Consider the following 40,515-nt stretch of genomic DNA (forward strand, 5'->3'; position numbering starts at 1 on the left):
GCGTGACGGAGTAGGTCATTGGCCTGGATGCGCTGGTTAGACATTTGTTTTTTCTGTTTTTAAAGTTGGGCGAAGCCAAAGCCACCAAATAAAGGATGCTGGCCAGCCCGCAAGCAGGATAAAAAGCAGGGTGACAAATATGCTCTTATTCCGTTTTTTTGCATCCCTGCACACCCAAACAAAAGAAAAGATAATGCCACCTATGAAGGCAATAAAGGCAGGCACAACCAAAATAGCAGGACCTTCCACCCTAAAACCGTTGGGCTGCCCGGATCCAAAATGGGCGGGGCTGAACAATAATTTAAATATTTCCTCGATCATATTTATCTATGTCTAACGTTAGTGATGACCGGCTGCCCCTTGCTTCTGGCGGGCGACGTGCCCCGCACGGCGCATGACAGAAGTAATCGCGCAGCGATTAGGGCAGTTACGGTCCATCACCTGGTTCGACATTTCTATTTTTTCTCGATAAAGCTCGCAGGCAGGATTAGGTTTGCTTTGGTGTTGCAGTCAAAAGATGGGATTATGTCCTTGCCTTCGCGTGAATAAATCTCAAACCAAGTGTAAAGTGGCCCTTTCTCGTAAAGAAAAACTAAATAGTACCGCTTAACAGATGGAGTAAATGGGGCCGTTCCCAAATACTCATAACCCAGAAATTTCCCCAATCCTGCCTCAATTTGCGCAATTCCTCCAGTGATATTTACTTTGGTTGTCGTGTCTTTCTCAAGGGGAGAACCAGTAAGCCAAACATCAAAGGCTTTGCTGTAGCCATCTTTCTTATACGTCTCAATACCATCTGTGAGTATTTTCGGTAAAGATGATGTCTGCGCGTAAGCAGAGGAAACAAATGTCAGCACCGTAATGAGAATTATTATTTGTTTTTTCATAGATTAGTCGAACGTCACCGGTCAGCCGACGAGCGAAGCGAGGTTGGCTGGACCGGCTGGTTCGATTTGTTGTTTTTATCCTCTAGCTTAAAATTGCGGAGTGCTAACTGCATGATCGGATGAGGCCAAGACTCATAACTAGATAGACCTGCCTCGATAGGCACTACGGAAGTCTTTTTGACGCCTTGAACCTCTGGAATAACCATGAGGGCTTCGTATGACAAGGTTTGAGGAAGACGGCTGGTATGTGGCACTAAACTTGTGATCCTGGTGTGTTGTGCTCATTCTTTTTGCTAACGTTAGCCGTCACCTACCCGGAACACCTGGCACCCGAACCTGCTCCGCAGGTGAAGTGCCAGCGTGTGAAGGGTTAAGGTGGACGGCCTGGTTAGGTGCTTCCTTTCATAATAAATCCGATGATAACCATGATAACAGGTAAAAATAGAACGACCAAGCCTCCGATAAGGACAAGCAAACCGGGCGTCGGACAAGTAATGGAAACACTCTGGGATGAACCAGTAAAATTCCCCATTTCTTCACTGAACCAGATACAGGCAAGAGGAAAAATAAGGCCAATACCAGCTTTCCATGTCGTCTCAGGCCCGAGATATAAATATGCTCCAACCATATAGCCAGCAGCGATAAGTCCTGAAATCGCCCTATTGAGATCGATATTCATTTCTCGTGCACCTAACGCTCTGCATCAGACACCGGCGGAGTGGATGGGACAAGCAAAATCAAGGGTTATCGCCGGTTGTCTGCATGCGTTTGTTCTGCTTCTTCTTTCATCGTATCAGATCTGGATCTTTCTCGTGTGGAATCGGTTTGGGGTGAGCCATGCACCAATCAACGACCTTCTCACTGACAAAATAGTAAGGGCTGCTGTCTCCACTCAAATTCGGACAAGCTTCATCTCTGATAATTTCTTCGATCTTTTCTCTGATGAGCGACTGATCGGCTTTACTAAATGCCGGATCATCCGCAATCGTGTCGCCGATAAAGCGCCACATGCGTTCATGCTCCTCATCCCAATTCATATTTCCATTCCGGTAAGCCTGGTCTGTCAGTTTACCGGCAATGCGAATCAACTCCCCTTGAAGTGTTTCCGCTTGTCCACTGGCTGGCACAAGCTCTGACCAAAGGCGCGTATGCTCCTTCTTCCACTCATACCGCTTGGTTTTGTTGAAGGGCCACATTCTAGTATGCAGAACGTCACCGGTCAGCCGACGAGCGAAGCGAGGTTGGCTGGACCGGCTGGTTCGATTTTTTGTTTTTATCCTCTAGCTTAAAATTGCGGAGTGCTAACTGCATGATCGGATGAGGCCAAGACTCATAACTAGATAGACCTGCCTCGATAGGCACTACGGAAGTCTTTTTGACGCCTTGAACCTCTGGAATAACCATGAGGGCTTCGTATGACAAGGTTTGAGGAAGACGGCTGACCACCGTCAACATCATCATTCTTTTCCCGTCGTCCAACTTTTCCTGTTTGAAATTAAAATCTAAACCAATTTTTGAACTCTTTCCCTTATCGTAGTAAATTTCCTTAATTCCCTTTTCGCCTATTTCGATACCAACTGAGAAGGATTCACCTGGAAAAATATAAATAACACCATCCGCTACGTAGGGAACCTTTTTGATTTCCTTCTGAAATTTGCTTCCGTCATTAAGGGTCAAATCCACTGCGTAGCTATCACGAAATACTGGTTCAGCGTAAACATGCGAATATGTAAAAGCCAAAATGCCAAATAAAATGTATTTCATATTTTTAAATCGAACAGTATATTAGATTGAATTCAATCTATCTAGATAGGTGGAATTCAACCTATTTCGGAAATTGAAGCCGGTTTGTTCCAAAAGCGCCATTCGCATGCCACAAGCATGCATGAATTTACCCTATGCACAAGTCACGTTTTGGTGACAGCCAACCCCCAATTGGGGCATTTTGGCTCAAATTGGGTCAAACCTTGGAACCCCATTTCAAGGATGCTGAGGAATTAAAATGGGCCGAGGTTTGGATTTCAAAGTATGGGCATTTTCTGCATCCTAAACCCTTTGTTGAAGCCGGGACTGAGGATGTGCAGCGCTTTTTAGCCGTATTATCCGGGCAAGGCACTGAAAGCTGGAAAATTCAGCAGGCGGATTTAGCTCTCAAGCATTTATATCAGGATTATTACCAGGCGGATTGGGCCAGGCTGTGGGACCACCCACTCCCCGAGCCGGACGCTGCAGTTTCCCGCACTCGCAAGCCTCTCGATGCCTCCGCTGTAAAACAACGCTTTTCCGAGCGTACGGATGAGGGAGAACTTTCATCCCGCCTGAAACCTTTTCTTGATGAAGTTCGCATTGCAGTGCGACGGCTCCATTACTCCTACCGAACCGAGCAAACCTATGTGGATTGGATACGCCGTTTTCTGATCTTCGCACAGCCTCGAACCCGAGGACAGGTCGAAGCGGCCCAAGTGGCCTCGTATCTGGAGTATTTGGCGGTGGTCCGGAATGTTTCCGCCAACACCCAGAACCAATCGCTCAATGCCTTGGTTTTTCTTTTCCGGGAAGTATTACGCCGCGAGATGGGAGATTTGGGAGAGGTTCCCAGGGCTGCCGCACGGAGGCGCTTGCCGGTTGTATTGTCCCGGAATGATGTGCGCAAATTGCTGGCTCTGATGGAAGACCCCTGGAAATTGATGGCGGAACTGTTGTATGGATCAGGCCTGAGGCTGATGGAATGTGTTCGACTTCGGGTGCAGGATCTGGATTTTGAAAAATTGATTGTGACGGTGCGAGGAGGCAAAGGTGACAAGGACCGTGTAACGCCGTTGCCCGCATTGCTCGCACCCCGCTTGCGGGAACACCTGGGAAAAGTCAGGGAGCTTTATCAGGAAAGCGCGGCCTTGGGCCATGAAGATGTTTACCTGCCGGAAGCATTGGCCCACAAGTGGCCGAATGCGGGCAAGGAATGGATCTGGCAATATGTGTTTCCAGCCGCAAAACCATCGCTGGATCCGCGCAGTGGAAAGATACGGCGGCATCATGTTCTGGAAAATACCCTCCAAGCCTCCGTAAAGCAGGCAGCGGCAAAGGCAGGACTGGAAAAAAGGGTCAGCCCGCACACGCTGCGGCACAGCTTTGCCACGCATTTACTGGAGTCGGGAGCCGACATCCGGACGGTGCAGGAGTTGCTCGGCCATGCCGATGTTTCCACCACAATGATCTACACCCACGTCCTCAACCGACCGGGCATCGCCGTGGTGTCGCCGCTGGATGCGTGAGGAAATGAAGAATGCAGAATGATGAATTCAGAATAACTGAAACTCAGATGCCTTCTCTCGCGGAGACGCGGAGGATGGAACGGTTTTTACCAGGAAGCGATATGGAGTGCGGCGGCACGACGCCGCTTTTCGACAGGAGACATGTAGTTGATGCAAAGCGCCCGCCGCGGCGGACGCACTCCAAAACTGCGCCTTCGCGTCTTTGCGTGAGACATTGTATTAGAGTCCAATGACTTGATATAGAGTAAGATTAGGATTAAGAGCAAGATTTTTATCCGCGTTTATCCGTGTGCATCCGTGGTTCTCTAACTTCTGCATTCATCATTTTCTCACCTCCACTGATGCTTCGGATAGCGCCGCTGCAGCTCCGGCCTGATCTTCGGATACACTTCCCTCCAAAACCCAGAAAGATCCTGCGTCACCTGCACCGGACGCCGGTTCGGCGCCAGAATCTTGACCAGCAACGGGAACTTCCCGCCCAGGATCTGCGGCGTTTGCTTCAAATCGTACAGTTCCTGGATCGTCGCCGAAAGGCTGGGCGGTTCATTGGCCGCATAGCTCACTTTCAATTTTTTTGAGCCGACTTCAATCCGTTCCGGCGCCAGCCGCTCCAACGCCGCAGCCATCGGAGGCGAAAGCCAGTCCTTCAAATACGGCAGAACCGCCTTTTCCTTGATGTCTTTATAACAAAATGCACCCAAACAAAATTGCTCCAGCACGGAACGCCTGTCCTCTTCCGTGAACGGGGCGAATCCAAGATCCTTCGCGTGCCCGGCCAAAAAACGAACCCGCAACAGCCATTTTTCCACCTCGTCATCCCAGCCCTTGAGCACGCAGCCTCCATTCAAAACCTGCTCCACCAGCAAGGCTGCCGCAGCCCCCTCCTCCGCATCCTGCACAACCTGCCGGCGCAACACCAGATCGTGATAACAAACCGTCTTTTCCGTAACCACCCGGCGCAAAGTGCTATCATACAAAGCCCTGGACCCAACCTTCAACCCGTGCTCGGCCATTTCATCCAGCCAGGCTTCCTCCACTTCCGTGGCCAAACTCAACAGCGTCACCACTTCGCCCGTTCCCTTCTGGATTTCGCTGATCTCCGAAACCACGATCAGCGGCGCTTTGCGCACGACGCTCTGCCGCGCCAATTCGCCTTTGCGGCCATGCACCAGCTCGCAGCGCAGCGAACCCTGGTCGATCCGCCGCGCCACCTGATCCGCAAACCCGGCCAAAATGCAACGCCGGATGGCCTGGTTGTCGGGCTTGGAGTCTTCCGCCGCCTTCTTCCCGGACATCGACGCAAACATGCGGGACAATTGCGAAACCTGGCGCGCGGAGGAGACATCGATCCCCAATTTGTCGCAGGTCTTGAAATCGAAATTTTTGTTCTCGGCAAACTTCCAGGCCCGCATGTGCATGAAAAAATCACTGCTCTCCTCTCCACCCAATATATCTTCGCGTAATTCCTCCACCTGCCGCGGCACATTTCGTTTCAGGACACTCTTCCCCTGGGCCAGTGCGGCGAGACTGCACACAGCCGCAACACAATTGCGTTGTTCCGCCTCCAATAACATGCGGCCATAGCGCGGATGTACCGGAAATCGCAGCAGGCTCTTTCCAACCTCGGTCAGCGAGCCCTCATCCTCGTGCAGCGCCCCCAAATCGGCCAGCAAGATTAGCGCCCGCTGGAGCGACTGCGGATCGGGCTTTTCAAACCATCGAAATGATTCCAAGTCTTCAATCCCGCTGCCTTTCAGCAAGAGGACCGACTCCGACAAATCGACCCGCCAGACTTCCGGCAGATCGGCAGCCGCCCGCTGGCTGTGTTCGTCCCGAGTCCACAGTCGCACGCAATGGCCCGCCGCCACGCGTCCCGCGCGGCCCTTGCGCTGGTCGGCGGATGCGCGGCTGATTTTTTCAATCATCAATGTGTTAATGCCGCGGCGCGGATCGAAGCGATTGATGCGGGCCAGACCGCCGTCGATGACCAGCCGCACCGTCGGAATCGTAATGGAAGTCTCAGCCACGTTGGTGGCCACGATGATCTTGCGCTTTTCCGTGGCGCGCAAGGCTTCGTCCTGTCGTTCCGGCGGGAGTTCACCGTGCAACGCCACGACTTCGCAGTCGCGGGACGCCTGCATCCCGCGCAACGCATCCATCGTGCGTTGAATCTCATAGGCGCCCGGCATGAAGATCAAAACATCGCCGTCATGACCCTGCGAAGACGCATCGGCAAAGGCTTCGGCGGCCACATCCCAGATCCGTGTCCGTTCCGGTGAAAAGGGTTTTTCAAGATATTCCTCGCTGACGTCGAATTGCCGGCCTTCCGACTCCACAACCGCGCAGGGATCCAGATATTTCGCAAGCGCATCTTTTTCGAGTGTGGCCGACATGACCACCAGGTTCAGCCCCGGCCGTTTTTCGTGCTGAAGACTCCAACACCTCGCAAGAGACAGGTCCCCATACAAATGTCGTTCGTGAAATTCGTCGAAGATGAGGGTTGAAATGCGGGAGAGCTGCGGGTCGGAAATCAATTTGCGCATCAGGACGCCTTCGGTGACAAAGTTGATGCGGGTTTCGCGGGACGTCATGTCCTCGAAGCGGATCTGGTAGCCGACTTCGCGCCCGAGCGTGACGCCCATTTCCTCCGCCACCCTGCGGGCCAGGAGTCGCGCAGCCAGGCGGCGGGGTTGCAGGATGAGGATCTGGCCTTCGGCGGAAACACCGGCCCGGTCCAGGATTTGCGGGATCTGGGTTGATTTGCCGGAGCCGGTGGGGGCCTTCACCACCAGGCGATGGTGTTGTTTCAGGCCCGCGACCACGGCGTCGGCCACCTCATGGATCGGCAGATCGGCTGGATTCAATTTTATCATGATTGTGAAGGGAACATCTTAACGCAAAGTCGCAAAGAATAGCACAATCCTTTTTTACAGGAAGGGCGCGAAGGATCGCAAAACGAAGTTTAAAACTGGAATTGGTTTTGGATTTTTTCTGGATTCTGAATTCTGACCTCTGGATTCTCCCGGCTTTTCCTCTGCGTTCTCTGCGACTTGCGGTGAACCTTTTGCTTTGCGCCTTGGACGGTTTGCGTTAGACAGTTCAGCATGGAACCGGTCGAAGACGAAGGCATCATCATCCGCCGCTCGCTCTACTCCGAAACCAGCCATATCCTCACCTGGCTCACCGCCCGGCACGGATTGCTCCGTACGCTCGCCCGCGGCGCGGCACGGCCCAAACAGGGGTTTTTCGGAAAGACCGATATTTTTCACCAATGCCATCTGAGCTGGGTCCCGTCCCGAAAATCCAGCCTGCACACGCTCCGGGAGCTTTCGGTCATTGAGGCGCATCGCGGCCTGACGCGCGCCTATCTCAATCTCCTGGCTGCGTCGTATTTTTTTGAGGTCATCGAACTCACCGTGGAAGGGCAAACGCCGGTACCAGAAATTTATACGCTGGCGGCCAAAGCATTGGATTACCTCGGGAAAAAGGACGCCTCCCCGGCGCTGCTGGAACGTTTCGAACGGCGCCTGATGGAAATCCAGGGGTTGAACCATCCCGATTGGAAGATCGAACAGTTGCGGCGGCACGCGTATCCCAGGCAGCCCAGGACTTTTTCAAAACTGCAAGCCGAGTTGATGAAAGCGGAGGATGGGCAAAACAAAGTTTAACGCAAAGAAAAACATTTTGAATTAGCACAAGCTGTATCTATCCCCCTGACAAGGGGGAAGCGAAGGGGGTTTTGTTGTTGAATAAACAAAACATTTTTACAGGGAGATCGCGGAGGAACGCGAAGCTTTAAAGCTTGATTTGAAGCACGAACAAATGTTTGGCCGCCAAAAGGCACAAAATACGCAAAAATGGAACAGTAAGTTTTGATTCTAAAAATCAGTGTGAATCTGCGTCCATCTGCGGATAAAAATGATTTCCTTTGCGCCTTGGCGGCTTTGCGCGAGGATATGTGCTACGCCGCCACCGCGGGCGCATCGACCCATTTGCCATGTTCGCGGATGAGGTCCACCAACCGGTCCACCGCTTCCGTTTCCGGGATGTTAAACTTCACCGGATTCTTGCCGACGTACAGGTTGATCTTTCCGGGAGCGCCGCCGACATAACCGAAGTCCGCATCGGCCATTTCGCCCGGCCCGTTCACAATGCAGCCCATGACGGCGATTTTGACGCCTTTGAGATGCTCGGTCGATGCCTTGATGCGGGCCGTGGTGGTTTGCAGGTCGAACAGCGTGCGGCCGCAGGAAGGGCAGGCCACGTAGTCTGTCTTGAAAATACGATTGCCCGCCGCCTGCAGGATATTAAAGCCGAGGCGGATGCTCGCGCCGGGTGATTTTTCCTGCCGGATCAAAATCGCGTCGCCGATGCCGTCGCAGAGCAGCGCTCCGATATGGATGGCGGACGAAAGCAGCCCCTGCATGAGCTCCGGAGTTTCGTTAGGATTAAACGTATCTTTCAGCAGGATCGGATGGTGCGGATGTATCTTGGCCGAAAGAATCCGGTACGCGGTGACCGGGTTCAACTGGGTACCGTCCTTGACGGTCACCAGGACGGGCTCATCCTGGTCGTTGATCTTGCGAATCTGCTGTTCGTCAGCCAAATCCACTTCCACCACGCCCGATCCTTCATAAACCAGCTCCGGGGCGGTGTCGCCCATCGCGGCCATGCGGGGTTTCAATGCGTCGTAAACCTCACGCGTGGAAAAAACACGGGCGGGATTGCTCTCGCCGATCTCGATGCCTGAAAGCGTCAGCGGGAAGCTGTTTCGCTTGGCATAGACATAGGGATCAAAGCTAAGTGCCAATCCCTGTCCCGCCGATACCTCATGGCGCAGGTTTTCCGAGTAGGCCACAAGAGCCCGGGCAACCGGTATTTCGTGGATACTGTCCTCGGTCAGGGAAACGCGGATGGTGTCCCCCAGCCCGTCCTTTAACAACGAGCCAATGCCGATGGCGCTCTTGATGCGCCCATCCTCGCCCTCGCCGGCCTCGGTCACGCCGAGATGCAGCGGGTAATTCCAGTCGGTGCCTTCCTCATTCAAGCGCGAAACCAGAAGGCGATAGGCATTGATCATGACCTTCGGATTGGAAGCCTTCATTGAAAATACAAAGTTGTGGAAATTGTACTTTCGGGCGATCCGGGCAAATTCCAGCGCGCTTTCCACCATCCCGTTCGGCGTGTCGCCGTAGCGGTTCATGATGCGGTCGGACAAAGAACCGTGATTGGTCCCGATGCGCATGGCGACGTTCCGCTCCAGGCACAGCTTGATCAGCGGGACAAAAGTTTCCTCGATACGATCCAGTTCTTCGAGATATTGCTCGTCGTTGTATTCCCGGATCTGGAATTTCTTTTTATCTGCAAAATTGCCGGGATTGATGCGCACTTTTTCGACCCACTGCGCAGCCTCAAGGGCGGCATCGGGCTTGAAATGGATGTCCGCCACGATCGGGACCGCGCAGCCGGCGGCCTGGAGTTCGGCCTTGATATTTTTCAGGTTGGCGGCGTCCTTGACGGTCGGCGCGGTGATGCGGACGATCTCACAACCCACTTTCACCAAATCCAGCGTCTGTTGAACGCAGGCCCGCGTGTCCATGGTATCGCAGGTCAGCATGGACTGCACTCGGATCGGATTGGCCCCGCCGATGCCCACTTTCCCGACAAACACTTCGCGGGTGGGACGGCGTTGGTGCAAGAAGGGGTTCGCACAATAGGGCTTCATAATTTTTATGGGGTCGGAGGGTTGTGGGGTTCGAAACGCAATGTTTTGCTCATTTGTTCGGAATCGGCGGCCTTGCGTTCATTCTGCAAATCCCGGCCCCAACGCAACGCGTCACGGTAGGTGACAAACAGGGCAAACCCCACCAGAACAAACAGAAATGCGGACTGGACGCTGTAAATCAGCTTCGCGTGGACAGGACCCCGCTTCAACAACTCGATGATCGACAATAAAATATGGCCGCCATCCAGGATCGGCAGGGGGAACAAGTTCAACAGGGCCAGGTTCACATTCAGGACCACGCCAAAATAAAGGACCTTGCGCCAGTCATCCAGCAGCAGCGTCTGGATGGCGCGAAAAATGCCCAGCGGGCCTGACATTTGTTTGATGCCAATATCGGATTTTGGATTTGGAATCGCATGCAGTGTGCGAAAAACCATCAATGCGCTGTTGGAAATCAACTCAAAGGGTTTTGGATGTGTAATGCGCTTTTCCGTCTTGGGATCGGCCATCCATATAATCCCAATCATCGGGTTTTCCGTCAGGCTGGTTTTGCCGTCGGCTTTGGTGTAGGTTCCGCGCCGGGGAACCACATCGACCGCGATCTGCGCGCCGGCCCGCTGAACCTCCAGATGCACCAGCTTCCCCTCGCCGGCCTCGATCACATCCATGATATGAAGATAGTTGTAAACCTTTTCACCGTTGATCCGCAGAATGCGGTCTTCTGTTTTGAGTCCTGCCTGTTCCGCGGGTGAACCCGGAAGGATTTTACCCACCAGGACGGAGTCATCCGCCGGACCTATTCCAAGGGCGCGAAGATTTTCAAGTTCGGGGTCTTTCTTCGGACGCGGATAAAACACCAAGTGCCGCCCGTTGCGTTCGACGTCCACCCGGATCGTTTCGCCTTCACTGAAAATAATCGATTCCTTAATCGCATCTGCATTGCCGGCCCATCCTTTGACTTCCCTGCCGTTGATCCGGGTGATCACGTCACCCAACTGAATCCCGACCTCACGGGCAGCGCTTTCTTTTGTCATGTAGCCGACTACTGTGTTTTGCAGATTGATTCGTTCGGGAAATCCAACGAAATAAACGATGATCGCCAAAGCCAGGGCGAGCAAAAAGCTGAACAAAGGCCCCCAGAATGCCGTTATGATCTTGGCCCAGGGTGTAACGGGCGGCAGATTTTTGGGAAGTTCTTCAGCCTCCTTGCCCTCCAGCATTTCAACCGGCACCATTTGCGGCAACTGGACAAAGCCGCCCAGCGGAATCCAGTTGATGCAATATTCAACCCCGTTCCGTTTGAAGGAAAAAACCTTCGGACCAAATCCAATCGCAAAACGTTGGATATACAAGCCCGTCATCCGAGCCGCAAGGAAATGGCCCCATTCGTGGGCGGCAACCGTGACGCTAAAGACCACGAAGGCCCCGATAACCGAACCTATAATTCCTAAAATTTCCAAAGTATTCATTATAATCAGTTCAAAATATGCCCCGCCGTCTGGCGAGCCCAAGTGTCAGCCTGCAGTATAGCATCCAGGTCAGGCGAGGCAATGCTCCTATGTTGATCCATTACCTTTTCTACTGATTCCCAAATTTGTGGGAATGAGGCCTTTCTGCTCAAAAAACGCTCCACAGCGACTTCATTTGCTGCGTTAAATACCGCAGGCAGGGTTCCGCCGATGCTACCCGCCTGGCGGGCCAGCCTCAAGGCCGGGAAACGCCCGGGATCCGGAGCTTCAAAAATAAGCTGCCCTAATTTTGAGAAATCCAGGGACGGCAACTGATTCGGCAGCCGTTCCGGATAGGTGATGGCGTATTGGATCGGGAAACACATGTCGGAGTGGCTGAGCTGGGCCAGCACCGAGTGGTCCACAAATTCCACCATGGAATGCACCAGGCTCTGGGGATGCACGATCACATCAATCTTTTCCATGCCGACGCCGAACAGCCATCTGGCCTCGATCATCTCCAGCCCTTTGTTAAACAAGGTCGCCGAGTCGATTGTAATTTTTTTGCCCATATCCCAGGTGGGATGCTTCAAGGCCTGCTCGACTGTCACATGGGCCAGTTCAGGCTTTGGCGTTGTGCGAAACGGCCCGCCGGAAGCGGTCAGGATCAGGCGTTTGACCTGTTCGACCGGTGTGTTCAAAAGGCACTGAAAAATGGCGTTATGCTCGGAATCGACGGGCAAAATGGCATGTCCATAACGCTTCGCTGCCGCTGTTACCGCTTCGCCGGCCATGACCAGGATTTCCTTGCTCGCAACCGCGAGCTCTTTTCCGGTTTCAAGCGCGGCCAGCGCCGGAGCCAGGCCCGCGGTGCCGACAATCGCAACCAGGACCATGTCCGCATCGGTTTCCCGGACCAGATCCACCAATCCCTGCGGCCCCTGAAACAAGCGGCAGTTGGAAGGCAGGGCCGCTTTGGCTTCCTGCGCGGCAGCGGGGTCGTAAACGGCGACGGCGCGCGGGCCGAACTCCCGGACCTGTTCCAACAGGGCGGGCACGCTGCGCTGCACGGCCAGGCCGACAATCTTCATCCGGTCCGGAAACTGGCGGGCAACCTTGCAGGTGCTCAGGCCGATGGAACCGCTGGCTCCCAAAATAATGACGCGTTTCATGAAAATATGATAAAGGTAAGATAGGAATAAAACAACGGGCCGGTAAACAACAGGCTGTCGATCAAATCCAGGGAGCCGCCGATGCCGGGAATGAGAACCCCGGAGTTTTTCGACTGGGCATCGCGCTTGATGACGGACTCCGCCAGGTCCCCGACCACGCTGGTCACCGGAAGCAGGAGACCCAGCACCACGGCATGCCAGCCGGAGATGATGGCGAGTTTTTCCGGAAAACAGCGGACGAGCATCAGGCTGGTCAGGAGCGCGACGAGCAGGCCGCCGAAAAATCCCTCCCAGGTTTTTTTCGGGCTGATGTGCGGGCTCATTTTATGGCGTCCGAACATGCTGCCCGTCACATAGGCCCCGATATCCGTGAATTTGGTCACGGCAACAAGATAGAGGCCCAGCATAATCCCGTCCTGGTGCATCCGCTCCATTCCAAAAAGAATTTTCAAAAGGAACTGAAAAAGAAACGGCACATAAAAAAAGCCGAAAAGTGTCAACGCGACCGTTCCCACGGGAGTCGCCCGCGGATGCTCAAAAACGGTCCGCGTCAGGATGCCGATGACGGCCCCCAGAATGGCCAGGGTTTCGAGGGCGTCGGAATACCGCGAATCCGCATTCACGCCCAACAAATCAATATAGGCAACACAAAGAAAGACCAGGCCGCAGAAGGCGCCGGCCTTTTTGAAAACTTTCAGCCCCTTGTTTTCCTGCATCTGGTAATATTCCCACTGCCCGACCAGGCAAAGCAGGGAGGAAAGCACAAACAGGCCGGAGGAATAACGCATCCAGGCCAGCCAGACCACCAGGCTGATAAGAATGACCGTGGAAACCAGGCGCCATCCGAACATGGAATTCAAACGCCTCCAAACCGCCGCTGCCGGCTGTTATACTCGCGGATGGCATCCAAAAATTCATTTTTCCCGAAATCAGGCCAGAGAACCGGCGTGATATACAGTTCCGTGTAGGACAACTGCCAAAGCAGGAAATTGCTGATCCTCATCTCCCCGCTGGTGCGGATGAGCAGGTCGGGATCGGGAACTCCGGCGGCGTAAAGATGGCTTGAGACAAGATTTTCGTCCACCTGTTCGGGCGTGATCTTTCCTGCCAGGATCTCGCGCCCGATGTTCTGCACGGCCTCGGTCAGTTCAACCCTCCCGCTGTAGCTTAGGGCGAGGAACAAGGTCATTTTTTTGTTGCCGGCCGTGGTTTTCTCCGTCTGCGCGATCTGTTTCCGGACGTTGTCCGGCAGGTCGTTCAGTCGCCCGATTGCCTTGAGCCTGACGCCGTTTTCCATCAGGCTTTTTTCGTAGCGCTTGAGGGCGTCCACCAGCATGGCCATCAGGCCTTTGACCTCGGACTTCGGGCGCGACCAGTTTTCGACGGAAAAAGCGTAGAGTGTCAAATATCTAACACCAACTTCGGACGCTGCCTTGATGGTGTTCTCCACCGCCTTCGCTCCACGGCGATGCCCCTCGATGCGGGGAAGATGGCGGCGGCCCGCCCAGCGCCCATTGCCATCCATGATGATGGCGACATGCTCCGGCACGCTTTCAAATGCCGGAATCGAGCGCTTGGCTCCGGAAGTCGGCTTCATAGGAAGAAGGTCTGGTCTCGCCGGGGCCCAACGGAAACAATACGAAGCCTGGCTCCGGTCAATGCCGCTATGGCCTTGAGATAGCTCCGGGCGGGCGGCGGAAGTTTTCCAAATGAACGGCAGTTGGAGGTATCTTGTTGCCAGCCTTTGAAGGTTTTGAAAACCGGCTTGCAGCGTGAAAACTCATCGATCGACGCGGGCGGGGAATGCAGCGTCCGTGAACCCGCCTTGTAGGAAACACACACCTTGATTTCCGGCAGTTGATCCAGGCCGTCCAGATTGGTCACAGCCAGTTCGTCAATCCCGTTGATCATGGCGGCATACCGGGTCAGCACCGTATCCAGCCAGCCGCAACGGCGAGCCCGCCCGGTGGTGGCGCCAAATTCGCGGCCCCAGGCATGGAGCATGTCGGAGATCGCCTGCGATTCGGCCGGGAACGGCCCTTCCCCGACCCGTGTGGTATAAGCCTTCATGACGCCCACAACCCGGTCCACATGATTGGGCGGCAGGCCCGACCCCGTGCAAAGGCCCGAGGACGTGGTGTTGGAAGATGTCACATACGGATAGGTCCCGCAATCGATGTCGAGAAACGTGCCCTGGGCGCCCTCAAAAAGAATGTTTTTCTTTTTCCGCTGCAAATCATGCAGCATCGCAACCGTATCAGTGACATAAGGCGCCAGGAACCGGGCCGCCGGAAGATAGTCCTTGAAGATTGACGCCGGGGTGACTGTTTTCCAGCCTTTAAGCCGGCACAGCTCGTTGGTTTCCTTGACCCGCTCGCCCGTCTTTTCCCGGAAAACGGTTTCGTTGATAAAATCATGCATCCGGAGGCCGACACGCGAGGCCTTGTCGTTATAGGCGGGGCCGATGCCTCGTTTGGTGGTTCCGATCTTTCCCCTGGCCGCCGATTCCCGGCCGGCATCCAGGGAGCGGTGATACGGCATGACCACATGCGCACGATCGCTGACAAACAGGCGTCCGCGCGTCTTGATGCCCTTTTCCTCGAGGCCGCGTATTTCCTGCGCCAGGGAAACGGGATCAATCACGGTTCCATGACCGATCACACAAATACAGGCGGGCCGGAGTATGCCCGACGGCACGAGGTGGAGGACATATTTTTTTGAACCAAACTCGACCGTGTGGCCGGCGTTGTTCCCGCCCTGGGCGCGGCAGACCACATGGTTCGTTTCGGTCAAAACGTCAATGATCTTGCCCTTGCCTTCATCACCCCACTGGGCGCCGACGAGAAATGTGTTCATGGCTCAGCCGGATTAGCGCCCAATGCTGTGATATTCAAAGCCCAGTGATTTCATTTCATCCGGGTTCAAAAGGTTGCGTCCGTCAAAAATCAGCGGCGTGCGCATCACGGAACGGATCTTGAGCCAGTCCAAAGCCTTGAATTCCTTCCATTCCGTGGCGATGACAAGGGCTTCCGCGTCCTTGGCGGCATCATACGCGTCGCTGGCCATGTGAATTTGCGGGTGCGAGGCCTTGGCCTTTTCCATTCCCTTCGGGTCAAAAGCCCTGACCACGGCGCCTTCCTTGACCATCTGCTCGGCCAGATTGATGGCGACGCTCATGCGGGTGTCATCGGTATCGCCTTTGAAAGCAAGCCCGAGTTGCCCGATTTTTTTGTCCTTCAACACCCAGAGCACCTTGCGCATTTTGCGCAGGAAGCGCTCCTTCTGCGACTGGTTGATGACTTCAACCTCCTTCAACAAGGCAAAATCATAACCGAGTTCCTCGGCGATCTTGATAAACGCCGAAAGGTCCTTGGGGAAGCAGGAGCCGCCATAGCCCAGGCCGGCATTCAGGAACTGCCGCCCGATCCGGCGGTCCGCGCCCATCCCTTCCGCCACCATCATCACATCGGCCCCGGAGGCTTCGCACACGGCCGCCACGGCATTGATATAACTAATCTTTAGCGCCAAAAAGCTGTTGCTCGCGTGCTTGATGAGCTCCGCGCTGTTGAGATCCGTCACCATGATGGGTGCCTTGAAGGGGGTGTAAATCGCCTCCATCAAGGGGAGCGCGCGTTTGTTGTTCACTCCGATGACAATGCGGTCGGGATTCATCAGATCGCTGACGGCGCTGCCTTCCCTCAAAAACTCGGGATTGCTGACCACGTCAAACTCCACACCCGCCCTGGCATAGCGCCGGATCGTTTCGGCCACTTTTTCCCCGGTTTTGACAGGCACCGTGCTCTTGTCCACCACGATCCGGTATTCGGTCAGATGCTCGGCAATGCTGCGCGCCACTTTTTCGACATAGCTCAAATCGACGCTGCCATCCGGCTGGGGCGGAGTGGGCACCGCAATAAAAATCACCTGGGAATCGCGGACTCCATCGGAGATTGAAGTGGTGAACTGCAGGCGGTTGAGCTGCACATTTTTGCGGATCAAATCTTCCAGGTCCGGCTCGTAGATGGGAATCTGGCCCTTCTTGAGCTGCGCCACCTTGGCTTCGTCATTGTCCACACATATGACCTGATGGCCGACTTCGGCAAAACAAGTCCCCGTTACGAGTCCGACATAGCCGGATCCTACAATCGCGATATTCATGAAAACGTATCGATGCTAGTAATTAGCCTTGAGACTCGCTTCGGGAAAAGCCTTCAGGGTCAGGCTCATGTAAACGAGAAATTCGTTGCCCAATTGTTGATCATTACTCCGCATGGTTGTGGTCAGCGCCATGCTCCATGCGCTCAAGTCGCGGTAAATCGTATAACTTTGATCCTGGAACTTGCCGGTCGTACCCTCAAAGCCGAATGTTTGCGAAACACGCCAGTTTTCATTCAAACGCCAGAAGGTGCTGAAGGTCACATAATCGGCGTTGTCGATTTGCAGGGTGGGGAAATTGACGTGGTTCAGATGGTTGTATCCAACCGTAAGATCAATTGCGGGATGCACCTGCCACGTCAGGTTGGTCGTCATTTCATCAAAGCCGTTCGATTCGACGGCTGTGGCGGAATAAAAATCCAAAGTCAGCCAGGGAACGGGATAAAGGTTCACATCATTGTAAATCTCGGAATAGGTGCTGTCGTTCAGGATGCCTTCATTCACACTGTGGCTGAAATTTGCCTGCGTGTAGAGGTTCCAATCCACCAAATCGTAATTTTTCCCGTCCCGCCTCGTCTGCAATTTGTTCCGGACCCCCTGCTTGATGGACTCCTGCCTGTCAATCGAATCGATCGAGTTGAAAAATGAATAATCCAGCGGCGCCAGCCGCGTGGAGGGAATACGGCTGTCAAACCCCATGATATCATTCGGGCTCGATCCTTGATAATCGGTAAAGGCCGCCTCGGCGTAGGGCTCCATCACATGCCGCAATCCATCAATGCCCAAACCGGGATTCTGAAGATCCGACCAGGTTTTGGAAACCTTGAAGGATGCATCCAACCCCGCATTATACACAAACCTCCCCGCGCTATTCATGGGATCCTGGTTTAGCGGATCATTATTGTGGGTGTATTCCGTCGCGCGGACACCCGCCTTGGGCGTCAACGAAAGCCAGTCGAAATACTGACGCGGATAACTCAATTCGTGAAACGTGTCGTAGCGCACCGCATCATAACCAACCGCAGCAGGCCCCAAATCCCGGTCAAATCTGCGCGCAAAATTGACAACTGACGATTCGCCCTCGTAGCTGAACGGCGTATTGGCAAGCTGCTGCCGCTTGAAATCGAAGGATAATTCCGGTTTCCGCTCCGTTACATTGAAAAGATTGCTGAACTGCGCGCGGCCCAGCAGGGTGCCTGTGAAATTCGGGTCGTAATAGACCAGGTCCGCAACGTTGTCCGGCTGGACCCGCTTTTGGTATTCGCTCGGGAAAAAGTCCTCGGTCACCGTTTTATCGCTCCAAAGATTCAAATCGGCCATGGTCGAAATCTCAGGCGAAAGCTGGTATTTGGCCAGGTACGAATAGCGGTAACGCTTGTTGGGAGGAATGGTAAGGCGGTCCGGGGGGCCTGAGCCAATGCCGGGATTTTGATCATCAATGTAAAAGGATTTGAATTCCCCATGGTCTCCCGGCCGCGGATCATAGGAAAAATCCACTCCCCCGCCCTGCCCGCGCCGGGTGTATTCACCCGCATGCAGCGTTGTCTTCCAATTCGCATTCAACGCCGTGCTGTACGAGCCGATGGCATAAACGCCCAACCTCGAACTGGAGCCGACGGTGAAATCAAAAAAATTGTCCCACTTGAGCGGCACGGCCGCATAGGGCAGCCACATCACCGGTACGTCTCCGACGTAAATACCCACATTCTTGAAAATGATCCGGTCGTCGGGATAATATTCCACCGTCTGCGCTTTTACTTTGTAACCCGGGTTTTCCCGGTTCTCGGTCGTGATGCCGCCGTTCTTGATGATATAGACATTCGGCGTCGGGGATTCGATCTGTTTGCCAAACGCATAAATCCGATCCATCGAATTGCGGAATTCCTGCGACTGGATCTGCTTGGTGTCGATGTTGTACGTGAAAAATTCGCCGCGATAAATTTTATTGTTGGAAAAAATGCGGACATTGCCCTTGGCCGTCAGTTCCCGCCTGTCCCTGTCAAAACTCACTTGATCGGCATAAATCGTGTCTTCCCCGTGGCGGACCACCACATTGCCTTCCGCATAGGCAATGCCACCCTGGTAACGATTCTCACCATCGGCAGAAATTTCTATGGGAGCGGCATCCTTGGCGGTATCTTTGCTCACAGGAGCAGGCCCGGCTTGCAGGGGTAATACCCCCGCGGCCGCCATAAGGACCATGGTGAAGCTGTAGCCTAGACTTTTCAAGGAATCGATTTATTAGCACCCGTACGCACCCGCTGCCAACTAGAAAAGCAGCTTAAAATCCTGCCAGACTGCATTTTCCTTTTGCGGAGCGTAAAAAAACCCGCAACTCCCGGCAAAGGAAATGATTGCAAAACATGACTTTCCCGTCAATCCACGCCCTATTAACCCGACCTAGCGGCGCTCAAATATAAGTTTTGCTGCTTGATGTAGGCGGCCACCCCAAGCCCAACCAACCCCTCCAAAGCCAGCCCCTGCCGAACCCTAAGCCGGATTTCCGTGCCTGAAACTTCCGGAATTTCAACCTCCGGCCACTGGCATTGTAAGTCCGAATAAATCCCGTCCTTCTCCGGAAGCGCTACCCCTTTCCTCTTGAAAACCAAAAAATCCACCCGTTTCGACCACTCGCCAAACCTGTGCCAGTGCGGCAAGGCACTGTATTGATCCAGTCCGATAATGAGAAACCAGCGCGATTCAGGCCTGCTGTTTTGCAAATAATCCAGAGTTTGCCAAGTGTAGGACGGCCCTTCCCTATCGATTTCATAGCGCGAAATTTCCACCCGCTCCATCCCTTGGAAGGCCTTCTGCAGCATACGGTAACGATGTTCCGAACTCGTCGGCGCCTCGTGGTCTGGGCTCGGAAGTTTATGGGGAGAGAGGTAACAGGGCATCACCACCACACGATCCAGGCCCCAAGCCAATGCTTCGCGCACCATGGCCTCGTGCCCCAGATGCACCGGGTCAAATGTCCCGCCAAATAAACCGATTTTTTTCATCTTTTATAAGATTTTTGTTTTCACGCCCTTTATAATCACTATTATTTTTTCTTACGTATGCAGGTCTTTGTTCCTAAGGAAACTGATTCAAAAGAACGACGTATCCCGGTAGTCCCGGCCACCGTCTCCAAGCTGACTGCACTGGGGGCTCAGGTTCAAGTCGAAAAAGACTTGGGCCAAGCCATCCACTTTACCGATGCCGATTACCAGGCAGCCGGGGCGGCCATTATTACCAACCGCCAGGAGGGGCTGGGTACCGCCGACATGATCCTGAGGCTTAACAAGCCGCCCGAACAGGAGATTCCTTTCATCAAAAAGGGCTGCATCCATGTCAGTTACCTCGACCCGTTCAATCATCCCCTGCTCACGCAAAAGCTCGCGGACGCGGGCGCAAGCGCCATTTGCGTGGAATTCATCCCCCGCACGACGCGAGCCCAGACAATGGACGTGCTCTCCTCCCAAGCCAACCTAGGCGGTTACGAGGCGGTCATCCTGGCCGCGCGTTATTCCAACAAGATTTTCCCAATGATGACCACGGCGGCGGGCACGATTCTGCCGTCCAAGGTGTTCATCGTCGGCGTCGGCGTCGCCGGTTTGCAGGCGATTGCCACGGCGAAACGCCTCGGCGCGAAAGTCACCGCTTATGACAGCCGGCCCGTGGTTGAGGAGCAGGTGAGGTCGCTCGGCGGACAGTTTTTGAAGATTGACCTGGGCGAAACCGGCCAGACCAGGGACGGCTACGCCAAGGCGCTGACCGAGGAGCAAATTCAGAAGCAGCGCGACGCAATGAAGAAGACTTGCGGCGATTCCGATGTGGTCATCACCACCGCCCAGGTGTTTGGGCGCAAAGCGCCGGTGCTCGTCACCGCTGAAATGCTCAACGCCATGAAACCCGGCAGCGTCGTGATTGACATGGCGGTCGAGACCGGCGGCAATGTCGAGGGCGTAAAATACGGTGAAGTGATTGACCGCAACGGCGTGAAAATCGTCGGCATCGCAAACCTGCCCGGCCGCGCGCCTCTCCATGCCAGCCAGGTTTATTCCGCCAACCTCCTGGCGCTCATCAGCGAATTCTGGGACAAGGAGAAAAAGTCCTTCGTGCTGAACCTGGATGACGAAATCATCAAGGGCTGCCTCGTCACGCACGGCGGCAGGATTGTGAACGAAAAACTCAGCCCCCAAACCAACTGATTATTTTATGAGCGAACAAATCCTGATCCTGTTCATCTTCGTGCTCGCGGCTTTCGTGGGCTTTGAAGTCATTTCCAAGGTGCCGTCGCTGCTGCACACGCCGCTGATGTCCGGCACCAACGCCATTCACGGCATCATCCTGCTCGGCGGCATGCTGGTGCTCGCCGCCGCAGACAGCGTACTGGTGCAGGCGTTCGGCTTCATCGCGGTGATTTTCGGCTCGGCCAACGTCTTCGGCGGGTTCATGGTCACGGACCGCATGCTGCAAATGTTCAAGAAAAAGAAATAACATGACATCCACGCTTGCCCTCATTTTCATTGGTGTCGCGGTCCTGTTCATCCTCGGGATGAAATTTTTGAGTTCGCCGAAAACGGCGCGCTCCGGAAACCTCATCGCCGCCGCCGCCATGTTGGTCGCCCTGCTCGCGACGATACCGCTGATGCGTTTTGCGGAAGGACATGAACAACTCAACATTCTTCTCATGATCGCCGGCATTTTGATCGGCCTCGGGCTCGGCGCCTTCGGGGCCTATTCGGTCAAAATGACCTCGATGCCACAGATGGTCGCGGCGTTCAATGGTCTCGGCGGCGGAGCGGCGGCGCTGGTCGCGGGCCTGGAATTTCTGCGGTGCTCGCACAGTCCGGAAGGCCTCACGGCATCCACGGCGGTTCCGATGTTGTTTGCCACGCTCATTGGTTCGCTGTCATTTTCCGGCAGCATCATCGCCTATTTGAAATTGGAGGGAAAATTTGAAAAGCCGTACACATTCCCCGGCCAGAATTTTTTCAACGGCCTAATCCTGCTCGTCATGCTCGGCCTGGCCGCTTACTTGATGGCCAACCATCAGGTCGGCCCGGCGGCGTTCATCATCATGTCTGCGCTGGCGCTGTTCTTCGGCATCGCGATGGTCATGCCTATTGGCGGGGCGGACATGCCGGTCGTCATCTCGCTCCTCAACTCCTTCACCGGACTGGCCGTGGCCGGGGACGGTTTTGTCATCCATAATCTTTCGATGATCGTCGCCGGCACGCTCGTCGGGTCTTCCGGCACGCTGCTCACCCTGCTCATGTGCAAGGCGATGAACCGGCCCGTCACCAACGTCTTATTCGGCGCCTTTGGCTCCAGCGGAGGAAGTGTGGGCGCCGCGGAAGGGATAGCCGGCACAGTCAAACCGATTCAGGCCGACGAAGCCGCGTTGCTGCTGGCCTATGCGCAACGGGTCGTGGTCGTGCCCGGCTACGGCATGGCCGTGGCGCAGGCGCAGCACCAGGTGCGCGAGCTTTCCGACGAACTCGGCAAACACGGCGTGGAAGTCCAGTTCGCCATTCATCCGGTTGCGGGCCGCATGCCCGGCCACATGAACGTCCTGCTCGCCGAGGCGGATGTGCCTTACGACCAACTCCAGGAAATGGAAACCATCAACCCTTCGATGGACCGCGTGGACGTTTGCCTCGTCATCGGCGCCAACGACGTGGTAAATCCCGCCGCGCACGAGGATAAGACCAGCCCGATTTACGGCATGCCCATCATTAAAGCCGAGCACGCCAAGACCGTCATCGTCATGAAACGCTCGATGGCCAAGGGCTTCGCAGGCATCGAAAACCATCTGTTCTACAAGGACAACACCCGGATGCTCTTCGGCGACGCCAAGGAATCCCTGACCAAACTCGTCCAGGCCGTCCAGCAAACCTGAGCGCATTTTTAACGCAACTCGCGATATATATCGCGAGCGGGAGGGCGTAAGGCGCAAAGACGCCAGAAATATTGTCTCTACAGGAGCGCGGGCGTCCCGCCCGCTTCTTCCGGCATCCTGCCGGAAGGTTTCTTTTGCTGCCCTCTGTTTTATGCGTCCGCATGAAAAGACGAGCGCCGCTGTCGCCCCATTTAATTTAAAAAATCTCGTCTATTTGGATCGGCATGAATAGCCTGTGCCAACGATAATTATATTCGTGCTTTTGTCCCAAGGAAACTACGAGACCACAGAAAAAGCCGTCCGAGCGATTCGGCTGTATTTAGCATAATCCGCTGATATCCTCATTTGTCATGTTTATCGACCGCTGCAGAATTTGGGCCAAGGGGGGAAAAGGAGGCGACGGCTGCTCCAGTTTTCGCAGGGAGAAATACGTCCCCAAGGGCGGACCGGACGGCGGCGACGGCGGCCGTGGCGGCAGCGTGATCCTGGAAGTCGATCCCCAGTTGAACAATCTGGTTCATCTCAAATTCCAACCCCACCAATTTGCCGCAAGCGGCAGGAACGGCATGGGCGCCCTCAAAACCGGGAAGAGCGGTTCCGACCTCGTCATCAAAGTCCCGCCCGGCACCATGGTCTATTATCTCCCGACTGCGGAAGGCAATTTTGAACGAGCTGTCGATCTGGCCTGCGGTGAACCGGCGGCGGATATGCTCAAACCGGGCCAGACCTTCGTGCTGGCAGCCGGCGGGCGCGGTGGCCGTGGCAACACCCACTTCAAAAGTTCCGTCAACAAAGCCCCTCGCAGGAAAGACGACGGCGAACCCGGCGAGGAAAAACAATATTTCCTGGAATTGAAATCAATTGCCGATGTCGGTCTGGTCGGCTTCCCCAATGCCGGGAAATCGAGCCTGCTGGCCGCTGTTTCCGCAGCCAAACCCAAGGTCGCCCCCTATCCTTTCACCACGCTGGTTCCCATGATCGGCATCGTGGAAATGGACAATTACACCCGTTTCACCGTTGCCGATATTCCCGGGCTGATCGAAGGCGCAAACGAGGGCGTCGGTCTGGGCCACGATTTTTTGCGGCACATCGAGCGCTGCCGTCTGTTGGTCTTTGTACTCGACATGGCGGGTTCCGAGAACCGCGACCCGGTGGAGGATTACCGCAAGCTGCGGACCGAATTAAAATTGCACAACCCCCTGTTGGCGGAGCGTCCGTTTATCATTGCGGCGAATAAAATGGACCTGCCCGAAGCGTCCGCGCACTTGAAAAATTTTAAAAAGAAATTCCGCCAAAAGATCATCCCGATCTCCACATCGGAACGCGAAGGCATCGATGTACTGGTGAAAGAACTCAGCCAGCGCCTTCCGGAACGCTAAAAATAGCAGCGCGTCTCCGAAATACCCAACACCTGTTCTCTCACGAAGACACGAAGATCACGGAGAAATCGGGACATGAGAATGTCCCGGGATTTTATGCGTACAGCACGAACTCTAACTCACCTGACAATCAGGATGCCGGCGATTGTTTCTGCAAAGAGCTTATGCCCTGCCGGGGAGAGATGAAGACCGTCCAACGTCGCACCCTCAGTGCCTAGAATCTTCGTGAAGTACCGCTTTGGAATCAAAGTTACACCATACTTCCTTGCCAGGTCCCGTTGCGCCTCACCAAATGCATTCTTGAATGGATAGAGTGGAAGTTCAACCATCAAAATGTGATGCCTGCCTTGATGAAGTCGATCGAGGATACTCTCCAGTCCCTTTCGGAACTGTTCGGATGAAGAAGGACCCAGGAGGTCGTTCCCTCCGATTTCCAAAATTACAACGGATGGAATGTTGGGGATTTTTGCAATTTGCTCCTGTGCGCTTTGTACATTGGCACCCGGTAGAGCCAGATTGCTCACACTAAGACCGGTCATATCAGATAGCAAAGGCGGCCACAACACTGTGTCTCGCCCCATCCCGGCGCTGATAGAGTCCCCAACAACATAAATCCGAGTGTGGGCCGACATCGTAAAAACAGGACTCAACTGGTTCAAAGATTCCTGGACCGCCACTGCGATTGAAACCACAACGACTCCCGCAGCAAATATGGCACGCAATCGTCGTGAATGTTTCCGATTACGAAACTGATTGATATATAAAAGAAATCCTGCTGTAAAAACGCACAATAAGACATATTCCCATGCTGGCAGAGGTGTGGCTGAAAGCAGCACCACAACCAAAGAGACAAGGCAGCCGATATTCGCCGATGATTGTGCAAGGCGGCTTTTCGAGAAAATAGTGGTTGTGACTGATGCCAGAAGCAATCCGATCCCAATGAAAAAGGCGGTTCCATCCGCAAGACCAAGTGCAATCTGATTCATTTTAAGTACTGTTCGGGCTGCAACAGATAAAATCAAGGGCAAACAACTCGGAATCGGCACTTACAAAGTAATCTTTGCGCTCAGAGTTCATCGTTTATCTCTTCTGAATAAACTTCCAAAGCGGTGTCGCATTCGACGGCTGCCGAACTTGCCACCGCACTCCATATCGCTTTCGACCAGAATCTTGGAGTACGCCGACAGAGCGTCAACGGTAAATTCCGCCTATTCCCACTCGATGGTCGCCGGCGGCTTGGAGCTGATGTCCAGCACCACCCGGTTCACGCCCTTGACTTCATTAATGATCCGGGTCGAAAGCTTGCCCAACAGATCATAGGGCAATTTCGCCCAGTCGGCTGTCATGGCATCCTGGCTTTCCACCGCGCGCACCGCGATGGTGAAATCGTAGGTCCGCTCGTCTCCCATCACCCCGACGCTTCGCACCGGAAGCAAAACGGCAAACGACTGCCAGATTTTGTAATACCAGCCGCTTAGCTTCATTTCCTCGACAACGACGGCATCCGCCTCGCGCAGAATTTGCAATTTGGCGCGGTCCACCGGTCCCAGGCAACGCACAGCCAGGCCGGGGCCCGGGAACGGCTGGCGCCAGACCATTTCCTTCGGCAAACCAAGCGCTTCGCCCACCGCGCGCACCTCGTCCTTGAAAAGCTGGCTCAAGGGCTCAATCAGCTTGAATTTCATCCGTTTCGGCAGGCCGCCGACATTGTGGTGCGACTTGATCAGCGCGGCCGGGTTGCCGTCGATCGAAACGCTTTCGATGATGTCGGGATACAGCGTGCCTTGCGCGAGAAACTTCGCCTTCCCAACCGAGCGGGTGGCGGCTTCAAACACACGGATGAATTCAGTGCCGATGATCTTGCGCTTCCGCTCGGGATCGCTCACACCCCTGAGCCTGGACAGGAAGCGGTCCGAGGCATCGACGACCTTGAGCTTCAAGCCCAGGCCCTTGCCGAAAATCCGTTTCACGCTTTCCACTTCATTGGCTCTTAACAATCCATTATCAACCAAAATACAGACCAACTGGCCGCCAATGGCCCGGTGCAGCAGGGCGGCAGCCACGCTGGAATCCACCCCGCCGCTCAAACCAAGGATCACCCGGTCCTTCCCGACCTTGTCCCTGATTTCCTCCACTGTTTTGTCAATAAACGAGGACATCGTCCAGGTTCCCTTGCAACCGCAGACGCCCTTGACAAAGTTATGGATAATCTCCCTGCCGCGCGGCGTGTGCGCCACCTCGGGATGGAATTGCAGGCCGAAGATGTTTCCCTTTTGCACCACGGCATAGGCGGAGTTTTCCGTTTTGCCCGCCGCTTTAAAGCCCCTGGGCAGGCGCGTGACTTTGTCGCCATGACTGTTCCAGATTTCAATGGAACCGGACAATCCCCGGAATAATCCGCATTTCCGGTCCACCTGTAACAGGCCCCGGCCATATTCGCGCCTCTGGCTTTTGGCCACTTCACCGCCCAGGAAATGGGCGAGCAATTGCATGCCATAACAAATCCCAAGGATGGGAATGCCCAGGTTGAAAATTTCCGGGTCGGGCTTGGGCGCGTCTTTTGCATAAACGCTGGCCGGACCGCCGGAAAGAATGATGCCCCGGGGCCGCAGGCTGGCGATTTTGCGGGCGCCGGTGGAATAGGGCACAATTTCGGAATAGACATTGGCCTCGCGGATGCGGCGGGCGATGACTTGGGTGTACTGGGAGCCAAAATCCAGAATAAGTATGCGTTCGGGTGTTTCCATGAAAGGTCTCAATAAGGGCCAAAGAGTCAAATACTGTCAGAGGGTTCGGACAGTTTGTCCAGCCTGATTCGCGCTCCACAGGACGGGCAACGGACCGAAACAATGGCCTGGCCGGCTTGAATTTTGTGCGAGCAGATCGTGCAACGATAGCTTCTGCGCGCGCTGCGTGAAAACCGGTATTGCCTCCATGCGGAAATTAACCATGCGGCAAAAATCACCGCAAGAAAAACAAACAGGTACCCCAGAAAGAGCGAGAGAAAATCGATTTTCATGGCGCGGGCGGGGCCGCCGGGGCCGGCTTTTCCTTGAAATGCCAGTAGATCAACGCCTTCCCCCACTGCGTCGGGGTGTCTGCAGCGGGCGCGAATTTCCAGTTCCTCAACTCGCGCACCGCAAGCTGGTCCACGCTTGAATCTTCGCAGGAACTGTCCACCAGTATATTTTCAATCATCCCCTCTTCATTGACCGAGAAGGAAAGTACGGTGGTCTTTAAATCCCGATCCACCGCGGGCTGGGGCAATTCCGTCCTTTTTTGGATGGCGCGTTCCGCCAGGCCTCCCGTGATCTGCACAACAGTCCCGCTAAGCTGAGGCGGTATTTCAATCTGCAGTCCCTTGGGATCAGGCTTCGATTCCTTCAAACTATCCGACACCTGTTGCGACAGCGATGCGATGTCGTCTTTCAGGACAAACTCACGGAACTGCTGGGGCAGCGGCGCGGACTCAGGCCCTTTTTGTTTCCATTCAGGCAGGCTCGAAATCCGCGACAACTCGGGCAGGGGGCTGCGGGGCAGCGCCATCACGCTCGGATCACGCCAATCCATCCAGACCATGCTCCCGGCGGCCACCGTGTCTGCTCCACCAGCCGACAGCAAAGTCACCTGCTGCGGACGCTGCGGCACACCGGCAGACGGCGGAGTCTCCACCTTGAAAATAAAAAAACAGCCCAAATGGCCCGCCAGCGAAATCAAAACAAGCAGTCCAAGCCAGCGCCGCTCCGGAGGCAGCAATCCTTCCCAGAGTTCATGCAGAGGCTGGGCATTCATGGACCGGAGTCCGCTCCCGGCGGCTGGGTCGCAATGACCACGCCGACATCGGCGGCAAGCGCGTGCGTGAGAATTTCCGTGACGAAACCATGCGGGACATTTCGGTCGGCGCGCAGCACGACCGTGGCATCGGCCTGCTTTTTCGAAATCCGCTTCAATTCTCCCTCGAGTTTTTCCATCGTGATCACCTGGTCGTTCAGAAAAATAACCGGGGGATCCTGCGCGGTGACGTTGAGAACATAGCGGATATCCCGGATGCCGCCATGCGAAGGCCCGCGCGGGAGATTCACCTTGACCCCCGGCTGGAGCACAAAGGTGGAGCTGAGAATGAAAAAGATGATCAGCGTCAGGACCATGTCGATCAACGGCGTCATGTCAAATCCCGCACCCAGCGGCTTGATATTCCTGCGTAATTTCATGGCATTAAATGGGACAACACGAAAAACATTTTAACAAAGAAAACATGGAGATTCAGGAGAAACTCAACAACCTCGAACAAACTCTGTGATCTTTTTGTGAAATCCTGTTCATCCTGTAAATCCTGTCCTAAATGGGCCTCCGGAAAGGTTGGACCTCCAAATAACCAAACAGCTTTTAACGGCCCGGCTCACTCTTGGCATCGGTACTTTTGTTGTCTGCACTTTTGGCATCCGTACCTTTGATTTCCGGCTTCGCGACAACGGGTTCTTTCTTGCCGTCATCGGCCCCGATTTTCTCCGGCGGGGCCTCCTGCAGCAGATGCACCACCTCAATCCCCGCCCGTTCCATGTCGGTCACGATGGCGTTAAGCCGGGACACAAGGTAATTATAGGCCACATAACACGGAATGGCCACCACCAGGCCGCCGGCCGTGGTGATCAGGGCTTCCCAAATACCCCCCGCCAGGTCGCCGATGGGAGCGGCGCCCATCGCTTCGTTCATTTTAATAAAAGCCTTGATCATGCCGGTCACCGTTCCCAACAGCCCCAGCAACGGCGAAACACAGGCCACCGTCGTGAGCAGGATCATGTTCGCTTCAAGGCGCGGCATTTGCAGTTGCGCCACTTCCTGGACGATCTCCTTCAGCTCGGCCTTGGGCATGTTTCGCTTGAGCACGGCTGTTTGCACAACCCGGACCGCGGGGCCGTAGGCTTCGTCACAACGTTCGAGCACCTCGTTGTAACGTCCTTGGCGCAACAGATTGGCTATGCCCTTGAGAAAGTGGTCAAGATTGAGCGAGCAGCGATGATAAAAAATCAGGCGTTCGGCAAAAACACCCACCGCCAGTACGCTGCCGAAAAGCAGGAACCACATGATGGGGCCCCCGCGCTGCATGATGTCTAAAGGACCCGATATCATGATCTTGATTGTTTCCGGGAAAAATTCCCCCGGCCTCTGTTACCAGATGAAAGAACGGGTCTGGGCGACAATTTTGCCGTTCCTCACCACCGAAATGCGCCAGGAATTCACATCGCCGAATTCCTTGTACGTTTCGCCGGTAATCGAAAAATGGCCTTTGACGCTGCCTTCAATGCCTTTGTAGGGAATTTCCAGCGTGGTCACCTTGTCGCGCGTGTGCGACTGGCGGTAGTCCATCCGCAAAATCAAATCAGCCGCAGGGCCTTTATTCGCCCAGTTCACCGTATAATAATGGCCTTTGCGCGATTCCAATTGCGCCTGGGTCACCGCCCCGTAGTTATAGTATTTGAATTCCTCCGCAATGCTCTGGTTATTACCCGTATGGGTCACGCTGGGATCGTTCAAGAAATCATACACCTTGCCGATGCCGATCTTGGCATCCAATTCCACCGGCAGGTCCCAGGGCTCAACCCGCGGAGGATACGCCTTGGCTGGCGGAAGTTGGGATTGGGCGGCCGTTTCATTCTTGCTTGCGTCGGGAGCCTGCACAGAAACGGGCTCTGGAGCCTGTTTTTTCGACGGCTTTGGGTTGTCCGCCAGGAGCTGCGCCCCTGCGGCAAGAAGGATCAAGGTAAGAAGGACTGAAATTCGCATACTTTTTAATAGCGGCAAGGGCTGATAAGTGTCAATTCCGCTCGTTCGCCCCCTGAACCAGAAAAGTAATCTCCCCTCTGACCTTGCCCGCCCGGAAATACGCCAAAACCTCTTCAGGAGTGCCCCGTTTGACCTCCTCAAACTTTTTGGTCAGCTCCCGCGCCACGCAAACCGCATTCTGGGGAATCACAGCCACGCAATCCTCCAGGGTCCGCAGGAGCCGGTAGGGAGACTCAAAATATACGCTGGTGCTGTCGCGCCCGGCTGCGGCCAGCAATTCCTTCTGCCGTGCTCCTCCTTTGACCGGCAAAAAGCCGCCAAAATAAAACGGTGTAATCTTCATCCCGGACGCCACCAACGCATGCAATACGGCCGACGGTCCCGGAATCACCTCCACATCGACTCCCTGTTTCAAGCAATCCCGGATCAGGCGCTCTCCCGGATCTGAAATCCCCGGCATGCCGGCATCGCTGACCAGCGCGATCGACTCACCCCGCTCAAAACGGGAGGCGAACTCTTCCTTGCGCCGTGCTTCGTTGAATTTGTGGTAACTCACCTGGGACTTGGAAATTTCGTAATGCTGCAACAGCAAACCCGTATGACGCGTGTCCTCCGCGGCGATGAGGCTCACTTCCTTCAAGACCCGCAAGGCCCGTATCGTCAAGTCTTCCAGATTTCCGATCGGCGTTGCGACCACATAAAGCTTTCCTGGCATCCGGACATCCTGCGCGAAAAGGAGCGCGGGGCAATTCCGATTTCGGCCATGCTGTTTATAGAGTGCGGTGACAAGTCCGCCAGCCGCCGGGGACACGACACCGCTTTGGATTCCACGTTTATTCGTTCCGACACAGCGATACGAATGGAGGTACGATCACTGTGCCGTCCCATTGGTGTTGGCATAATACCCACTAATTCAGACGCAGTGCCAACACACTCACAACATTGTATAAGCAAAACAATCTCCGGCCATATTTTACTTATATAATCTGCTCCCGTTATTTTTGTGAATAACATTAAATTGTAACAAACTTGAAATTGACTCATAATACCTCATGGCTTTAGGTGTGAGGCCATGCTTGGAAAATCTTCAATCAGGATTTTCTTTTTTTGTGTCAGCGGCTGCCTTTTACCTGAATGGCATGGTCTTGTGGCAGATGCCGCGGGCACTTTGGCCTGTATTTCCGATACCCGTACCCCTGCCATCCCATGCTGTGATCGAAGAGCCTTCGGTGTGTCATTTATAATTATATAAGCAGTCAGCACAACAAACCTCTGACTACCCGATCCGGTCATTTTAGCCTTTAAACAGAAACAATAAAGGAAGGAACCTTATGAAAAATACAGAAAAATGGGTATGTCTTGCTGCTTTGGCAATTTTGAGTGCGACAGCCGCCAGAGCGGACACCATCAATAGCGGAGTTTACATTGGAAACCTCTCAATCCAGCCAGATACCGGGGCCAATCCTGTTGAAGCGGGCGACCTCACCCTATCCGGCGCATTGGATGTATTTGGCAATACTTTGAACTTGGGCACCGCAGGTTCCAGCCCTGGAATTAGTTTTACCTATACAGACGATGCTACTGGACAAACCACCACGATCAACTTGGCCGGAGCGCGTAACAGCACGACTTGGCGCTGGCAGCAGAACAGCAGTGGAGGGATGAAGGATAAGATGAAACTGGATCAGAACAACGTGCTGACGATACAGGCGCCGGACTACTCCGGTGGAAACGCGGGAAAAATTGTCCTGACACCCAACACCAGTGGCAGCCAGATCACCATTGACGGGAATGCATTGCTGACGGCCTCGGCCGCTGCGGGCATCTATTTAACTCAAAGCGCGGCGGACCAAAGATATACCCTGGCAAATTCAATTTGGGCAGCGTCAGGCTCGAATGGAATTGTCACTTCTGATTCGGTTGGGATTGGAACCAGCAATCCAAATCCCAATACGGCTTTAACAGTATCCGGTGGTGCTGCGGGAACGGCGTTACAGTTATATGCACGTTCTACCGACGGACAATCTACTCCCGTATTTTCCGTGGGAGATGCGATTGTGCCTAATCGGAATTGGATTGACTCGTACGGAATCATGAGAGTTGGAACAGGATTGGTGGTCGGTTCAAATACATTCAATGACCCCAATGTCGGCACCACGTTTCCAGTGGGATTGTATGTTGTAGGCGGCTCTTGCTCCATGTTTGTTTATGGCACGGACAGTAGCGACGACAGGGCGATGATGAGATTTAGATCCAAAAACTCAGCCTTGATGTACATGGGAGTAAAATATAATTCCGGCATGACGCAGTGCGGTTTTTTTAATCAAAACGGCGATTCTAACAATCCGTTAATGGTTATAAATAACGGCAATGCCGGCAATTCCGGCGGACAAGTCGGGATTGGCACAGGCAATCCGGCTGCGCAGTTGCAAATCAATGTGGCCAATCCAACTTATATCGGGCAAATAGTGAAGGGGGCAGCCTCACAAACAGCCAACCTCACACAGTGGCAGAATAGTTCAGGAACGGTATTGGCGAAAATTGATGCCAATGGAAATTTCACGACTAACGGTAATGCCACAGTTACCGGCAGCATGGCTGTGCAAGGCCCGATCACCGCCGCTCCCGGTGGAAACATCCCCATGTTCACAGGCAATTGATTGGAGCTTTTACCCGCATGACGCGACACTTTCCACGAGTTGTTCCACTAGGAGCACAGGCGTCCCACCTGCTCCTTCCGGCATCATGCCGGAAGGCTTTCTTTGTTTTTACGCGCCTCTGGAGAGTTGTTCACAGTTCCCGTTCCGTCCTTCGTCCTCTTGCGTCTTTTGCCCTTTGCGTCTTGGCGTTAAATTGCTTGGCTCCCTCTCTCTCCGCCACCCAGCCGGCTTGGTGGACCGCCCGCGGCGCGGTTAGCAGCTCTCTGAGCGCGAATGACTACGCGGTAGTCAACCAGGGCCAGCTCAAGCAGTTCACCCAAAAAGCCGTCCAAGAAATGAACGTCGGCCTGGCTGGTGGAGCGGGCAGCGACCTCAACACCCTCGTCACCGGCTGGCAGCAGGAATACCAAGCCAACGGTTGGAACGGGACCAACCCAAAGCCCTCCGACTTCACGGTAATGACCGTCGGCCAATTAAAATACATCGCCGGCAAAATCTGGAGCCGGTTGGTGGCCGCCGGCTACACCGCCTCAGCGCCCTCCTGGCTTGCCGTCAACGCAGCCACCGATAACCAGGCTGCCAACCTCGGTCAGCTCAAAACCGTCTTTAACTTTAATCTGAGCAACTTTCTGCCCGCCGCCTGGCAACAACAGAACTTTGGACATACTGGCGTGGATCCCAATGCCGATCCCGATGGCGACGGGCTCAGTAACCTCCAAGAATATCAGGGAGGCAGCGATCCCAACAACTATTACAACCAGGACTCCTACACCATCACCCCGCAGGTCACGATCGTCAGCGGAAACAACCAGACAAGTGATCCTGGTACCTTTGCAGCAAATCCTTTGCTTATCCAAGTAACCGACAGTGCAACAGGCCTGCCGCTCTCCAATGCGCCAATAACATTTAGTGTCACGCAAGGCGGAGGCAAGCTTACGACCATAAACACGCCCGTCGCCCAGCAATACGACAGCCTGCCCATGCGGACTGACATCAACGGCTATGCTGTTGTTTATCAAGGAACAACTGCAAATGTTTATTATTTGCAACCTGCCGGGGAAGGAATAATCAGCCAGATCAGCGTCACAGCGGGAACCGGGTTCCCCGCCCAATTTACGGTTACCACCAATTATATCAGTGTCCCGGCCGACCCAAGCAATTTCAGCGTGACCACAAACGGAGACGGCAGCCTGACTTACTCCTGGCAGGATAATTCCGGCAATGAGACGGGCTTTGTCATCCAGTATCAGCAAAGCAACGGCAATTGGGTACAGTTGGGAACGGTCGGCGCCAACCAAACCAGCTTCACCGTGGACGCCGCCACAGCCGCCGCCGCAGGCGTCAACGGTTCAACCAATGCCCGCAGCGTGGCCACCAACCCAGCCGGACAGTCAGGCGGTTCCAACCAAAGCAATCCCCCGCCGCCGATTCCTTCCTCTCCGACAAGCCTGAGCGGATCGTTTGACGATTCCGGCAACATGAACCTTTCCTGGACGCCTTCAGCGGGGGCAACCAGTTATCAGATCGAACGCGAAACGCTGAGCACAGGAACCTGGGAAAATCTGGGCACCGCAACGGGTGCCACTTATCAGGACACGAGCAGAACGGCCGGAACTGGTTATCATTACCGGGTCAGCGCAATCAATTCGACCGGCTCGGCAACTTCGAATGAATTCCCGGCTTCCAGCTATGCGGTGATTGATCTGGGATTGAATTTTGTGCCGGTTGGGATTAATAACAGCGGTGTGGTGGCGGGAAACGGGCCTCCAGACGGCAACCCAACAGGCGCTTGGGTCCCGCAAGTCTGGAATCAGGGGGTTCTGACTGCGCTTCAATTGTACCCGGGAAACGGGGTTAGCAGCTCTATTACCAGCATCGACGACTCCAACCACATCACGGGGCAGATTCTTGGCAATGTTTACGATTCGGATGGTAACCCGATCGGAAATGATTCCGCCGCCGGTTACTGGACCAGTACGACAGAAGTACCCCTACGTATTGGACTGGGATGGCAGGGTGTCATGGGAGGACCCAACGATACAGGACCTGCAATCATCAGCGACGAGGGCTTTATCGTGGGACATGGCGAAGGAGGTTATGTGCTCCAGTTTGATCCATCGGATGCCCCGCCGAATTTAGCTCATCTTTTATCGGACACTTTAACTCGCGTCGATGTAACCGGAGCAGCAGGGACTTCGAGTTGGTGTGGGTATGGGTACTACGGACCCGGACCGGTCATAAACGGAACGACCTATACCACTTCTCCCACGCTCCATCCGTATGCCATTAACGATAGCAACCTGGTCGTGGGCGGAGACGGTTCCAATGCCAAGCTGGTGCAGGTTTCAGGATCAACCCTTCAAATCACCAACCTGGGCTCGGGCGCAGCAAAAGCCCTCAACAACCACACCAGCACCATCAGCGGCAGTTCCACCCCAACGCCTCAGATCATTGGATTCGATGGCCCAGGCAACGGCACACTCTGGGAAAAGACCAAGTTCGACGGCAGCTCCTCGGACACCTATATCAAAAAGAATCTTAACGATCTAATCCCAACAACAAGCGGCTGGGTTTTGCAAAGCCCCACCTACTCCAGCCCCTGCGTCGCCATCAACAACTCGGCCCTAATCGTCGGCACCGCAACCTACTCAGGCTCCGATTCCTCCATCGCCCCAGGCCAGCACGGAATCATGCTGATTCCGTTTGAAGTGGTTAGGGAAACTCAACCCGGAAGCAGCCAATATCATAAAATAGACCAAGTCCCGCTTTTCCAGGGCGACCCCAGGCAGTTTGGAGAAAACGATACTGGGGTAGAATCCATCCCCCTCAATATTACACCCCAAATGACAATTTCAGCCGGTGCCTTTTCGGCGGATCAGCCCGACAGCATATTTGTTCATCTGGATGGCAAAGCGACGGGGGAATTCAACGGGACTTTGGTGGAAACCGGAAACAATACAAACACATTTGCCAACAATGATGGCACTGTGACTGTTGTTTTGAACTCCGCGAATGCAAATGCCTGGCAGGCCATCGTTTCAGTTGCGGCCTTGGGTTACTCAAATACACCATTCACGTTGAAGCACACCGGAACGAATACTTATGCCTCCTTTGTGCAATTGGCTGAGGCAGACAATGTTTATTTGGACGACGGAGCCATTGATACGCTTCATATCAGCATCCTGTATGGTGACGCCAATTCTCCAGTGGCCAATCTGGGCCAGCCTTTGGCTGTAACCGCGGTTGAAACAGGAGCCAATACTCGCCAATTTGTTGATGCTGCCAATGGCATAACTGTCCAAGTACTCAACAATCCCACCTTCGACAGTTCCGCTATTGATGTTCTTCAATGCAAAATTTACACCACAACTGATCCACAGAGCGCGGTGACCGTTGAACTTCTTGAAACAGGCCCCAATACAAGGAATTTCACCAGTCAGACCCGCCAAATTAGCCTGCTTGATGACCATAGCAGCGAAGCCAACGATCCGGAAACCCTAGGCAGCGGAGTGTGTTTTGTAAAAATGCCACAGATAACCGGCTTGAATTCGATTAAAATTCATACTTCGGATCAAGAAAATGATCCGGGGGTGGAAGTTCCGCTTCAGGCCATGCCAAATCAGCCAGGCATGATGATTTCAGAGCCGTTCATCTTACTGCCCCAAGACTCGCAGAAAGAATATGCCCACTATAACAGCACCACTCTTCATAACGTGCGTTCCGCAGTCAGCAATGCCGATCACATCAACTATAACTTTGTATTTGATAATGCCCCGGACACAAAAAGTGGCGTCAAGACAGCAGTTCAGCGCGGGCTTTTTGCTGCGTGGTCAGTCCCTGAAATGATGAGAGGAAACCCCGAAGTCGAAAGGCATTTGCGGGGCTATCCGGATGCTGCAACAGAAAGCCAGAATGTGCCGCCGGATTCCGTTATACAACAGGATGAGCAGCGGATGCTAAATAGCCTTGCAAATGTCCGAACGGATGGAGATGCCAATCTTGAATTATACGGCAATGTCAGAAACAAGAATTTGCTTTGGGCTGACAATACCGACATCGGAGACGTGCTGCGCCGCTATGATTATGTTCTATTGGCCTGTCACGGGATGACCCGTGCTTCGCATTTCGATTTTTATCAAACCCCGGAAGCTCCCCGTGTTGGGTTCCAAGGCTTTGTTTTAATGAAACACCAGAACGGCAACATACAATTTCAGGGTTACACGCCTGACGATGTCAAGATGATGACTTTGTTGGCGGCACCGAAACTTGTGTTCCTGAGCGCATGTGGCTCGGCAGAAAATCGGCAAGGAGCCAAGACCCAGGAAATGCGGGATGCCTTCCGTTCCTATGTCTATATTGGCTGGAGCGACGAAGTCTTCATGCGCCAGGCAGCGTATGCAGAGGAGAGATTTTTCAAAGAGTTTAAAGAGGATACAACAGTTCTGACAGCCCTTGACCGCGCCAGTTCAGAATCGCCGGCCAAAATCGAATTGGCTGACATGGCCAATCACCCGGATGAAGTAATTGCGCAATTGAATAGGTTGGAAGATATTGCGCCCAGTTCTTATACGGCAAAGCAATTGATTGAAAAGAAGGTGCCTGGGACCGTGCAAAATCCATGAAACAAATCGCCTTCATCACATTGATATTATTTGGCTGTTGGGCACAGGCAGTCCCAATGGCTTCCCCATCAGATACAGAAACAGACTCGGAAAGCGCCTGCCGTCACAAAACCAGTGTTCTGGTTGATAAAATCAACCAGTTTTATTTGGAGAATGGGTTTAAATCTTCATTGATACAAGTTTCGAAATGGAAACTGGAGTTGACAGATGCTCCACATGACTACCACCAGGGGGCAATTCGATTAAATGGTTATAAAGATCCGAATCCAAGCCAGGTTGCAACATTCAATTTTTTACAAACATCATTCAAATTTATTCAGTTTTTTAATGATAACTATCATGCAAACGCACCTTTCTATGACGCGCCCGAACGAATTCCCAAATGGCCAAAGGAGAAGGCGGAACAGTTAGCCTCCGAGTTTGCTAAAATTTTTTTGCAAGATTGGAATCTTGCAGACTTTAAATTTGAAAAAGTTGTTTGGGAATCAAATTCAGGCGGCGGGGGACCAATAGGTAAGCCCATGAAGTACAGCGAGGGTTATTGGATTGCAATTCTCCGGCGCACAACTCCCTCTGGAGTTCCTTTTGATGATGATTCGATTATGGTCGATATTAGTGAAACGTATGGCCCATACATCCTGAGTCTGTTTTATTTGACCCACTATGAAGAAAAGCCATACCAAAAAATTGGCGAAGACAAGGGCTTGCAGCTTGCCAACGAAAAACTGCCTGAAATCCTGAAGCTGCAGGGGTTGGTTTCGGATACCAAGACCATCAGTGTTTTAGAAAAGCCCAGGATCCGGGAAGTCATTGTTCGTCCCAATTATTGGCCCAAAACTTCCAAGCGACCCGTCACCTTGGAAGAGCGGTCTGAGGGCCGCCCCGCTTACATCGTCACGTACCATGTTTTAACAGCAGTAGGAAATAAACCTGTTGTGGTGTACATTGATTCCGAAACGGGCGATTTTTTGGGCGGAAATTACTAACGCTTTTGTCGGATGTGAAAAGTTCAGGACTTTTCACTATGCTCTGTTCTCCGCCAGGGAACATTTTGGGTGCGGGTGAACCAACGGAAATACAAACCGCCCCTATCCCGACAGACAAAGTGGGCAATCTTTTTACTTGGGGCACCTCATATATCCACAGCGTGGGAACTTTGTGGGTGTTTGTCGGAACTGAGTTCAATTCATGTTGGAACTTTGTCGGAACATCGTTGGAAATCATGCCCCCATCCCAACGTCAAGGCCTCCAAAAATGACCTCCTAAACGGTTGGCCTTGGAGTTGAAGGGACGCAGAACACGGCACCCCGAACAGGTTCGGTCAAGGGCCGTTCACGGTGCATCCGTCATGCTTCATTGATGCTTCAGTCATTCTTCTTTTGTGCATCACCATGCTCCGCACTGTCGATTGATACCTGTGCCACCGAGATGCTCCGGGGCGGCGCTTCCGTCCGGCATGTGCAGGAAATGCTCGGTCACAGCCAGATTACCACCACCCAGGTGTACACCCGCGTTGTGCCGGTCGATCTAAAAAAGGTTCATCAAAAAACTTCTCCCAGCGAACGGTTGAAAAAGATCGACGTGCCTGCCTTCCAGCGCCTCGGCTGGGGCGGAGAAAAAAGACACAGGAAATGGCGTGCTTCCACTCCCGCAAAGGCATAGCGTGAACCCAGTGAATGTCCCAAGTCTCTATCTGGATACTTCCGTCATCGGCGGGTATTATGATCCTCCATTCCAAGTTGCGACTCGTGAGTTGTGGCAAAAACAGCAGGCGGGAAAATACCGGTTCGTCTCCTCCCTGCTGGTGGATTTTGAAATCTCCACCGCACCCCAGCAAGTGCAGGACTTGATGCAACGCACCTTTACAGAAGCCGACTTGTTGCCGCTCACAGTGGAAGTGGAGGCATTGGCCCGGGCTTATATGGCTAAAAAAATTGTCCCATCCAAATATGCCGACGATGCCACCCATGTGGCCATTGCCGTGGTACATCGAGTGCCGGTGTTGGTCAGTTGGAACTTCAAACATCTGGTCAACCGAGATCGACGCACCGCGTTCAACGCGGTAAATTTGTTGCAGGGGTATCCTCCAGTGGATATATTGAGTCCGTTGGAGTTGTAAAATTATGGCAACGCGCAAAAAAACAGTGGATGCATTGGCGATATCCCGACGAGGCCGGGAACGAGTGAGTGCGTTATTGTCCCGGTTAAGCCACAAGGAAAAAGTGGCTTTGCTCAATACGCGCTTGTCCCGGTTCCGGCATGGCAAACCTTTAAAGATCGCTGCCTAATCCGTTCTGGTGCCGTCTTGGTGAGCCGCAGGGTTGCCACGTCAACGTGCTCTCAAAGCCAAAACTGTCTAAACAGCCGTAAAGTTGGCTCGACTCTCATTCTTTAGCTGCCAGATTAAGAGCCGTGGGCTACTTCCTGAAACCCGAGATAGGTACAGGGAAAAACCGCGCTTTTTGGCGCGGGTCAAATGGAAATAATGCCCTAATCGTCGGCACCGCAACCTACTCCGGCTCCGACAACTCCATCGCCCCAGGCCAGCACGGAATCATGTTGATTCCGTTTGAAGTGGTTAGGGAAACTCAACCCGGAAGCGGCCAATATCTTTTTGGGGTCAACTCTCAAGAGGCTGTTGAAAAAGGGGATAAGTTAGCTTGAACATAGTGTACGGCCTGCTTGTCTAATCAGGATGCGTGGACGACAGCAAAAGCAGCAACCCTTGTTTGTGAATATCCGGCTGGAGGAGATGGTTCCGGGGAATCATCTTTTACGGCGCATCGAGCGCAAGATTGACTTCAACTTCATCGACCAAAAGACCCAGGACCTCTACAGCACAATCGGAAGGCCGTCAATTGATCCCCAAGTTTTGGTGCGAATGATGTTTATCGGGTATCTTTTTGGCATTCATTCGGAACGCCGTCTGTGCCAGGAAGTGCATTTGAATCTGGCTTACCGTTGGTTCTGCGGCTTGGGACTGGAAGACAAGGTGCCGGATCATTCGACCTTCACCAAGAACCGGCATGGGCGTTTTGCCGGAACGACCTTGTTCCGGGATTTATTTTATGCGGTGGTGGACCAAGCCTTGGCGCGGGGCTTGATCCAAGGGCGGCATTTGAGTGTCGATGCCACCACGATGCAGGCCAATGCCTCCTTGGACAGTCTGGAGCCGATTGTTGTCCCCATGAGTGCGGAAGGCTACTGGCAGGAGGTCGAGGCGCAGAATCCGGTGCCGGAGGAAAACCCGCCGGATCCGAATCCGGATTCCAAAACGGACAAACCTAAAATCAGCAACGCAACTCACCGCAGCCAGAGTGCTCCCCAAGCCAGACTCTTTGCCAAACGTTTTGAGAAGACCCGCCTGCCTTACTCGGACAATGTGTTAATGGATAATGGAAGCCGGTTTATTTTGGACGTTGAGGTGACCGAACCCAATGTGCATCAGGAGGGCCAAGCCGCCGCATCGATGGTGCAACGCAGCCGCTTTCGTTTAAAAATTGATCCTCAAAGCATAGGTGGAG

General features: G+C 53.9%; 35 protein-coding genes. 13 read left to right on the top strand and 22 right to left on the bottom strand.

Annotated features, from left to right (window positions below; all coding sequences use genetic code 11):
* Positions 1 to 36: 36 nt before the first annotated feature.
* The 5 genes from PHD76_10425 to PHD76_10445 all read right to left on the bottom strand — a co-directional run bounded on the left by PHD76_10425 (position 37) and on the right by PHD76_10445 (position 2,651).
* Positions 37 to 321 (bottom strand): hypothetical protein, encoded by a 285-nt coding sequence (locus PHD76_10425; GenBank protein MDD5262247.1) that lies wholly within the window; start codon positions 319 to 321, stop codon positions 37 to 39.
* Between the two features lie 134 nt (positions 322 to 455).
* The gene (locus tag PHD76_10430; GenBank protein MDD5262248.1) at positions 456 to 887 is read right to left on the bottom strand and encodes a hypothetical protein; all 432 of its coding nucleotides are present in this window, start codon (positions 885 to 887) and stop codon (positions 456 to 458) included.
* A 388-nt stretch (positions 888 to 1,275) separates the two neighbouring features.
* Positions 1,276 to 1,566 carry a hypothetical protein gene (locus tag PHD76_10435; protein MDD5262249.1) on the bottom strand — a complete coding sequence of 97 codons (291 nt, stop codon included), beginning with the start codon at positions 1,564 to 1,566 and terminating at the stop codon, positions 1,276 to 1,278.
* Between the two features lie 106 nt (positions 1,567 to 1,672).
* Complete coding sequence (locus PHD76_10440) at positions 1,673 to 2,083, bottom strand: hypothetical protein (protein ID MDD5262250.1); 411 nt, start codon at positions 2,081 to 2,083, stop codon at positions 1,673 to 1,675.
* A gap of 16 nt (positions 2,084 to 2,099) precedes the next feature.
* Entirely contained in the window at positions 2,100 to 2,651 is a 552-nt protein-coding gene (locus PHD76_10445) for a hypothetical protein (GenBank protein ID MDD5262251.1), read from the bottom strand.
* A 134-nt stretch (positions 2,652 to 2,785) separates the two neighbouring features.
* Here PHD76_10445 and PHD76_10450 point away from each other — a divergent pair, with 134 nt between their 5' ends.
* Entirely contained in the window at positions 2,786 to 4,159 is a 1,374-nt protein-coding gene (locus tag PHD76_10450) for an integron integrase (protein MDD5262252.1), read from the top strand.
* Positions 4,160 to 4,488: 329 nt separating this feature from the next.
* Here PHD76_10450 and hrpB read toward each other — a convergent pair whose 3' ends face one another.
* Positions 4,489 to 7,032 (bottom strand): ATP-dependent helicase HrpB, encoded by a 2,544-nt coding sequence (hrpB, locus tag PHD76_10455; GenBank protein ID MDD5262253.1) that lies wholly within the window; start codon positions 7,030 to 7,032, stop codon positions 4,489 to 4,491.
* Positions 7,033 to 7,263: 231 nt separating this feature from the next.
* On the opposite strand from hrpB, the gene recO reads away from it, so the two are divergent.
* A complete protein-coding gene (gene recO / locus PHD76_10460; GenBank protein ID MDD5262254.1) occupies positions 7,264 to 7,827 on the top strand; it encodes a DNA repair protein RecO in 564 nt (187 codons plus the stop codon).
* 293 nt (positions 7,828 to 8,120) lie between these two features.
* Here the strand turns inward: recO and ispG are convergent, their stop codons facing one another.
* The 9 genes from ispG to nadD form a co-directional block, all read right to left on the bottom strand.
* On the bottom strand, positions 8,121 to 9,884 hold the full coding sequence (gene ispG, locus PHD76_10465) for a (E)-4-hydroxy-3-methylbut-2-enyl-diphosphate synthase (GenBank protein MDD5262255.1): 1,764 nt from the start codon (positions 9,882 to 9,884) through the stop codon (positions 8,121 to 8,123).
* Positions 9,885 to 9,889: 5 nt separating this feature from the next.
* Positions 9,890 to 11,353, bottom strand: coding sequence for an RIP metalloprotease RseP (gene rseP / locus PHD76_10470; protein ID MDD5262256.1), 1,464 nt, complete (start codon positions 11,351 to 11,353; stop codon positions 9,890 to 9,892).
* 5 nt (positions 11,354 to 11,358) lie between these two features.
* Entirely contained in the window at positions 11,359 to 12,504 is a 1,146-nt protein-coding gene (locus PHD76_10475) for a 1-deoxy-D-xylulose-5-phosphate reductoisomerase (protein ID MDD5262257.1), read from the bottom strand.
* Positions 12,501 to 13,355: a phosphatidate cytidylyltransferase gene (locus PHD76_10480; GenBank protein ID MDD5262258.1), complete on the bottom strand. Its 855-nt coding sequence runs from the start codon at positions 13,353 to 13,355 to the stop codon at positions 12,501 to 12,503. Before PHD76_10480 ends, PHD76_10475 begins: the two co-directional genes overlap by 4 nt.
* A gap of 5 nt (positions 13,356 to 13,360) precedes the next feature.
* Complete coding sequence (locus tag PHD76_10485; protein ID MDD5262259.1) at positions 13,361 to 14,101, bottom strand: isoprenyl transferase; 741 nt, start codon at positions 14,099 to 14,101, stop codon at positions 13,361 to 13,363.
* Complete coding sequence (locus PHD76_10490) at positions 14,098 to 15,360, bottom strand: adenylosuccinate synthase (GenBank protein ID MDD5262260.1); 1,263 nt, start codon at positions 15,358 to 15,360, stop codon at positions 14,098 to 14,100. Before PHD76_10490 ends, PHD76_10485 begins: the two co-directional genes overlap by 4 nt.
* Positions 15,361 to 15,372: 12 nt before the next feature.
* Entirely contained in the window at positions 15,373 to 16,662 is a 1,290-nt protein-coding gene (locus tag PHD76_10495; protein MDD5262261.1) for a UDP-glucose/GDP-mannose dehydrogenase family protein, read from the bottom strand.
* A 15-nt stretch (positions 16,663 to 16,677) separates the two neighbouring features.
* The gene (locus PHD76_10500; protein ID MDD5262262.1) at positions 16,678 to 18,888 is read right to left on the bottom strand and encodes a hypothetical protein; all 2,211 of its coding nucleotides are present in this window, start codon (positions 18,886 to 18,888) and stop codon (positions 16,678 to 16,680) included.
* Between the two features lie 161 nt (positions 18,889 to 19,049).
* A complete protein-coding gene (nadD, locus tag PHD76_10505) occupies positions 19,050 to 19,661 on the bottom strand; it encodes a nicotinate (nicotinamide) nucleotide adenylyltransferase (protein ID MDD5262263.1) in 612 nt (203 codons plus the stop codon).
* 57 nt (positions 19,662 to 19,718) lie between these two features.
* Between nadD and PHD76_10510 the strand changes: the two genes are divergently transcribed.
* From PHD76_10510 to obgE, 4 genes are all read left to right on the top strand, one after another.
* Entirely contained in the window at positions 19,719 to 20,852 is a 1,134-nt protein-coding gene (locus tag PHD76_10510) for a Re/Si-specific NAD(P)(+) transhydrogenase subunit alpha (GenBank protein ID MDD5262264.1), read from the top strand.
* Positions 20,853 to 20,859: 7 nt separating this feature from the next.
* The gene (locus PHD76_10515) at positions 20,860 to 21,141 is read left to right on the top strand and encodes an NAD(P) transhydrogenase subunit alpha (protein ID MDD5262265.1); all 282 of its coding nucleotides are present in this window, start codon (positions 20,860 to 20,862) and stop codon (positions 21,139 to 21,141) included.
* Position 21,142: 1 nt separating this feature from the next.
* Positions 21,143 to 22,546, top strand: a complete 1,404-nt coding sequence (locus PHD76_10520) for an NAD(P)(+) transhydrogenase (Re/Si-specific) subunit beta (protein ID MDD5262266.1) — start codon at positions 21,143 to 21,145, stop codon at positions 22,544 to 22,546.
* 350 nt (positions 22,547 to 22,896) lie between these two features.
* Positions 22,897 to 23,925 (top strand): GTPase ObgE, encoded by a 1,029-nt coding sequence (gene obgE / locus PHD76_10525; GenBank protein MDD5262267.1) that lies wholly within the window; start codon positions 22,897 to 22,899, stop codon positions 23,923 to 23,925.
* A 119-nt stretch (positions 23,926 to 24,044) separates the two neighbouring features.
* On the opposite strand, the gene PHD76_10530 is transcribed toward obgE, so the two are convergent.
* The 7 genes from PHD76_10530 to rsmI all read right to left on the bottom strand — a co-directional run bounded on the left by PHD76_10530 (position 24,045) and on the right by rsmI (position 30,424).
* The gene (locus PHD76_10530; GenBank protein ID MDD5262268.1) at positions 24,045 to 24,911 is read right to left on the bottom strand and encodes an SGNH/GDSL hydrolase family protein; all 867 of its coding nucleotides are present in this window, start codon (positions 24,909 to 24,911) and stop codon (positions 24,045 to 24,047) included.
* Between the two features lie 222 nt (positions 24,912 to 25,133).
* Positions 25,134 to 26,672 (bottom strand): glutamine-hydrolyzing GMP synthase, encoded by a 1,539-nt coding sequence (gene guaA / locus PHD76_10535; GenBank protein ID MDD5262269.1) that lies wholly within the window; start codon positions 26,670 to 26,672, stop codon positions 25,134 to 25,136.
* 268 nt (positions 26,673 to 26,940) lie between these two features.
* A complete protein-coding gene (locus PHD76_10540) occupies positions 26,941 to 27,717 on the bottom strand; it encodes an energy transducer TonB (GenBank protein MDD5262270.1) in 777 nt (258 codons plus the stop codon).
* Positions 27,714 to 28,136 carry a biopolymer transporter ExbD gene (locus PHD76_10545; GenBank protein ID MDD5262271.1) on the bottom strand — a complete coding sequence of 141 codons (423 nt, stop codon included), beginning with the start codon at positions 28,134 to 28,136 and terminating at the stop codon, positions 27,714 to 27,716. Before PHD76_10545 ends, PHD76_10540 begins: the two co-directional genes overlap by 4 nt.
* 175 nt (positions 28,137 to 28,311) lie before the next feature.
* Positions 28,312 to 29,055 (bottom strand): MotA/TolQ/ExbB proton channel family protein, encoded by a 744-nt coding sequence (locus PHD76_10550; GenBank protein ID MDD5262272.1) that lies wholly within the window; start codon positions 29,053 to 29,055, stop codon positions 28,312 to 28,314.
* A 39-nt stretch (positions 29,056 to 29,094) separates the two neighbouring features.
* Positions 29,095 to 29,709 (bottom strand): hypothetical protein, encoded by a 615-nt coding sequence (locus PHD76_10555; GenBank protein ID MDD5262273.1) that lies wholly within the window; start codon positions 29,707 to 29,709, stop codon positions 29,095 to 29,097.
* 31 nt (positions 29,710 to 29,740) lie between these two features.
* Positions 29,741 to 30,424, bottom strand: coding sequence for a 16S rRNA (cytidine(1402)-2'-O)-methyltransferase (gene rsmI, locus PHD76_10560; GenBank protein ID MDD5262274.1), 684 nt, complete (start codon positions 30,422 to 30,424; stop codon positions 29,741 to 29,743).
* Between the two features lie 616 nt (positions 30,425 to 31,040).
* Between rsmI and PHD76_10565 the strand changes: the two genes are divergently transcribed.
* The 7 genes from PHD76_10565 to PHD76_10595 all read left to right on the top strand — a co-directional run.
* Complete coding sequence (locus tag PHD76_10565; protein ID MDD5262275.1) at positions 31,041 to 32,369, top strand: hypothetical protein; 1,329 nt, start codon at positions 31,041 to 31,043, stop codon at positions 32,367 to 32,369.
* Between the two features lie 197 nt (positions 32,370 to 32,566).
* A complete protein-coding gene (locus tag PHD76_10570; GenBank protein MDD5262276.1) occupies positions 32,567 to 36,991 on the top strand; it encodes a hypothetical protein in 4,425 nt (1,474 codons plus the stop codon).
* On the top strand, positions 36,988 to 37,977 hold the full coding sequence (locus PHD76_10575; GenBank protein MDD5262277.1) for a hypothetical protein: 990 nt from the start codon (positions 36,988 to 36,990) through the stop codon (positions 37,975 to 37,977). Before PHD76_10570 ends, PHD76_10575 begins: the two co-directional genes overlap by 4 nt.
* 373 nt (positions 37,978 to 38,350) lie before the next feature.
* Positions 38,351 to 38,653: a tyrosine-type recombinase/integrase gene (locus PHD76_10580; GenBank protein MDD5262278.1), complete on the top strand. Its 303-nt coding sequence runs from the start codon at positions 38,351 to 38,353 to the stop codon at positions 38,651 to 38,653.
* A gap of 1 nt (position 38,654) precedes the next feature.
* Positions 38,655 to 39,110: a hypothetical protein gene (locus tag PHD76_10585; protein ID MDD5262279.1), complete on the top strand. Its 456-nt coding sequence runs from the start codon at positions 38,655 to 38,657 to the stop codon at positions 39,108 to 39,110.
* A 293-nt stretch (positions 39,111 to 39,403) separates the two neighbouring features.
* On the top strand, positions 39,404 to 39,655 hold the full coding sequence (locus PHD76_10590; GenBank protein MDD5262280.1) for a hypothetical protein: 252 nt from the start codon (positions 39,404 to 39,406) through the stop codon (positions 39,653 to 39,655).
* Positions 39,656 to 39,686: 31 nt separating this feature from the next.
* On the top strand, positions 39,687 to 40,515 hold an 829-nt coding region (locus PHD76_10595; GenBank protein MDD5262281.1), incomplete at its 3' end, for a transposase.

It is taken from the genome of Candidatus Methylacidiphilales bacterium (genome assembly GCA_028713655.1).
In the GTDB taxonomy this organism is placed as follows: Bacteria; Verrucomicrobiota; Verrucomicrobiia; order Methylacidiphilales; family JAAUTS01; genus JAQTNW01.

Bases quoted from the DNA above. Each gene is read 5' to 3' on its own strand.
- PHD76_10425 (MDD5262247.1), bottom strand. From the start codon at position 321: ATGATCGAGGAAATATTTAAATTATTGTTCAGCCCCGCCCATTTTGGA.
- PHD76_10430 (MDD5262248.1), bottom strand. From the start codon at position 887: ATGAAAAAACAAATAATAATTCTCATTACGGTGCTGACATTTGTTTCC.
- PHD76_10435 (MDD5262249.1), bottom strand. From the start codon at position 1,566: ATGAATATCGATCTCAATAGGGCGATTTCAGGACTTATCGCTGCTGGC.
- PHD76_10440 (MDD5262250.1), bottom strand. From the start codon at position 2,083: ATGTGGCCCTTCAACAAAACCAAGCGGTATGAGTGGAAGAAGGAGCAT.
- PHD76_10445 (MDD5262251.1), bottom strand. From the start codon at position 2,651: ATGAAATACATTTTATTTGGCATTTTGGCTTTTACATATTCGCATGTT.
- PHD76_10450 (MDD5262252.1), top strand. From the start codon at position 2,786: ATGCACAAGTCACGTTTTGGTGACAGCCAACCCCCAATTGGGGCATTT.
- hrpB (MDD5262253.1), bottom strand. From the start codon at position 7,032: ATGATAAAATTGAATCCAGCCGATCTGCCGATCCATGAGGTGGCCGAC.
- recO (MDD5262254.1), top strand. From the start codon at position 7,264: ATGGAACCGGTCGAAGACGAAGGCATCATCATCCGCCGCTCGCTCTAC.
- ispG (MDD5262255.1), bottom strand. From the start codon at position 9,884: ATGAAGCCCTATTGTGCGAACCCCTTCTTGCACCAACGCCGTCCCACC.
- rseP (MDD5262256.1), bottom strand. From the start codon at position 11,353: ATGAATACTTTGGAAATTTTAGGAATTATAGGTTCGGTTATCGGGGCC.
- PHD76_10475 (MDD5262257.1), bottom strand. From the start codon at position 12,504: ATGAAACGCGTCATTATTTTGGGAGCCAGCGGTTCCATCGGCCTGAGC.
- PHD76_10480 (MDD5262258.1), bottom strand. From the start codon at position 13,355: ATGTTCGGATGGCGCCTGGTTTCCACGGTCATTCTTATCAGCCTGGTG.
- PHD76_10485 (MDD5262259.1), bottom strand. From the start codon at position 14,101: ATGAAGCCGACTTCCGGAGCCAAGCGCTCGATTCCGGCATTTGAAAGC.
- PHD76_10490 (MDD5262260.1), bottom strand. From the start codon at position 15,360: ATGAACACATTTCTCGTCGGCGCCCAGTGGGGTGATGAAGGCAAGGGC.
- PHD76_10495 (MDD5262261.1), bottom strand. From the start codon at position 16,662: ATGAATATCGCGATTGTAGGATCCGGCTATGTCGGACTCGTAACGGGG.
- nadD (MDD5262263.1), bottom strand. From the start codon at position 19,661: ATGAAAAAAATCGGTTTATTTGGCGGGACATTTGACCCGGTGCATCTG.
- PHD76_10510 (MDD5262264.1), top strand. From the start codon at position 19,719: ATGCAGGTCTTTGTTCCTAAGGAAACTGATTCAAAAGAACGACGTATC.
- PHD76_10515 (MDD5262265.1), top strand. From the start codon at position 20,860: ATGAGCGAACAAATCCTGATCCTGTTCATCTTCGTGCTCGCGGCTTTC.
- PHD76_10520 (MDD5262266.1), top strand. From the start codon at position 21,143: ATGACATCCACGCTTGCCCTCATTTTCATTGGTGTCGCGGTCCTGTTC.
- obgE (MDD5262267.1), top strand. From the start codon at position 22,897: ATGTTTATCGACCGCTGCAGAATTTGGGCCAAGGGGGGAAAAGGAGGC.
- PHD76_10530 (MDD5262268.1), bottom strand. From the start codon at position 24,911: ATGAATCAGATTGCACTTGGTCTTGCGGATGGAACCGCCTTTTTCATT.
- guaA (MDD5262269.1), bottom strand. From the start codon at position 26,672: ATGGAAACACCCGAACGCATACTTATTCTGGATTTTGGCTCCCAGTAC.
- PHD76_10540 (MDD5262270.1), bottom strand. From the start codon at position 27,717: ATGAATGCCCAGCCTCTGCATGAACTCTGGGAAGGATTGCTGCCTCCG.
- PHD76_10545 (MDD5262271.1), bottom strand. From the start codon at position 28,136: ATGAAATTACGCAGGAATATCAAGCCGCTGGGTGCGGGATTTGACATG.
- PHD76_10550 (MDD5262272.1), bottom strand. From the start codon at position 29,055: ATGATATCGGGTCCTTTAGACATCATGCAGCGCGGGGGCCCCATCATG.
- PHD76_10555 (MDD5262273.1), bottom strand. From the start codon at position 29,709: ATGCGAATTTCAGTCCTTCTTACCTTGATCCTTCTTGCCGCAGGGGCG.
- rsmI (MDD5262274.1), bottom strand. From the start codon at position 30,424: ATGCCAGGAAAGCTTTATGTGGTCGCAACGCCGATCGGAAATCTGGAA.
- PHD76_10565 (MDD5262275.1), top strand. From the start codon at position 31,041: ATGAAAAATACAGAAAAATGGGTATGTCTTGCTGCTTTGGCAATTTTG.
- PHD76_10575 (MDD5262277.1), top strand. From the start codon at position 36,988: ATGAAACAAATCGCCTTCATCACATTGATATTATTTGGCTGTTGGGCA.
- PHD76_10580 (MDD5262278.1), top strand. From the start codon at position 38,351: ATGCTTCAGTCATTCTTCTTTTGTGCATCACCATGCTCCGCACTGTCG.